Here is a 57,208-nt window from a genome sequence, read left to right as displayed (position 1 = left end):
GACAGTCTTGCCTCCGATGCCTCAGAAATTTCTCGTCACGGATCTCCATGACCCGACGAAAGAGATGACCAAGGATTCTAACCTGAGGGCCTCCCGAGTGAAAGAGCCAAACGCATTTAATAAACAGCCTGTGGAAATTTATTTTCTTTTATTTCAATTTTTTACAGACTTACCTACAGGCTTGTGTACAGAAATATCGTGCAGAAAAAGTTACCCACAGACCTGTGTGTACAAAGCGCTCTCAACCCTGTGGACGACACCCCGATGTTCGGTGGATAAATCGCGATCTGAGCAAACCTCCAACTTACCCACATTTCCTGCCTCGGATATACACAGGCCTCATCCCCACTTCTCAACCACTTTATGAACCATCCAATCCACTGTTTCCAAATCAATTCCATCGGTTTTCCACAGAAAAAGGCCTGCCTAATAACAGTAATAATAATCCTTAAAGAGAATACAAAAAGACCTAATGAATTTATTACCTGAACCGTGAATCAGCGGAGATGGAAATAACCCGACACTGGTCTCGAATAACCATTGAATTCCACCGCCACATTGCATAGAATGCCGCTCCTGTTTTGGCTGTTCATTTTCCAGCCAACGATTGAATTTCCAACATCTGTAATGTGAGACCGACACCATGAAAAGAACGTTTCAACCAAGCGTACTGAAGCGTAAGCGCGTTCACGGTTTCCGTGCCCGCATGGCAACCGCCAACGGCCGTAAGGTAATTTCCCGTCGTCGCGCCAAGGGCCGTGCCCGTCTGTCTGCATAAGACATTGACCGCCTGATGAAGGCTTTGACCTTTCCAAAATCGTCCCGGCTGCTCAAGCCATCCGATTACGGCAAAGTCTTCGATGACGTACAGTTAAGGGTTCCGCACCGACATTTCCTGATCCTGGCCACACCCAATACTCTGGGGCACGCCAGGATTGGGTTGGTGTTTTCAAAGAAGAATCTCAAACTGGCTGTACAACGAAACCGCGTTAAACGCCGGGTTCGGGAAACCTTCAGGCACGAACGGGAATACCCTGCCCTGGACATCGTGGTTCTTGGACGGCGAGGATTGACGGAGCTTGATAATACCGCGCTCAATGCTACCCTGACGGAGCTCTGGGCACGCCTCAGGAAGAAAAACCGCCAGCTCCAGAAACCAACCACATCGGAACTTTCCGGTACCGGCAAAGGAACGGGTTAATGCGCAAACTGCTGCTCCTGCCCATCCGAGTCTACCAGTACGCGATCAGCCCGATGATGGCCAGTCATTGCCGTCACTACCCCACTTGTTCCCAATACGCTGTCGAAGCCATCACCGCCCACGGCGCCATTAGAGGCCTTTTTCTTTCGGTCAAACGTCTAATGAGGTGTCATCCATGGGCAAAAGGCGGGTATGATCCCGTTCCGGGCACTGACGTTCGCACTGAGGTAGTACCTTCCATCTGCTGCGGGCCGGCCAGCCAAACCCATAACGCTAACCAGACCAAACAGTAAGTTTATGGATATTCAACGCATTGTATTATTTGCCGGCCTTGCCATTGTCAGTTACATGATGGTGCTTGCCTGGAATGAAGACTATAACCAGCCGCAGACCCAACCCGCTACGGAACAGGCCAGTACCAGTACCCAGCCTGCATCGACGGATGACATGACTCTCCCGAGCGAGAGCGCCAGTGGCCCGGATACCTCAAGCGAAGAATTCACCACTCCGGAAGGCGACGGCCAGACAATCTCGGCCTCGGAGACATCCTCCGTTTCTGCCAGTGATCAACTCATCACCGTGCGTACCGATGTCTACGAGCTCAAGATCGACCGTGTAGGCGGTAATCTGATTGAGAGTTCCCTACTCCAGCACGACCGGTCCCTGGACAGTGAAGAATCACTGAGGGTGTTGACCAATACCAGCAAGCGCACCTACATCATGGAAAGCGGGCTGATTGGCCGCGATGGCATCGACAGCAAACGCAATGGCAGTGCTCCGGTTTACAACGCGTCTGCGTCAGAATACGAACTGCAGGAAGGCGAGAATACACTGACGGTCGATCTCACCTTCACCACGGACAACAATGTCGAAGTCACCAAACAGTATCTGTTTAGCCGTGACAGCTATGAGATTGATGTTCGTTATCAGATCAACAACCAGTCCGATAGCGTCTGGCAGGCAAACATGACGGGCAAGATTGTCCGTGATCAGGCACCGGACCCAACCGCACAGAACAGCCTGGGCATACGTGCTTTCCTGGGCATGGTGGTCAGTTCGCCAGAAGATCCTTACGAGAAGTTCGATTTTGACGATCTCTCCGAGAACCCGATCAACCAATCAGTGACCAATGGCTGGTTGGCCTTCCTCCAGCATTACTTCCTGGCGGCCTGGGTGCCCGAACGTGATCAGCCGGCCCAGTTCCAGTCCACTCGTCGTGGCCCGCTCTATGTCATGGGCTTTGTGTATCCCGCGACCGTCGTGGAGCCGGGTCAAACCAGCGAAGTGTCCGCCAAGGCCTATGTCGGTCCCAAGATCATTGAGCGCCTTGAGAACGTTGCCCCGAACCTCGACCGGACGGTTGATTTCGGCTTCCTGTTCTTCATTGCCCTGCCATTGTTCATTATTCTCGACTGGTTCCACGGGCTGGTTGGCAACTGGGGTGTGGCTATCATCCTGCTGACAGTGCTGGTCAAGGCGGTGTTCTTCAAACTGTCGGCGACCAGTTACCGGTCCATGGCAAGAATGCGTGCGGTAGCTCCCCAGCTGACACGGTTGAAAGAACTGTATGGCGACGATCGCCAGCGCATGTCCCAGGAAATGATGGCGTTGTACAAACGGGAGAAGATAAACCCGTTGGGTGGCTGCCTGCCGATACTGGTACAGATGCCGGTCTTTATATCCCTGTACTGGGTGCTGTTTGAAAGTGTCCAGTTAAGACATGCTCCCTTCATGCTGTGGATCCAGGATCTGTCGGTCATGGACCCCTATTTCATCCTGCCCATCCTGATGGGTGCCAGCATGATGTTGCAGATGAGTCTGAACCCGACACCACCGGACCCGATGCAGGCGAAGATTATGAAGCTGATGCCGCTGATCTTTACCGTGTTCTTCCTCTGGTTCCCGGCAGGTCTGGTTCTGTACTGGTTGGTCAACAACATCCTGTCCATCAGCCAGCAGTGGTACATTACCCGCAAGATTGAAGCAGAAGTTGCGGCCAAGAAGAGCTGACCGGTCATCCAACGGTTCCAGTGATTGCGGAGGCTCCTTTTGGGAGCCTCTGTTATTTCAGGGGCCCCAAGGGGCAAGGGGCAAGGGGGAAGGGGAAAGTAACGATGTTTTATGCCACCGATACCATAGCAGCAATTGCCACGGCCCCGGGCCAGTCCGGGGTGGGTATTGTTCGGGTATCTGGCCCGCAGGCAACGGCCATTGCGCGCCAGATGCTGGGGTTCGAGCCCAGGCCGCGTTACGCACACTATGGGCCGTTCCTGGACACTCGGGGGGAACTGATCGACGAAGGTATCGGGCTGTATTTTCCCAATCCCCATTCGTTTACCGGCGAGGATGTGTTTGAGCTCCAGGGCCACGGTGGCACCGTTATTCTCGACCTGCTGTTGAGAACGGTGTGCGAACTTGGGGCTCGCCTGGCCCGGCCCGGAGAATTTTCAGAACGGGCTTTCCTGAACGACAAACTGGACCTGACCCAGGCCGAGGCTATCGCCGACCTGATTGAAAGCAGTTCGGAGCAGGCAGCGCGCTGTGCGGTGCGTTCCCTGCAAGGCGTATTCTCCCGCAGAATTGACGCCCTGGTTGAGGCTGTTACCCACCTACGGATATATGTCGAGGCTGCGATCGATTTCCCGGAAGAGGAAATCGATTTCCTGGCTGACGGCAAAGTGGCGAACGACCTGCAGCTCATTATCCAGGACCTGAATGTTATCCTTGAGGAAGCCCAGCAAGGCACCATTCTAAGAGATGGTATGAAGGTGGTGATTGCCGGGCGTCCCAATGCTGGCAAGTCCAGTCTGCTCAATGCCCTGGCGGGACGGGAGGCGGCCATTGTGACCGCAGTTGAAGGCACCACCCGGGATGTGTTGCGCGAACACATCCACATTGATGGCATGCCCCTACACATCATCGATACCGCCGGCCTGCGGGACAGCCCCGACGAAGTGGAACAGATCGGGATCGCCAGGGCCTGGGACGAGATTCGTCAGGCCGACCGTATATTATTGATGGTAGATGCCACCACCACACCGGAAACCGAACCCCATCAACTGTGGCCAGACTTTATCGACCAGTTACCACCCGGCGCGCCCCTGACCGTCATCCGCAACAAGGTGGACCTGACTGGCGAACCAGCGGGCATCGAGCAACTGGACGCCAGTGCCGCGCCGGTGGTGCGCATTGCGGCAAAGTCAGCGGACGGTCTGGAAGTGCTGCGCGATCATCTGAAGCAGTGCATGGGATTTGCCAGTACCACCGAAGGCGGCTTTATCGCCCGGCGTCGTCACCTGGATGCCCTTGAGCGGGCCCGCGTTTCCCTGCTGCAGGGCGAGGACCAGTTACAGGGCTATGGAGCCGGTGAACTGTTGGCAGAGGACCTTCGTGCTGCCCAGGATTCTTTGGGGGAAATCACTGGTGTAATGACACCTGATGACTTACTGGGGAAAATCTTCAGCAGTTTTTGCATCGGCAAATAAGCCTCAAAAGAAACGGTTTGAACCTGCCTTCTTCCGTGTAAAACTAGTCGCTTCATCGACTGCTGAAAACGGCTAGTGAGTGTAGATGTATCGTCCGTATTCCTGTCTTCTGATTTTGCTCTTTCTAAGCGGATGCGCAAGCGTCGACGGTGATCGCTTGTCCAAGGCGTCGTCGGATTTGCTGCAACGAACCGGGCAGGTGATGAAGAAGATCGTTAACCCGCAAACGCCGAATTCCTACCAACGGGAACAGCGGGCGTTGTTTGACCAGCCGTACATCGACCCGCTGACGGAATACCTTGCGGAGCACCGCGACGATCCATCCCGCGCTTCCGTACTACATAACGTGGAACGGGAAAGGGATCTGCGTTGTGAAGCCATTGCAGAAGAGTACGCCAATGAGCCGGCTACTAACGCGATGCTTCAGCGCTATCAAGCCGGCTACCGTTACTCATGCCCGGACCAGGTTGCCGCCTTTGCGGAGCGGGTGAAGCGGCAGCCGTCGACACCGGAACCCGAACCTCGTGCTGAGCCGGAGCCAGCCACGGTAGACGTTGCCGATGAAAGCGGCGTTTCCGACCAGGCCCTGAGTGACTGCTACCTGTTGATGGCCATTCGCAATTACAGTGAAGCCAGAGAGGCCTGCCAGGGTCCGGCTGACAACGGCGACGTGCGCGCGCAGTCCAATATGGCCATTATTTTCCATGCCTTTGAAGACTACGCCAGTGCACGGGTATGGGCCGAAAAGGCGGCGCCTGCCTCTGGTGAAGCCGCGTTTCTGTTGGGCCAGATGTACGCCACCGGACGTGGTGTCGGGCAGGATATGGATCAGGCCGTTTATTGGTACACTGAGGCTGCCAAGCGGGGCCACAAGCAAGCACAGGCAGCGCTGGACCGGCATCTGGAAGACCTCCCTGCCGGAGACACCTGACTCACTGCCCGAGGATATCCGTAATGCCGGGGATACTTCCCAGCCGCCTGACTCGTCGGAAAACCCCGTCCTCACGCCAATCCATCATGTGGATGCTGGGTTTGTTATTGCTGGTGTTTGTTGTCGGAATGCTTCTGTTATCCAGCCTGAATCTCAGTTACTCACGGGATGCCCTCTCCGAGCTTCGGAGGCAACAGATCAATGAGGTGGTGGGTGCAGGACTGTCGCGCATCAATGCCCGTCAATCCGCTTTGGCAAGCTACACCATTACCCTCGCCAACGTTGGTGAGAGTTTCCACGAGATGGTCGAGAGTGGGATGTCCGGTCGTGCTCTGTCTATAGTGCGTGGGAGCCTGGAGCACACCTTGAACGCCCATTTGCAGGATTTCGAGGGAGCGGCGGGTGCCGGGCTCTGGTTTGAGCCGGGCGTGTTGTCAGAAACAGGCACCAGCTATATGCCCTACTTTTTGCAGGGTAGCGACGACAACACACTGACAAGGCTGGATACTGAATCCCGTTTTGACCACTATCGCAACGCTCCCTGGTTCGGTCGCACATTGGAACAGGAGTGGACGGCCGATTCCGACAATTCCGGACACGTGTACTGGTCGCCGGTGTATTTCGATCTCAATACTGAACGCGCGGTGCTGACGCTCGCCAGTCCTATGTACGATCGTGACGGCAACCTGTTGGGCATGGCTACAACTGCTTGGGGCGCTGACCAGATCATTGATGTTGTCAGTCGCATCACCGTCACCCAACACAGTTTCGCGTTCCTGAATGACCGCAACAATCGCAATCTATCGAGCCTCAGTCAGGGGAAAGACACCCGCAGGGAGCAGGCCCTGATTGATGCCATCCTGGCGCTGGATCTTGGTGCTGATGTTGACTCAGCACGGTCCTTGGGCGAGGTCGGGGAACTGACCACTCGAGGCCTCTCAGCGGGCAATGAAGACTATGAGCTTTACTATGCCGCCACCGCTGGGGGCATGGTGTACGGGGCCGGCGTTCCGCGAAATGAGATCAATGCCGTGCTGCTGCCGATGGAGCGCACCAATTACCGGATTCTGGTCGGTACCGTCTCGGCGATGCTGATCCTGAGCCTGTATCTGTTGTACCGGATTATCCAGCTGATTCGTGAATTGCAGGCGTCCTATACCGACGACCTTACCGGTCTCCCGAACCGTGTCCGTTTGTTGCGGGATCTCCAGAACCGCCAGGCAGCCGCGTTGCTGATCATCAATCTGGACCGCTTCAACCAGATCAACAGCTTGTTCGGTAATGTCTGTGGCGACCATGTGCTTTTGGCGGTTGCCACACGATTGACCGCGTTCAGCCGCGATCATAACCGCGAAATTTTTCGGGTATACCGTCTTCCCGGTGACGAATTTGCTGTCCTGGCACCGGCAATGGCGCCGGAAGTGGCTCACCAGCTTGCTGTCCAGGTCCGGCATCTGGTTACTGGCGACCGGGTGTATTGGCAGGAACAGCGCCTGACGGTGGATGTCAGTATCGGTATCGCGCTTCGCAATAGCCGGAAGCCGGAAGATGCCGCCGATCAGTTGGTCAGCCAGGCAAAAGTGGCGGTATTACAGGCCCGGGAAACAGGACGCCATCATCTGTTGTATGACCCGGCCGTAGGGGTTGAGGAAAACTACGAAAACAATCTGTACTGGGCCAATCGCCTGAAAGAAGCCATTGACCATGATCGCCTGGTGCCGTGGTTTCAGCCTATCCAGGATAACCAGAGCGGCCGTATCTCCAAGTACGAGTGCCTGGTGAGGATGGTGGAGCCGGATGGCAGCGTGATCAGTGCTGGCCGCTTTATGGACATCGCCAATAAACTTCGGCTGAACCGACGAATCACCGAACTGATGATCGAGAAATGTTTTGCCTGTTTTACCGGGCGCGACGACGAGTTTTCGATCAACCTCTCCTACGGTGACATTACCGAGCCGGAGACCGTCGCCCAAATCCTCTCCGCTATCGAAACCTCAGGCATTGGTGATCGCGTTATCTTCGAGATCCTGGAATCGGATGGTATTACCAACTACGACGACATCCGCACGTTCATCGAACAGGTCAAACCCTATGGTTGCCGTATTGCCATCGACGATTTCGGCACTGGCTACTCCAATTTTTCCCACCTGCTGAGCCTGAACGTGGATTTCATCAAGATTGATGGCAGTCTGATTCGCAACCTCCATGAAGATCAAACCGCGTTCCTGGTGACCAGTGGCATCGTCCAGTTCGCCCGCAGTCTGGACATTCAAACGGTGGCGGAATTTGTCCACAACGAGCCGGTTCAGGCAAAGGTAAGGGAGTTAGGGATCGACTTTTCACAGGGCGAGTACGTCAGCATGCCGGTGCCGGCCCCCGGGTCTGCTGACTAGGCAGATGCCGGTTCATTCCATTACGAAAACACACATTTTTATTGTCAAATACCGTGAAAACCTGGGGTAGACTCCGGCGACACAGAGAATGACAGACCGTGACATCAGCTCATGGCGACCACGCATATCAAGGAGATAAACCGTGCGGAACCTGCCAGTGTTCTTACTCGCTGCCCTCGTCTTGATGACGGGTGTTTCCAGCGCCCAGGCTTCAGACAAGCTGTATCTGTATACCGAAAACTTCCCCCCGTACAACATGAGCGCTACCGGCCGGGCGTTCGAGCATAACGGCACCAACATTGATGGTCTGTGCACGGAAATGGTCAAGGCCATCCTGAACAACACCGATCTGGATTACGTGATCAAGCTGCGCAATTGGGATTACGGTTACAACCGGGCACTCAGCAAGCGTAACCACGGCATTTTCTGCACCACCTACACGGAGTCCCGCGCGCCGCGTTTCAAATGGGTTGGCCCGCTGACCCGGAACCTTTGGACCATTTTCGCGCCGGCGGGTACAAACCTGCAGATTGATAACCTTGAGGACGCCAGGGGGCTGCGTTTTGGCGGTTATCGCAATGACGTAATGACCGAATACCTGCTCGAGCGCGGCTACGAGGTGTCCACTCTGGACAGCGATGACCTCAACCCGAAACGCCTGGAGCTCGGCCAGATTGACCTGTGGATCGCAGACCGCCTGGCCGGCCCTTATTTTGCGTCCCAGCAGAACGTTGAGGGGCTGGATCCGGTCTACTCGTTTAACGACACCGAGCTTTTCCTGGCGATCAACCTGGATACGCCGGACGCCACGGTCGAAAAGCTTAACGCCGGGCTTCGAAAGGTTCATGAAACCGGCATGTTTGAGGCCATCGAAACCAAGTACGGCCTGTAAGTTCGTACTACAGGCCGTACTCGCTTCAGTCGGTGAAGGCCATGTGCTCGGGCGCCAGTTGCATCAGGCTTCTTGTCGGGCTCAACATGCCGGTGGCGTGAGCCTGCGCCCGGGGCAGCAGGCGTTCATAGTAGAACTCTGCCGTGGCCAGCTTGGCACGGTAGAAGTCTTCCGAGTCGTCACCACTCTTGTCCAGTTTCTCTGAAGCGACCGCCGCCATCCTTGCCCACATGTAGGCCATGGTCACGTAACCGCTGTACATCAGGAAGTCGTTGGCAGCGGAACTCACCACATCGCGGTCCTTGCGGGCGGCCAGCATCAGCCGCACCGTGAGCACGTTCCACTGTGCGGTAAGCTTGAGCAACTCCACGGAGAAAGGCCGTACCCGTTTGTCGGTCAGGGTCTTGCGGGCAAAATTGGCGACCTTGAGGGTGAACTCCCTGACCGCCCCGCCCTGAGTCATCAGCAGTACCTTGCGGCCCAGCAGGTCCAATGCCTGGATACCGGTGGTCCCTTCATAGAGCGTGGCAATGCGGGTGTCGCGGACAATTTGCTCCATGCCGTGCTCGCGGATATAGCCGTGGCCGCCGAACACCTGTACCCCCAGGTTGGCGGCTTCGTTGCCCAGCTCGGTCAGGAAGCCTTTCAGAATGGGGGTCAGAAAGCCCAGCCTGTCATCGTAAGCATCCGCTTTCTTCTCATCACCAGCGGTGTGGCCTTCCACCATGTGGTCGGCCAGCCGTGCGGCGTAGTACAGCATGGCACGCCCGCCCTCGGCGATGGCTTTCTGAGTCAGCAACATGCGGCGGACATCGGCATGGTGAATCAGGCTGTCAGCCACCTGGTCGGGTTCTTTCTTACCCGACAGGGCGCGCATGGAGCGGCGTTCCCTGGCGTAATCCAGCGCCCACTGGTAGGACAGTTCCGCCGGGCCGACACCCTGGATGGCAGTGCCGATCCGCGCGGTGTTCATGAAGGTGAACATGCAGTTCAACCCTTCGTTCTCCGGGCCGATCAGGAAACCGGTGGCATCGTCGAAGTTCATCACGCAGGTGGCTGAGGCCTTGATCCCCATTTTCTTTTCCAGGCTGCCACAGGTCACGCCATTGGCTCCGCCAACGCCACCGTTCCCGTCGGGCAGGAACTTGGGCACGATGAACAGACTGATGCCCCGGGTGCCTTTCGGGGCATCCGGCAAACGGGCGAGCACAATGTGAACGATGTTCTCGGTCAGGTCATGGTCACCGGAGGAAATGAAGATCTTGGTACCGGAGAGCTTGAAGCTGCCGTCTTCCTGCGGGACCGCTTTGGTTTTCACCTGTCCCAGATCGGTCCCGCACTGGGGTTCGGTCAGGCACATGGTGCCACCCCAGCGGCCTTCGGTCAGCGGCACCAGGTAGGTTTGTTTCTGGTTTTCGCTACCGTGAAGAAAAATGGTATTCATGGCGCCCATCGACAGGCCCGGGTACATGGAGAAGGACCAGTTGGCAGTACCCATCATCTCCTGTTTGAACAGGCCCATGGAGGCCGGCAGCCCCTGCCCGCCGTACTCCTCCGGTGCAGACAGGCCCTGCCATCCGCCCTGCGCGTACTGTTGATAGGCTTCACGATAGCCTTTGGGGGTGATGACTTCGCCGTTATCCAGTTTGCAGCCTTCCTCGTCGCCGCTCTGGTAGAGCGGGCTCAATACCTCTTCGCAGAATTTGCCGCATTCGTTGAGTATCGCATCGACGATATCAGGAGTGGCGTTCTCACCGGTTTTCAATCGTGTGTAGTGCCCCGGGTAGTCGAAAACCTCGTTGAGCAGGAACTTCATGTCGCGTAGGGGTGCCTTGTACACCGGCATAGCAAATACCTCTGTGGTTCTGTTTCCATTGCCCGATGTTTTACGGCATTGCCGGCGACCTGCCATTGACGGAAACCGCCATGCCCCATGTCAGAAAGGACAATTGGCTGAAATGACGCGAGCATAGATGTCGACGTTGCCTAATGATCGATAACAACGCTATAGGCGTATTTGAAGGACCGATCATCCGTTCTGAATCGCCAGGGGAGTGTAAATATCATGCAAATATCGATTGGGACCAACAGGATCACTGGTCTGCCCCGCTGTCTCTGGTTATTGTTGGCGACAGTGTTGCTTGCGGGCTGTGCCGGGCCGTCGCTTGAGGATTACAGTGACCGCGGGCCGGTGTTGACGCCCCAGGAATTTTTTACCGGCGAACTTTCTGCCCGGGGTGTGGTCAAGAATTTCTCGGGCGAAGTGATTCGCACTTTCGATGCGGACATTTCCGCCAGTTGGGACAGCAACGGCATTGGCACTCTGAATGAGGAGTTCCGCTTCGACGACGGCGAAGTCCAGACCCGGGTATGGACGCTGACACCCGACAACGGCGCATTGCACGCCGATGCCGGTGATGTGGTGGAGCCGGGCACCATGCGTTGGCAAGGCAATGCCATTAATATGAATTATGTTCTGCGGGTGTCCTATGGCGACGGCACCATTGATGTCCGCATGGATGACTGGATGTACCTGATTACACCGGACACCCTGATTAACCAGACCACCATGACGAAATGGGGGATAGAAGTCGGGGAGATCGTGCTGGTGATCAGCAAACGATAGCCCATGTCGAACCTTCAGCCGGTTGTTGGGGCACAATCAAGCAGACGGATAATGCAATTATGGTTAAGCAATGGTTGATCGCTCTGATACTCGTGGCTTTGGCCGCCGGGGGGGCATTCTCCTGGCAGCATCTGACCGGGGAGCAGGCGGCGGACGCCCAGCGGGAACGCCCTGCCAGCAAGGTGAATACGGTCACCCCCGAAATGGAGCTGGTCAGTGACACCGTCAGGGCGGTAGGTAGCCTTCAGGCCCGGGATCAGGTGGAACTGACCACCGAAGTCAGCGGTCGTGTCGTTGAAATGAACCTCGATGCGGGAAAGCGGGTCCAGTCCGGTGACCTGTTGCTGCGGCTCGATGATCGTCAGGCCAGCGCCGATCTGCAGGTGGCGGAAGCCACCCTCTCCGACGCCCGTCGCCAGTTTGATCGCGCCCGGAAACTCCAGGCCAACAACAGCATATCCCAGTCCCAGGTGGATGAATTGCGCACCGCTGTCGATGTGGCGGAAGCTCAGCGCGAGGCCGCCCGCACCCGGCTCGACAACCACCGTATTGAAGCGCCGTTTGCCGGGGTTATTGGCCTTTCCGATATCAGCCTGGGAACTTATCTCGGTGCAGGCACGTCGGTAGCCACCCTGGATTCCACCACCAAGATGGAATTGGGCTTCGCAATCCCCGAGCGCTTCCTCGGCCAGATTCACATTGGCCAGACCGTGCGGGGCACGTCGCCGGCCTATACCGGGGAAACCTTTGGCGGTGAATTGGTGGAGTTGGGCACGCGAATTGATGAACTGAGCCGAACACTGCCTGTCAGGGCGCTGATCGACAATCCCGATGGCAAGCTTCGGCCTGGGCAGTTCATGTCGGCCACGCTGACACTCCGCGAACGAGAATCTCTGGTCATTCCCGAGCAGGCAGTAATGATTCGCGGTGACGAGAAGTATGTGTTCGTGGCCGAAGACGGTATCGCCCGACGGGTTTCGGTGACCCTGGGGTCCCGGATGCCTGGCTTGGTGGAAATCGTTGACGGACTGTCGCTGGACGAGCAGGTGATTGTAACCGGCCAGGACAGATTGAGCAGTGGCGACAGGATCAGTGTGGTGGAAGGGGAAAACGTGATTCCCGACAACCGCTTTGCCAACTCCCTGGAGTCCTGAACCGTGATCCTGTCTGATGTCTCCATCAAACGCCCTGTCTTTGCGACGGTTCTCAGTCTTCTTATTGTAGTTTTCGGGTTGGCGGCGTTGCTGGGGCTTCCTGTGCGGGAGTATCCGGACATTGACCCACCCGTGGTGTCCATTTCCACGGATTACATCGGCGCCGCCGCCGAAGTGGTGGACACCCAGATCACTCAGGTGGTTGAAGGGGCTATCAGCGGGATTGAAGGTATTCGCTCTATTGAGTCCTCCACCGAACAGGGCGAATCCCGAACCAGTATCGAATTTACCATTTCCCGCAACGTCGACATCGCCGCCAACGATGTGCGCGATGCCGTGTCCCGCATTGCCGATCAGCTGCCCGAAGAGGCTGAGGCGCCGGTCGTCCAGAAGGCCGACTCGGACGCCCGCCCGATGATGTGGGTGACCTTGCGCAGTGACATCTGGGACAGTGCGGAATTGAGCGATTTTGCCGAACGGGTGCTTGCCGACCGACTGTCCGTGCTGGATGGCGTTGCCGACGTACGCATTGGTGGTGAGCGGCGCTACGCCATCCGGGTCTGGCTGGACCGTGAACGGTTGGCCGCGCGGGATATCACCGTGGCCGAAGTCGAGCGCTCACTGAGGGCCAATAACGTTGAACTGCCCGCCGGCTCGGTGGACTCTTCCACCCGTAACTTCACGGTGCGTGCGGAAGGCCGGCTCACCAATGTGGAGCAGTTCCGTGATCTGGTGATTCGTCGCGACGGCAATGATCTTCTGCGCCTCGGCGAGGTGGCCAATGTCCAGATGGGGGTTGAGTCCGATGTCAGCCGACTGCGGGCCAACGGCAAGACTGCAATCGGCATGGGCATCATTCGTCAATCCAAGGCCAACACGGTGGCGGTGTCCGATGCCGTGCGTGCGGAGCTGGAGAAGATACGCGAGACCCTGCCCCCGGAAGTGACTATTGCCGAAAGCTACGACGAGTCGATATTCATCCGCGCGTCGATCAAGGAAGTGGTGTTTACGCTCGCCATTGCGGTGTCCCTGGTCATTCTGGTGATCTTCCTGTTCCTGCGGTCCTGGCGGGCTACCTTGATACCGGCGGTGACCATCCCGGTGGCGGTTATCGGCGCCTTTATCGGGCTGGGCTTCCTCGGTTTCTCCATCAACGTACTGACCCTGCTTGCAGTCATTCTGGCCATTGGTCTGGTGGTGGACGACGCCATCGTCATGCTGGAAAACATCCAGCGCCGGATCGATGAGGGCGAACCGCCACTGCTGGCGTCCTATCGCGGCGCCAAGCAGGTGGCCTTTGCCGTTATTGCCACCACGCTCACCCTGGTGGCGGTGTTTGTGCCGATTTCGTTTATGGGCGGCAACATCGGGCGACTGTTTGCCGAGTTTGGCTTCACCCTGGCGGCGGCGGTGGTGGTGTCCAGCCTGGTGGCGCTCACCCTGGCGCCCATGCTGTGTTCAAAATGGTTGCGACACAGCCCGGAATCGGCGGAAGGACATCGCTTGTGGGCGGCCAGTGAAAAAGTGCTCAATGGCCTGACCCATGGTTACGAACGCATGCTCCGATTCGCCCTCAACCAGCCCGGATTGTTGCTGGGACTTGGGCTTGTCGGGCTTATCGTTGCCACAGCGATTTTTCCAAGATTGCCGCAGGAGTTGGCGCCTACGGAAGACCGGGGCGTGATCATCATGCCGACCAGTGCCCCCCGGGGCTCGACGGTCGAGTTCACCGATCATTACGTGCGTCAGGCGGAGCAGGAACTGTTGCCCTATCTGGAAGACGGTGTCTCCAATCGGTTGTTGTCGATCGTGGGCTTCCGCGACGAAGAGGACAACGCGTTCATGATCATGGGCCTGGTGCCCTGGGAAGACCGTGAGATCAAACAACAGCAGATCACCAGCGAGCTGCGAGGCAAGCTTAGCCAGGTCACAGGTATTCGCGCGATTGCGGTGAACCCACCGGGGCTTGGGCAGCGCGGCTTTGATCAACCAGTGGAATTCGTAGTGGCCGGGCCGGATTACGAAAGTGTGCAGGCCTGGAGCGAGGAAATCGTCGAGCGGGCGAAGGACAACCCGAACCTGCTGAATCTGGACACTGATTTCGAACTGACCCGCCCCGAACTGCGCGTATCCATCGACCGGGAGCGCGCCGCGGACCTGGATGTCACCATTGAAGATGTGGGCCTGACACTGCAGACCATGCTGGCATCACGGCAAGTCACCACCTACCTGGACCGCGGACGCGAATACGATGTCATCCTCCAGGCCGCGGACGCTGACCGGGCAACGCCGTCGGACCTGGGGCAGATTTTCCTGCGCCCCCGTGAGGGAGGCACCCTGATCCCTCTCCAGGCGCTGGTGTCGGTGGAGGAGATCGGCGCCAATCCCGACCTGAGACGCATCGACCGCTTGCCGGCGGTTGTCATCAGTGCCTCCCTGGCCGATGGCTATGATCTTGGGGCGGCACTGACGTATCTGAACAACCTGGCTGTGGATAACCTGCCGCCGGAGGCAAGGGTAAGCTACAAAGGGCTATCGCGGGAATTCCAGGAATCGTCGTCGGCGATCTACGTCACTTTTGGCCTGGCATTCGTGATTGTCTTCCTGGTGCTGGCTGCCCAGTTCGAAAGCTGGATTCACCCGCTGATCATCATGCTGTCGGTCCCATTGGCGGTTACCGGAGCCCTGCTGGGCCTGTGGTGGGCCGGCATCAGCCTGAATATCTACAGCCAGATCGGCATCATCATGTTGCTGGGGTTGATGGCGAAGAACGGCATATTGATTGTCGAGTTTGCCAACCAGCTCCGGGATAAGGGCTATGAGGTGAGGGACGCGATTTTGGAAGGTGCCAGCCTGCGCTTCCGGCCGGTGTTGATGACCACCATATCCACGGTCTTCGGTGCCGTGCCTTTGGTGCTCGCAACGGGCGCGGGGGCGGAAAGCCGGGCGTCGATCGGTATCGTGATCCTCGGCGGGCTGGTGTTCGCCACCACCCTGACCCTGTTTATTATTCCGGTGCTATACAACCTGTTGGCACGGTTTGCCAAATCCACCAACGCGATTGCACTGGAGCTTGAACAACAGGCCAGCCAGTCTCCTGGTGGTCGCGGCATGACGGCCGCCCCGCAATCAAAAGAGATGGATCAGTTCTGACGACCGCAGGCAGCACCAAACTGTGGATAATTTATTGGATAACCTTCGGATAAGCTTTGGTTAGAACAAAAATAAGTTATTTAAAACAAATAGTTAGGTCGAATAATAAGGCGTTATAGGGTACATCTGATATGTGGATAACTTTCTTGAAAAGTTTTCTGAGAAGGTGTCTACAAGCCGCTGATATCTGTCAGATTTCGGTTATCCACTATTCGTGAAACCCGGCGTGGAACCCTATGTATCGGGTAGGTAATGCTTGAGGTCTTTCGATAACCCCGCCTGTCTGGTTAAAATTTGCACATTCTGACTGCAATTTACCGGGTGAGGCGTTATACTCCCCGCCCTGATTTTCAGGCAGTTTCCTGATACCGAGAATTTTTCTGAGTCCCCGTTTGCCGAGGTGATGTTGTGGATTATCCGACCCGTTTCGATGTCATAGTCATTGGTGGTGGCCATGCCGGCACTGAAGCCGCTCTGGCGGCTGCACGCATGGGCTCCCAGACCCTGCTGCTGACCCACAACATCGAGACCCTGGGTCAGATGTCCTGCAACCCCGCCATTGGCGGCATCGGCAAGAGTCATCTGGTCAAGGAAATCGATGCTCTCGGCGGCGCCATGGCGATGGCGACTGACAAGGCGGGCATCCAGTTCCGCGTGCTCAACTCGCGCAAGGGACCGGCAGTACGAGCCACCCGCGCCCAGGCAGACCGGGTGCTGTACAAGGCGGCGATCCGCGAAATCCTCGAGAACCAGCCCAACCTGACGCTGTTCCAGCAGGCTGCTGACGACCTGATTGTGGATGGTGAGCGCATCACCGGCGTGGTGACCCAGTCGGGCATCCGTTTTCGCGCGCCTACGGTGGTGCTGACCACCGGAACCTTCCTTGGCGGTGTTATCCACATCGGCATGCAGCAGCATTCCGGTGGCCGCGCCGGTGACGCACCGGCCAACGCGCTGGCACAGCGTCTGCGGGAACTCCCGTTCAACGTCGGGCGCCTGAAAACCGGCACCCCACCCCGTATCGATGCCCGCAGCGTGGATTTCTCCGTGATGCAGGAGCAATGGGGTGATGACCCGGCGCCGGTGATGTCCTTCCTGGGTTCCCGCAACCAGCATCCTGAACAGGTCTGTTGCTACGTTACCCGCACCACCGAACAAACCCACGACATTATTCGCAGTGGCTTTGACCGGTCGCCCATGTTTGCCGGTAACATCGAAGGCATCGGGCCTCGCTATTGCCCGTCCATCGAGGACAAGGTGAACCGGTTTGCCGACAAGGACTCGCACCAGATTTTCGTGGAGCCGGAAGGGCTGACGACGAATGAGCTATACCCCAACGGCATCTCCACCAGTCTGCCGTTCGATATTCAGTTGGCGGCTGTGCGCACCATTCCCGGCTTCGAGAATGCCCACATTACGCGGCCTGGCTACGCCATCGAGTACGACTTCCTGAACCCACAGGATCTGCGCCACACCCTGGAAACCAAATTCATCCAGGGCCTGTACTTTGCGGGCCAGATCAATGGCACTACCGGTTATGAAGAAGCCGGTGCCCAGGGCCTTCTCGCAGGTATCAACGCGGCATTGCGTGCTCAGGACAAGGACGAATGGTACCCCCGCCGTGACGAAGCCTACCTCGGCGTTCTGGTGGACGACCTGATTACCATGGGTACCTCCGAGCCGTACCGCATGTTTACCAGCCGTGCTGAATACCGGCTGATCCTGCGGGAGGACAACGCCGACCTTCGCCTGACGGAAACCGGTCACAAGCTCGGGTTGGTGGATGACCAGCGCTGGCAGGCCTTTAACAGCAAGCGTGAAGCCATCGCCGCTGAACGTCAGCGCCTGGAAACCACGCGCATTCATCCGGGAACATCTGGTGGGGACGCTGCCAACAGCCACCTGCGTCAGCCCATGAACCGAGACCAGACACTCGCAGAGCTGCTGCGGCGCCCGGAAATCAACTATCGCCACATTGCAGACATGGCCGAAGGCCAAGCAGACGACCCGGCGGTGGCGGATCAGGTGGAAATCGAGATCAAGTACGAGGGTTATATCTCCCGCCAGGCGGACGAAATCGAGCGTCTGCGCCGGAATGAAAATACCCGTTTACCGGATGATATTGATTTTGATGCCATTGGTGGCCTGTCCAACGAGATCAAGCAGAAGCTCAAGGAAGTACGGCCGGAAACCGTGGCCCAGGCCTCACGCATCCAGGGCGTGACCCCGGCCGCCATTTCCCAGGTGCTGGTGCATCTCAAGAAGCGCGACCTGCTGCGCAAGCAATCCGCCTGAGTGCGCCCATGAGCGACGCACTCTGGCAACGCCAGCTCACCCAGGGCCTGGCTGACCTCAACCTGGAACTGGACAGCGCCAGCCAGCAACAGTTGCTGGCGTTTCTGGCCCTGCTGAATAAGTGGAACCGGGCCTATAACCTGACGGCTGTACGGGAGCCACGACAGATGGTGTCGCGCCAGTTGTTGGACAGCCTCAGTATCCTGCCATTTGTTACCGCGGACCATCTGCTGGATGTTGGCGCCGGAGGCGGGTTGCCTGGCATCCCCCTCGCAATCACCTTGCCCGAAAGGCGTTTTACCCTACTGGACAGCAACAGCAAGAAAACCCGCTTCCTGACCCAGTGTGTGCTGGAACTCGGCCTGAAGAATGTGGAGATCATTCACGGCCGGGCTGAAACCTGTGATCCCGCGATCCGATACCAGCAGATCAGCAGTCGAGCGTTTACGGCACTGGATAACCTCGTCAACTGGTGCGGGCATCTGCTTGCGGATGAGGGCGAGTTCCTTGCCATGAAAGGCCAGTTTCCGGATGATGAGGTGGCTGCCCTGCCAGTGGGTTGGCAGGTAACATCCCGACAGTCATTATCGGTACCTGGCTCGGACGGCGACCGGCACCTGCTGGTGATCGGTCGGGATTCCAGCCATCAGAATTTCACGACAGGAGGCGAGTCATGGCGCGTGTGATTGCAGTGACCAATCAAAAAGGCGGTGTGGGTAAAACCACCACCTGCGTCAACCTGGCTGCGTCATTGGCCGCAACCAAGCGCCGCGTGTTACTGGTGGATATGGACCCCCAGGGCAACGCCACCATGGGCAGTGGTGTGGATAAGAATGCCCTGGAGCTCTCCGGCTACGACATGCTCACCAAACGGGCAACGGCAGCCGAGGTGATTTTCCGGGCCGAAGTCTCTGGGTTTGACATACTGCCGGCTAACGGCGACCTGACCGCCGCCGAAGTGGAGCTGATGAACGAAATCGGCCGCGAGCATCGCCTGCGCCTGGCCCTGAACAAGGTGCGGGAGAACTACGACTACATCCTGATCGACTGCCCGCCGTCCCTCAGCCTGCTGACCGTCAATGCGCTGTCAGCGGCGGATACGGTGCTGATTCCCATGCAGTGCGAATACTATGCCCTGGAAGGTCTGGCGGCATTGATGAACACGGTTGAGCAGATTCAGGAGACCGTCAACCCGGATCTGCAGGTGGAAGGCATCCTGCGCACCATGTATGACCCCCGCAACAGCCTGACTCTGGATGTGTCCAGTCAGCTCAACGAGTTTTTCGGTGACAAGGTCTACCGCGCGGTGATCCCCCGCAACGTGAGGCTGGCGGAGGCCCCCAGCTATGGTATGCCGGCCCTGAAATACGACCGCGCGTCCAAGGGCGCGGTGGCCTATCTGGCCCTGGCTGGTGAGATGGTACGCCGGCATGGATCGCAAAAGACATCCGCGGCTGTTGCCGTGTAAACTACCTCTCCTTTGCACACAGATATTTCATCGGGAAGAATGACAAACACCATGGCGGCGAAGAAACGAGGACTGGGTGAGCGCGGACTGGGCGCTCTGTTGCAGGGCTCTAGGGTCAACCTGGACCAGGAACTGAAGGATCACGATGGTGAGCTCCGGGAAGTTCCGATCGACCTGATCCAGCGTGGCCGGTTCCAGCCTCGCCGTGACATGGATCCGGCGGCCCTGCAGGAACTGGCTGACTCCATTCGCCAGCAGGGCGTGATGCAGCCCGTGGTGGTGCGTCCGATTGCCGAAGGCCGCTTTGAGCTGATCGCCGGCGAGCGCCGCTGGCGAGCCACCCAGATGGCCGAGCTCGACCGCATTCCCGCCATTATCCGCGACGTGCCGGATGATGCCGCTATCGCCATGGCGCTGATTGAGAATATCCAGCGCGAGAACCTCAATCCCATCGAAGAAGCCTTTGCGCTACAACGCCTGCAGGATGAGTTCGGCCTGACCCAGGCTCAGGTCGCGGAAGCGGTGGGTAAGTCCCGTACCACCATCACCAACCTGCTGCGGCTGATCAGCCTGTCGGAAGACGTTCGTGTCATGCTGGAGCACGGTGATCTGGAAATGGGTCATGGTCGGGCCATGCTTACGCTTCAACCCGAGCAGCAGATGCAGGTGGCGCGACAGGTGGTCGCGAAATCCCTGTCAGTGCGGCAGACGGAAGCCCTGGTTCGCCGGGTGCAACAGGAATCGCCGAACCGCAAGAAAGCCAAGGGTGAAGTGGATCCGAACATCCGTGCCCTGCAGGACGACCTGGCCGAGCGACTCGGTGCCCGGGTGTCGATCGACCATGGCCAGCGTGGCAAGGGCAAGCTGGTGATCGAATACACCTCTCTCGACGAACTGGATGGCATTTTAGGCCATATCAAGTAACGTCCCTGGCAGGATTTCCATAGCGCCACTGTTAACAATTTAGTGTTGGCACTCTGCGACCAACGGCGGGGTACCAAAGGTCAGTTTTGACTAGGTACCACTACATATAGTGCTGCCCCTTCATGTTGGTGTCTATTTGTGTCCCTCATGCCCCCCAACGCCAGTTTTTCTGCGTGTTTCGGGGCGGAGCGACCGTTCCGGTTTTGTTGATTCGTGTAGATTGAACACATATAATCTGCGGCGCTTGTATCGGTGCGATTGTCTAATTAATAAACGGCACCGAACCAAAGCGGTGTGGCAACCGGGAAATACCATGACGAAGGCTGAACAGGGTGGGATACAGCGTCCGCCCATCGCACGATGGTTTGTAATAGAAAGTGTGGTATTGGTCGTCGTCAGTCTGGCATTCCTCTTTAAAAGCCAGGTGGCCGGTTATTCAGCACTGTTTGGGGGGCTTATTTTTCTTCTGCCCCACGGTTATTTTGCCTTCAAGGCTTTCCGCTACTCCGGCGCGCGGTCTGCCAGGCAGATCATGAGTTCTTTTTACCAGGGTGAGGCCGGCAAGCTCATCCTGTGCGCCATCCTGTTTACGATGGTGTTCAAATGGATTCCGTCGCTTGATATAGCGGCACTTTTTTTATCATTTGCGATCATGTTGGTCACCAATTGGTTGACTCCGCTCCTAGCGGGCCGCAGAACGCAGCGAAGCTAACAGGACCTGAGAGAACGTTATGGCAGGCAGCGCATCAGAGTATATCCAGCACCACCTCCAGAACCTCACCTACGGTAAACTTCCGGCCGGTTACGAGCGTGCGGATGGTTCGGTGATGTCAGAAGCGGGCTGGACCATGGCCCATAATGCCCGGGAAGCCTCCGATATGGGATTCTGGGCCGTTCACGTGGATTCTCTTGGATGGGCTGTTGCACTGGGCGCCCTGTTCCTGATCCTGTTTCGCATGGCGGCCAAGCGTGCTACCTCTGGTCAGCCCAGCGGCCTTCAGAACTTCGTTGAAATCCTGATCGAGTTTGTTGATACCAGCGTGAAGGAGACCTTCCACGGCCGAAACAAGGTGATTGCACCCCTGTCGCTGACCATCTTCTGCTGGGTCTTCCTGATGAACCTGATGGATCTGGTGCCGGTAGACTTCCTGCCCCAGCTGTTCCACATGATGGGTCTGGAATACATGAAGGTGGTGCCGACCACGGACGTTAACGTCACACTGGGCATGTCGCTCTCCGTGTTCTTCCTGATTATCTACTACAGCATCAAGGTCAAAGGTGTTGGTGGTTTTGTCGGCGAGCTGACCCTGCACCCGTTCTCTTCCGACAACTTCTTTCTCAAAGTACTGCTGGTACCGGTCAACCTGCTGCTGGAAGGCGTGAGCCTGCTGGCCAAGCCCATTTCACTGGCACTGCGTCTGTTCGGTAACCTCTACGCCGGTGAGCTGATCTTTATCCTGATCGCCCTGCTGCCATTCTGGGCACAGTGGGCGCTGTCGGTACCCTGGGCCATTTTCCACATTCTGATCATCACGCTGCAGGCGTTCATCTTTATGATGCTGACGATTGTTTACCTGAGCATGGCTCATGAAGACAGTCATTGATCGGAACCATTAAACCGTAGTTTGAAAACCGAAACCCTTAAACTGAAAACCTAACTGAAAACTGGGAGTTATCATGGAAACTGTAGTTGGAATGACCGCGATTGCCGTTGCACTGCTGATCGGCCTGGGTGCCCTGGGTACTGCTATCGGCTTTGGTATCCTCGGTGGCAAATTCCTGGAAGGCGCCGCGCGTCAGCCGGAAATGACCCCGATGCTGCAGGTTAAAATGTTCATCGTTGCAGGCCTGCTGGACGCCGTAACCATGATCGGTGTTGGTATCGCTCTGTTCTTCACTTTCGCCAACCCGTTTGTCGGCCAGATCGCCGGTTAATCGAGTCGCCGCCGGGGAACTTCCCGGTCTGATGATTCTTTACACAACAGGCGAGAGGTGAAGACGTGAACATTAATTTGACGATGATTGGTCAAGCCATCGCGTTCTTTATCTTTGTCGTGTTCTGCATGAAATATGTGTGGCCGCCGATTATGGCCGCACTGCAGGAGCGTCAAAAGAAGATCGCTGACGGACTGGCTGCCTCAGACCGCGCTGCGCGCGATCTGGAACTGGCTCAGGAAAAGTCAGCTCAGGAACTGCGTGAAGCCAAGCAGCAAGCGGCTGGCCTGATCGAACAGGCCAACAAGCGTGCGGCCCAGATTGTGGAAGCATCGAAAGACGATGCTCGCAAGGAAGGCCAGAAGCTGATTGAGCAGGCCAAGGCCGAAATTGAGCAGGAGCGCAATCAGGCTCGTGACGCGTTGCGTGCGGAAATTGCCGCCATCGCGGTTGCTGGTGCTGAGAAGATCCTGGAAACCTCTGTCGATGCCAACAAGCACAGTGAGATGCTGGACAAGCTGGCAGCAGAACTCTAAACGACGAGGTTCATCATGGCACAACTGAGAACGCTGGCCCGCCCTTACGCAAAGGCAGCATTTTCGGCCGCTCAGGACCAGAAGCAACTGGCTGAATGGTCTGAAGTGCTAACCGTTGCCGGGCAGATTACAGCCAACGAAGACATTCGACAGCTTCTCGCCAGTCCAGGCACCGAAGAGCAGAAGAAGGCAGACATGATTCTGGAGTGCGTTGGAGACAACGTCACAGAGTCGGTTCGCAATTTCTTAATGATTCTGGCGGCCAATCGCCGGTTGAGTCTTCTGCCCGAAATTGCAGCGCTCTTCAACACGTACCGGGCTGACTTTGAGCGTACTGTTGATATTGAAGTCACCTCGGCATATGAGCTGACGGACGAACAACAGCAGAAGCTCGCCCAGGCACTGTCGACCAAACTCGAGCGCCAAGTGTCACTCGCAGCGTCAATGGACAAGTCTTTGATCGGTGGTGTGATTGTACGCACCGGCGACATGGTGATTGACGCATCTGTACGCGGAAAGCTGACCAAACTGGCCGACGCTCTGGGCTCCTGATTTCAGCACAAGGTTTGAGGATAAAGGCATGCAGCAACTGAATCCATCCGAGATCAGTGACATCATCAAGAAGAGAATCGAAAAGCTCGATATTTCTTCCGATGCAAAGAACGAAGGTACGATCCTCTCCGTTTCTGACGGTATCGTACTGATCCACGGTCTCGCCGACGTTATGTACGGTGAGATGATTGAATTTGCCAACGGCATATTCGGTATGGCCCTGAACCTGGAGCGTGACTCCGTGGGCGCGGTTGTACTGGGTGACTACGAAGACCTGGCGGAAGGCCAGAAGGTTCGTTGCACCGGCCGCATCCTGGAAGTACCGGTGGGTCCGGAACTGATGGGCCGTGTGGTTGATGGCTTGGGTAATCCCGTCGATGGCAAAGGCGAACTGGGCACCGATCTGACCTCACCGGTCGAGAAAGTGGCTCCCGGTGTTATCGCTCGTCAATCCGTTGATGAGCCGGTCCAGACCGGTCTGAAAGCCATTGACACCATGGTGCCAATCGGTCGTGGCCAGCGTGAGCTGATCATCGGTGACCGCCAGATCGGTAAGACCGCCGTCGCCATCGACGCGATCATTAACCAGAAAGATTCCGGCATCAAGTGTATCTACGTGGCAGTTGGCCAGAAGCAGTCTTCCATTGCCGCGGTTGTGCGCAAGCTGGAAGAGCATGGCGCTATGGATCACACCATCGTAGTTGCCGCCGGCGCCGCCGATCCTGCAGCGATGCAGTTCCTGGCACCCTACTCCGGCACGTCCATGGGTGAATACTTCCGTGACCGCGGTGAAGACGCCCTGATCATCTATGATGATCTGTCCAAGCAGGCTGTGGCCTATCGCCAGATCTCCCTGCTGCTGCGTCGTCCGCCGGGCCGTGAAGCATACCCGGGTGACGTTTTCTACCTGCACTCCCGTCTGCTGGAGCGTGCGTCCCGGATCAACGCCGAGGAAGTTGAAAAACTGACCAACGGCGAAGTGAAGGGCCAGACCGGTTCCCTGACGGCTCTGCCGATCATCGAGACCCAGGCCGGCGACGTTTCCGCGTTCGTACCGACCAACGTGATCTCGATCACCGACGGCCAGATCTTCCTGGAGACCAACCTGTTCAACTCCGGTATTCGTCCGGCGATGAACGCGGGTGTCTCGGTATCGCGGGTGGGTGGTTCAGCCCAGACCAAGATCATGAAGAAGCTTGGCGGTAACATCCGTCTGGCGCTGGCCCAGTATCGTGAACTGGCCGCTTTCGCACAGTTCGCTTCCGATCTTGACGAAGCGACCCGTAAGCAGCTTGAACACGGTCAGCGGGTAACCGAACTGATGAAGCAGAACCAGTACAGCCCGATGTCCGTGGCTGAAATGGGTACGGTTCTGTTCGCAGCCAACGAAGGCTTCCTGGACGACGTTGATGTCGACAATGTAGTGAAGTTCGAAGCACTGATGCTGGACTGGATGCGGTCCGAGCAGAAAGAACTTCTCGACAAGATCAACGAGAAAGGCGATTACAACGATGAAATCGCCGCGAGCCTGAAAGCTGCACTTGAGAAATTCAAGACCACTCAGAGCTGGTAACGAATGGGCCTGCAACGTGTTGCAGGCCGATTTTAGAGCAATGAGTGTCTAACTTGAGAAGGCAGTGAGTTATGGCCGTCGGAAAAGAAATACGTAACCAGATATCCAGCATCAAGAGCACGCAGAAGATCACCAGCGCCATGGAAATGGTCGCGGCGAGCAAGATGCGTAAGGCTCAGGAACGCATGAAGGCGACACGCCCTTATGCGGAAAAGATGCGTCAGGTTATTGGGCACATTGCCAAGGCGAACGTCCAGTACAAGCACCCGTTCATGGTCGAGCGTGAAGTAAAGCGCGTGGGCTATGTGGTGGTGTCTACGGATCGAGGCCTGTGCGGTGGTCTGAACATCAACCTGTTCAAAGCGCTTGTCCGTGACATGCGAGCGTGGAAGGAGAAAGGGGTAGAGGCTGATCTGTGCGCCATCGGGCAGAAAGGTGCTTCTTTCTTCAGGAGCTACGGCGGTAACGTCGTTGCGGCGCTGACCCATCTGGGGGACAGCCCGAGCTCTGACAAACTCATCGGCAACGTCAAAGTCATGCTGGACGCGTTCTCGGAAGGCAAGATCGACCGTCTTTACCTGGTCAGCAACGAGTTCGAGAACACCATGACCCAGACCCCGCAGGTGGAGCAGATTCTGCCGCTGCCTCCGGGGGAAGACGAGGAAGAGATCAAGAACCAGTGGGATTATCTCTACGAGCCCGATGCCAGGCAGATCCTCGATGGCCTTCTGCCACGTTACATTGAATCCCAGGTGTACCAGGGTGTGGTAGAAAATCTGGCATGTGAACAGGCCGCCCGTATGATCGCCATGAAGAGCGCAACTGATAACGCCGGTGGCATCATCGACGAGCTTCAGTTGGCGTACAACAAGGCGCGTCAGGCAGCCATCACCCAAGAGATTTCGGAGATTGTCAGCGGCGCGGCTTCGGTCTGATCCGCCAACAATCCAACTGGTTTTATTGACTATCTAGATAACGAGGAACCGAGCATGAGTAGCGGACACATCGTTCAGATCATTGGCGCGGTTATCGACGTGGAATTCCCACGTGACTCCGTACCCAACGTATATGACGCACTGCTGCTTGAAGGTGGCGAAACAACTCTGGAAGTCCAGCAGCAGCTGGGCGACGGCATTGTTCGTACCATCGCCATGGGCAGCACCGAGGGTCTCAAGCGAGGCCTGAAAGCAGACAACACCGGTAAGGCCATTTCGGTACCGGTTGGCACCCAGACTCTGGGCCGTATCATGGATGTTCTGGGTCGTCCGATCGACGAACAGGGCGAGATCGGCGAAGACGAGCGCTGGGCGATTCACCGCAAGGCACCGGGCTATGCAGATCAGTCTGCATCTGCCGACCTGCTGGAAACCGGCATCAAGGTTATCGACCTGATCTGCCCATTCGCCAAGGGTGGTAAGGTTGGCCTGTTCGGTGGTGCTGGTGTTGGTAAGACCGTCAACATGATGGAGCTGATCAACAACATCGCGAAAGAGCACTCCGGTCTCTCCGTATTCGCCGGTGTTGGTGAGCGGACTCGTGAAGGTAACGACTTCTACTACGAAATGAAGGACTCCAACGTCCTTGATAAAGTAGCGATGGTCTACGGCCAGATGAACGAGCCTCCCGGAAACCGTCTGCGTGTGGCCCTGACCGGTCTCACCATGGCTGAGAAGTTCCGTGATGAAGGTCGTGACGTACTGCTTTTCGTCGACAACATCTACCGTTACACCCTGGCGGGTACCGAAGTATCAGCCCTGCTCGGCCGTATGCCGTCCGCGGTAGGTTACCAGCCGACTTTGGCCCAGGAGATGGGTGAGCTGCAGGAGCGGATCACGTCGACCAAGACCGGTTCCATCACGTCTATCCAGGCGGTCTACGTACCGGCGGATGACTTGACTGACCCGTCCCCGGCGACCACCTTCTCCCACCTTGACGCGACCGTGGTACTGAGCCGTGACATCGCTTCCAAGGGTATCTACCCGGCGATCGATCCGCTTGACTCCACCTCTCGTCAGCTGGATCCACTGGTCATCGGTGACGAGCACTACGAAGTGGCTCGTGGCGTGCAGACCAATCTGCAGCGCTACAAGGAGCTGAAAGACATCATCGCCATCCTGGGTATGGACGAGCTGTCAGAAGAAGACAAGCTGACCGTTGCCCGTGCCCGTAAGATCGAGCGTTTTCTGTCCCAGCCGTTCCATGTTGCTGAAGTCTTCACCGGTTCCCCCGGTAAGTACGTTTCCCTGAAGGAAACCATCAGCAGCTTTAAGGGCATTCTCAACGGTGACTATGATGATATGCCTGAGCAGGCGTTCTACATGGTTGGTACCATTGAGGAAGCGGTCGAGAAAGCGAAGGAAATGAAGAGCAAGGCGAAGAAGTAATCTGAGCCTAAAGCGCTTGTTTCCGGATCGATCAGAGAGGCAACAACATGGGTATGACCGTGCATTGTGACGTGGTAAGTGCCGAAACAAAGATCTATTCCGGATTGGTTGAAATGCTGATCGCAGCGGGCTCTGAAGGTGACCTGGGTATTGCCCCGGGTCATACGCCGCTGCTGACCCAGCTTAAGCCGGGTCCTATCCGGATAATCAAGCAGGGCGGAGAGGAGGAGATCCTCTACGTGTCTGGTGGTTATCTGGAAGTTCAGCCGAATCTGGTAACGCTGCTCGCGGACACAGCTGTCCGTGCCAAGGATGTGGACGAAGCAGCGGCGATCGAAGCTCAGCGTGAGGCTGAGAAGGCACTCGCCAACCAAACGGGTGAGTTCGAGTATTCCCGTGCCGCTGCCGAGTTGGCCGAAGCTGTTGCCCAGCTTCGCACCATCCAGCAGCTGCGCAACAAGATGCGTTAAGCATTTCTGTTCGGGACTGCCGATCACCGAAACCGCATCCTGAGTCGCCTGAGAACAGCGAAACGTTGTCAGGCAACCAAGGGTGCGGTTTTTTTGTATTCAGGCATTGAAACTGGCTACCGATCCGGAGCGTGGTAATCGTATGACTCCCCTTCACGTTGTGATTCTGGCCGCCGGCCAGGGTTCAAGAATGAAATCGTCGCTGCCGAAAGTTCTCCACCGGGTGGCTGGCAAGCCCATGCTCCATCACGTTATTGATACCGCCCGCCAATTGGGCGCCTCCGGTATCCATGGCGTCATTGGACATGGTGCGGAGCAGGTTCGGCAGATTACCCCCGCCGAAGATCTCATCTGGGCACTGCAGGAACAGCAACTGGGCACTGGCCACGCGGTTGCTCAGGCCTTGCCGGCTCTGCCGGATGAGGCTCGGGTGTTGATTCTCTATGGCGACGTACCGCTAATCAACGTTGAAACGCTCCAGAACCTGGTCTCTCAAGTAAGTGATCGTTCACTCGCGTTGTTGACCGTGAACCTGGAAACGCCGGATGGTTACGGGCGTATCCTGCGGGATGACAGTGGCAAGGTGCGTGCGATCGTGGAACAGAAGGATGCCACTGACGCCCAGAAACAAATCCGGGAGGTAAATACCGGCATCCTGGCGGTCTCGTCACGCCACTTGAAGGACTGGTTGCCGCAGCTCTCCAATCGTAATGCTCAGGGTGAGTACTACCTGACCGACATCATTGCCATGGCGGCTGATCGCGGTGTGGAAATCGCCGTTGCCCAGCCTGCCAGCGAATACGAAGTCCAGGGCGTTAACAACCGTCTTCAACTTGCCGAACTTGAGCGCTGGGTGCAGCGTCAGGAAGCGGACCGTTTGATGACTGAGGGCGCCACCCTGGCCGACCCCGCCCGTATTGACGTGCGTGGCGAGGTGTCCGTGGGCCAAGATGTGCTGATCGATGTTAACGTAGTGTTTGAAGGCAAGGTGTCCCTGGCGGACGGCGTCAGTATCGGGCCGGGTTGTGTGATACGGGACAGCCAGATTGCGGCTGGTGCAAAAATTGAAGCGCATTCAGTGATCGAGGGTGCGGATGTGGGTGCAGGCGCCAGTATCGGACCGTTTGCACGTCTCCGGCCGGGTACCCGGCTGGCGGCCAGGACCAAGGTGGGCAACTTTGTCGAAACCAAGAAAGCCGATGTTGGCGAGGGCAGCAAGATCAACCACCTCAGTTACGTTGGCGATACCTCACTTGGCCGTAACGTAAATGTGGGTGCAGGAACCATCACCTGTAATTATGATGGGGTGAACAAGTCCAGAACCGTTATTGGTGATGACGTGTTTGTCGGGTCCAACACTTCACTGGTGGCACCGGTCAGCGTTGCCTCTGGGTCCACCATCGGTGCGGGCTCTACCATCACCCGTGATGTAGCGGAGAGTGAGCTGGCGGTCGCACGAGCTCGCCAACGCAATATCTCCGGCTGGGAACGGCCGACGAAAAAGTGATTTAAACGATTTACAACGGACAGGTGAGAGCGACATGTGTGGCATTGTAGGTGCGGTATCAGAAAGGGATGTTCAGGGAATTCTTCTCGAAGGCCTGCGCCGTCTGGAATATCGGGGCTACGACTCCGCCGGCATGGCCGTAATTGACGGCAAACAAGCCATCAACCGGGCCCGCGAAGTGGGTAAGGTTGCGGCCCTGGCCGATGCCATCACTGGAAACGGGCTTGAGGGAGCCGCCGGCATTGCCCATACCCGCTGGGCGACCCACGGTGAACCGTCCCAGATCAATGCCCACCCGCATATGTCCGGTGACCGCCTGGCCATTGTCCACAACGGCATTATCGAGAACTACCAGGAGCTACGGGAAGAACTGAAAGCCGAGGGGTTTGAGTTCACCTCCCAGACGGACACCGAAGTCGTTGCGCACCTTATCGAAAAGCAGTTCCGCCTCAGCAACAGCCTTTACGAGGCCGTGAGCACCGCCATTGAACGTTTGCGCGGTGCCTTTGCGCTGGCAGTGATTCATGCCGACGAGCCAGACCATATGGTGGTGTGCCGTGAAGGCAGTCCGTTGGTGGTGGGTGTCGGCATAGGCGAAAATTTCATCGCTTCCGACCAGCTCGCGTTACTGCCTGTCACCGACCGTTTCATGTTCCTCGAAGAAGGGGATATCGCCGATATCCGTCGTGATCACATTGAGATTCATGATCGTAACAAGCAGCTGGTGGAACGCGCGGTTAACCGTTTTGAACACAGCCAGGACGCTGCCGAAAAAGGCGAGTATCGCCACTTCATGCTCAAGGAAATCCATGAGCAGCCGAGGGTCATCCGCGCCACAACGGAAGGCCGGGTTACCAACACCCGTGTGCTGGAACAGGCACTGGGTACCCAGGCTGGCAACCTGCTGGAAGACGTTCGCCATGTTCAGATCATCGCCTGTGGCACCAGTTACCATGCCGGCATGGTGGCACGCTACTGGATAGAGGACCTGGCGGGCGTGCCCTGTTCCGTGGAAGTGGCCTCCGAGTTTCGCTACCGCAAGCATGTGATTCAGCCGGACACCCTGTTCCTGTGTATCTCCCAGTCCGGCGAAACCGCCGACACTCTGGCTGCCCTGCGCCAGGCGAAAAAGGCCGGTTTCCGCGCCGCCATGGCCATCTGCAACGTGCCCGGCAGCTCCCTGGTGCGGGAATCTGACCTGGTGATCATGACCCAGGCCGGCCCGGAAATCGGGGTTGCGTCCACCAAGGCGTTTACCACCCAGCTTACCGCGCTGTTGATCTTCACCCTGGCGCTGGCTCGCCACAACGGCCTGGAAGAGTCGCGCGAAGCAGAAATTGTTGAGGCGATTCGCCTACTACCCAGCCAGGTGGATCAGGTACTGGCACTGGATGGCGATATCGCCGAAATGTCGAAGTCGTTCATGGACAAGAACCACAGTCTGTTCCTGGGTCGTGGCGCCATGTTCCCGGTGGCTCTGGAAGGTGCACTGAAGCTCAAGGAAATTTCCTACATCCATGCCGAAGCCTATCCGGCAGGTGAGCTCAAGCACGGCCCTCTTGCTTTGGTGGACGGCGAGATGCCGGTGGTTACGGTGGCACCCAACAACGAGTTGCTGGAAAAGCTGAAATCCAACCTGGAAGAAGTTCGCGCCCGCGGTGGCGAGCTGTTTGTATTTGCTGACCAGGCAGCGGACGTGCGGCCCCAGGAAGGTATCCACGTAATGCCGCTGCCGTCGGTACACCCGATCACCTCACCGATTGTCTATACCGTGCCGCTGCAGCTCCTCTCGTACCATGTTGCGGTGCTCAAGGGCACCGATGTGGATCAGCCGCGGAACCTGGCGAAGAGTGTGACGGTCGAGTAGCGTGGTACAAACTCGGAGCCTGCTGCCCGGAGTATGCTAATATTCTGCAGGGCGAGTTCAACTTTTGCGTCCCTGTTACGCTAGTATTCGTCGAACAATGAGGTGTCAGCGGGAGAGATCGAGTCGCAAACCATGCACTCGGCGCCGAAGGAGCAACTGCCCCGGAAACTCTCAGGCAAAAGGACCGCTGACATGAATACTTTCCGAAGAGTTGCCAACGACTGCGTCCGTTGGCACACCGAAGGAGCAAGCGGCCGGTTCCGTTGGAGCGGTGCGTGAATCTCTCAGGTCCAGTGACGGAAGGGGTGCTTTCTACCATGCTGTGGAGAAAGGAAACCCTGGACGCCCCTGGAGAGTATTATGAAGCGAGTTGCAGTTATTGGCGGTGGTATCACGGGTATCACCACCGCATACACCCTGGCCAAGCGCGGCCTGGATGTCACCGTTTACGAGAAACACCGTTATGCGGCGATGGAAACCTCTTTCGCCAATGGTGGCCAACTGTCCGCCTCCAACGCTGAGGTCTGGAACAACTGGCAGACCATCATCAAGGGCCTTAAGTGGATGTCCCGGAGGGATGCGCCGCTGCTGGTTAACCCCAAGCCTTCCTGGCACAAACTGAGCTGGTTCGCCGAGTTCATCGCCGCGATTCCCCAGTACGAACAGAACACCACGGAAACCGCACGCCTTGCGATTGCCGCCCGGGATCACCTGTTTGCCTGGGCGCAGAACGAAGGGATCGACTTTGATCTGAAGAAACAGGGCATCCTCCATATCTACCGTGACAAGGCCGGGTTCGACCATGCGGCGAATGTTTCCAGGTTGCTGGCTGCCGGCGGCCTGGAACGTCGGGCGGTCACTCCCGAGGAAATGCGGGCTATTGAACCCACGCTGGCGGGGACCTATTACGGCGGTTTCTACACCGAAAGCGATTCAACCGGTGATATCCATAAGTTCACCAATGGCCTGGCGGAGGCCATTCTTCGCCTCGGCGTCAAAACCTGTTATGAGCACTCGGTGACGGAACTGAGTGCGGATCAGTCCCACGCCTGGGTCACCTCGTTTGATGGTGAAGAGCAAACTCGTGACACCTTTGATGGTGTGGTGATCTGTGCGGGCGTGGGTAGCCGGGAACTGGCCGCCAAGCTGGGGGACCGAGTCAACATTTACCCGGTGAAGGGGTATTCCATCACCGTTGAGCTGGACGACCAAGCCTCCCAGGAAGCGGCACCGACGGTCAGTTTGCTGGACGATGCCACCAAGATAGTCACCAGCCGGCTGGGAGATGATCGGTTCCGGGTTGCGGGTACGGCGGAATTCAGCGGCTATAACCGTGATATCCGGGATGACCGAATCCGGCCGCTCACCCGATGGGTCGAGCAGTGTTTCCCTGGGGTTTGCACCCGCCGCGTCGTACCCTGGGCAGGGCTGCGCCCCATGCTACCCAATATGATGCCGCGAGTCGGTCCGGGCCGGTTGCCCACCGTGTTCTATAACACGGGTCACGGTCATCTGGGCTGGACCCTGTCTGCAATCACTGCCGAGATGGTGGCGGATGCTGTTGCGTCCGCGGTGTCAGGCACAACAGCGAGTACAGCCGGCTAGTGTTGGGAGATCGTGCCGAACTAACGTCGTTCGGCAGGCAGGAGTTCCTGGCTTTTGGCCGCGAGTACGGAATCAGCTACCGCTTCCCCGGCGTCGACGGCCATGACGCCCCCGATGACGATTCAACCATCGCCCGGGGGTGGATTGATGAAACCCCGCTACCGTCGGGGTTTCGCTTCACTCATTCCGACCTGACGATCTCCCAGAGCTATGAATCGGTGTCGTTGGGCCATGCGCCCCTGTTGATGGTGATCGTGCTCGAAGGACGCATCCGCCTGTCGGTTGGTGCGGTCGAGCGGGAGCTTGGGAGTGGCATGGCTGCCAGCCTGCAATTACGACCGGAATATGCACTGGCAGCCTATCAGCCTGCTGGTCAACGTTTGAAAACCATTGTGTTGGCTTTTGATCCCGGTGGCCCGTTGCCGGCGCAGACCGAACAGGGGTCTCTGCGAGCCCTGCTCAGGGGGGTGCAGGACCCAGTGATGCTGTGGGACGTTCCACCGGTTCTCATGACGGCTCTTGAGCAACCCCTTGGCGTCGGGCTGCCTGAGCTTCAGAAAACACTGGTGCTGGAAGGTCTGGCTCTGCAGTTGGTGGGTTATGGTCTTCCGGAGCCGGTGCCAGCGATTGAACGGAAAAATCGCGCGTCCACCCAGGAACACCAGCGCCTGGAGGCCATTCGTCAGCTGATGGAATTCGCCCCGACGGACAATTACTCCCTGACGGATCTCGCCAGCCGTGCCGCAATGAGTCCCAGCAGTTTGCGTAGTAAATTCCGTGCGACCTACGGATTGTCGGTGTTCGGGTATCTGCGGAAGTGCCGGTTGAACCTGGCCTGGCATTACCTGGAGCAGGGATACTCCGTTCAGCAGGCTGCCCACCGGTCCGGCTATCGACATGCCACTAACTTTGCGACTGCGTTCCGGCGCCAGTTCGGTGTTTCTCCCAAAACCGTCGTTTGAATCACGGTATTTATCATTCCGCATATAAATTCTGTCACTTGGCATATCTAATGCTGGATCTAAAAGCGAATAATTCGCATTAAATTATCGTTAGACCCAAGTGAGGTTTTCATGTTCCGACATTCCCGTTTGTCATTTGCGGTTGCCATGGCCCTTGTCGGTGTCACCGGCGCGCCATTAGCCGTTGCCCAGGAACAGGGCGAACCGAAAATGCTGGATGCGCTAAACGTAACAGCGACCCGCAGCGCCACGAAAACCGATACCCCGGTGATTGAAACCCCGCAATCAGTATCTGTTGTCAGCCGCGAAGACTGGGAAGAAAAAGGCGCCCGCACGGTGCAGCGCGCCGCCAGCTATACCCCGGGTGTGGGTACAAACCAGGTGGGGTCTTCCAACCGCTACGATTATCTGATTCTCCGCGGTTTTTCCGATGGCAGTATCAACAACACCTATCTGGATGGCCTGCGGGTGATGAACGACGGTGGCTCCTACAGCTCCTTTGCCATTGATCCCTGGTTTCTTGAGCGCATTGAGATTGTTAAAGGCCCGACCTCCGTTCTCTACGGCCAAGGCTCCCCTGGTGGGATTGTTGCCCTGACCAGCAAGCGTCCGGAGTTCCGGGATGGGGGTGAAATCCGTGTCTCGCTCGGCAACAACGCCCAGCGCAGCTTTGCTTTTGATGTCACCGGTCCGGTGGATGATGAGCAACGGGTTGCCTATCGCGTGACCGGCATTGCTTCCGCTGCTGACGCGCAACAGGACCACGTGGAACTGGACCGTCGCGCCATTGCCCCGTCGCTGACCTGGGACATGACCGACGAGACCAGCGTGACCCTGCTGGCCTACCTTCAACGTGATCCGGAAGGTGGCTACCACAGCGGTTTGCCGTACGAGGGCACGGTGGAGTCCCGCAACGGCCAGAAGATCGACAACACCTTCTTTGAGGGCGAACCGGACTACGACCTTTTCCGGCGCGACATGACCATGGTGGGGTACGATCTGGAGCATCGAATCAACCGTAACTGGTCCGCCTTGCAGAAAGCCCGTTACCTGGATTCGGACGTTGAGTTGAAACAGGTCTATGCCTACGGCTGGGCCTCGGCCACTGAGCTTAACCGCTACTACTCCGGTGGCGATGAGGATCTGCAGGCACTCACCGTTGATAACCAGATTCAGGGGGAATTGACGACTGGCGCGGTGGATCACACCGTATTGGTGGGGGTGGACTATCAGCAGCGTGAGAACGACGTGGTCTGGCCGTCGGGCGCCTTTCCGGCCATCGATGCCTTCAATCCTGAGTACGGGGCCGATCCCTCTGCCCTGTACCCCCCGCAACGCAATCTCCGTAAGCAGAAACAGACCGGGGTCTATCTGCAGGACCAGCTGGCCACCGGTGGCTGGCGGTTGACGTTGGGTGGCCGTTACGACTGGGTGGAGATCGAGAACACCAATCGTGACACCGGTGTAGTGACAGAGCTGGACGAAACCCAGTTCAGTGGCCGTGCTGGGCTGCTCTACCTGTTCGACAACGGCATTGCACCCTACGTGTCCCACTCCACGTCGTTTTCGCCCAGCGCCTATACCGACGAGAACGGCGACCTGCTGGCCCCGAGTGAAGGCAAGCAGATAGAAACCGGGCTTAGGTACCAGCCGGTGGGAACCACGGACCTGTATACGCTCTCTCTGTTCCGCATCAACCAGGAGAATCTGGCCACCAAGCAGCCACAGGAGTCCTTCTACCGCAGCATCGGTGAGATTGAGTCCCAGGGTGTGGAGCTGGAAGCCAAGGCGCAGCTGACGGAGAACCTGAATGTCCAGGCCGGATATGCGTTCACGGACGTCACCTTTGAGAAGTCCGAGGCCTATCGCGAGGGCAATGCCGCCAGCCAGGTGCCGGAACACCAGCTGACCCTGTGGGCCGGTTACCGGTTCACGCAGGGAGTCCTTAACGGGGCAAACGCGGGATTGGGTGTCCGTCACAACGCGGACATCTACGCCGATGATGCCAACACCAAAAAGGTGCCGGACTACACCCTGGTGGATCTGGCACTGGGCTACGATTTCAGCAAGCTCGGCCTGGAAGGCGTTTCTACCCGGCTGAACGTGAACAATCTGCTGGACAAGGAATACGTGGCGTCCTGCTACAACAGTTTGGACTTCTGTTACTTCGGGGCAGAGCGTAACGTTACGGCGTCGGTTTCTTACCGGTTCTGACACGTAAGCGGGAAGTGATAACGGTCATAATAAACCCTGAGTGCTGAAAACAGAGTCGATTCTGGCTCTGTTTTTAAGTAATATTACGAAACTCTTTTGAGTGGTCGTCCGGCCACTCTTCCTTGTTTCATGTAAGACCAAATAGGCACTCACCCTGTACCTTTGGGGGATTACCGGTTACACAAATATCAAGGAAGATGCGGGCCTTCTGCCACACAATTCCAACAAACCGTTTACTCAGAAGATTCCCGCAATGCCCACAACCGTTCTCTCCGGCTTTACCCACAACTTCCTGGGTAATGCACCCGCCTGGTACAAACAGGTCATTCTTCTATTCCTGATCGCCAACCCGCTGATTGTCTGGACCCTTGGTCCGGCCGTGGCCGGTTGGGCGTTGGTGGGGGAGTTTATTTTTACCCTGGCCATGGCGCTGAAGTGTTATCCACTGTTACCGGGCGGGTTGCTGGCGATTGAAGCCCTGTTAGTGGGTATGACGTCAGCGGATGCGGTGTACCACGAGGTGTTGGTGAACTTCCCGGTCATCCTGCTGCTGATGTTCATGGTGGCTGGCATCTACTTTATGAAAGAGCTGCTGCTGGTGACGTTTACCCAGATCCTGGTGGGTGTGCGGTCAAAGTCCGCGTTGTCACTGCTGTTCTGTGCTGCTGCGGCCGTTCTATCCGCGTTCCTGGACGCGCTTACCGTCACCGCAGTCATCATCAGTGTCGCTGTCGGTTTTTACTCGGTGTACCACAAGGTAGCTTCCGGCAAGGGTTATCATCACTCTGATCACAACGCCAACAGCGACGAACACGTGATTGAGTTGCACCGGGAAGACCTGGACAAGTTCCGGGCCTTTCTGCGTAGCCTGCTGATGCACGGCGCCATTGGTACGGCCTTGGGGGGAGTGTCCACCATGGTGGGCGAACCCCAGAACCTGCTGATCGCCAAGGTAGTAGGGTGGGACTTTGTCAGTTTCTTCCTGCGCATGGCGCCGGTGAGCCTACCGGTGCTGGTGGCCGGCCTGACCACCTGCTGGCTGCTGGAAAAGCTGCGCTGGTTTGGGTATGGCGCCCGGTTGCCCAAGCCTGTCCGCCAGGTACTGGAAGAGTTTGCTGACAACGAGCGCACCAAGCGCACGAAAGCCGACCAGGCTGCCCTGTGGGTGCAGGCAATGGCGGCCCTGGTGCTGGTTGTTGGGCTGGCGTTTCACCTGGCAGAGGTGGGATTGATCGGCCTTCTGGTGATTATCCTGATCACCTCGTTCACTGGTGTTACCGATGAGCACCAGATCGGCAAGGCCTTCCAGGAGTCGCTGCCATTTACCTCGTTGTTGGTGGTGTTTTTCGCCATCGTCGCGGTGATTCACGAGCAACACCTGTTCAAGCCGATCATCGATTTTGTGCTCAGCCTGCCGCAGGACCAGCAGCCGGGCATGTTCTTTATTGCCAACGGGTTGTTGTCGATGATCAGCGACAATGTGTTCGTAGCCACCGTTTACATCAGTGAAATCAAACAGGCGCTGGACGCCGGCAGTATCGACTACGAGCATTTCCAGGAGCTGGCCATCGCCATCAATACCGGCACCAACCTGCCCAGTGTGGCTACCCCCAATGGCCAGGCCGCGTTTCTGTTCCTGCTGACGTCTGCAATCGCCCCGCTGGTGCGATTGTCCTATGGGCGGATGGTTGTGATGGCGTTTCCCTATACCATCGTGATGGGCGCGGTAGGTCTGTTTTGCGTCATCAATCTGGTTTGACCAAGCTGACATCGCCATACCAGGCGGTGGCAGATGCTCCGGTGTTGTCGGAATCCGACATGATGGCGACGCCCACCAGCTTCGGCGGCTCTCGGTCAAAGGCCTTGCGGTAGTCCGCAACGATATCCCGCTCCACCGTGACCCATTCGCCTGTGTTCGCCGTCCCGGAGTTCACCGCTACCATCATCGTGGTATCGGTGAACGGGTTGGCAACGATTTCGCCAACCGGCAGCCGGTTGGCCCAGATGTAGTTCAGCGCATTGCCCGGCAGTTCCTCCCCGAACACCACTTCCACGGTCTCGCGTTTGGCGCGCTCGAAAAAGCCGGCTTCGTCCGGCTCGAACTCAAAGGCCACGTAGATTCGCGCAGGGTAGTCATCGCCCTCCTTTTTACGGGCGTTTCCCTGCTCATAGACGTTCGACACTTTCCACCGCCAGCGCAGGATCAGTGAATCCCCGGGTTCGACGGACACCCTGGCTATCAGCCCGGAGGCGCTGTTGTCTGTGGTGGCCTTGACCACCTGCTCGCCGTTGTCGTCCGTCAACTGATAGCGACTGTGGCGGTCTATCTTCGGAAACTCCATCGGTTCCCAGCCATCTTCCAGGGACGTTATGGTCGAAAACGCGGTGATCAGCGAGTTTTCCGTGCTGTCAGCCTGGGCCGAAGCGGCCATCAACGAAAGGGCGAGGGCGGCCGTCAGGTATCTCGGTAGCGGTGTCATGGGATGCTCCTATGGGTTCGTTTACTGACCGGTAACCGTCGAAAAAGTGCCTTGTTGCGATTTATCTTAGTCTATATAGTGTTTATATCCTTGGCTTAGTACCAGATATAGTGATCAAAGGCTGATCAATCACAGATCGCCCTCATCACGATGATCGTGGTACCGGGAATCCGGTGAGACTCCGGAACTGACGCGCAGCGGTATTGGGGAACGAGCGTGGCATAAAGACACTGGCGAATGCCGGGAAGTCGCCACGCAAGGCCGAGCCAACAGGTTCACGCCCCTGAGTCCGAAGACCTGCCAGGGAATACAACTGCACCTTCGCGTATCAAGGTGAGCAGACCGGTTTTGCGTTGTCTCTGTTCAGAGCAATGCTCGCCCCTGCGTACGCGAAGGTCTTGGCATAAACGCGTACTCAGGAGAACCGACATGTCCACTGCTACCCTGGCCGAGCCCGGCCAATCTGCCTCAACCAGCACCGCCTCCCTACAGGTTATTAAACGTAATGGCGCCCTGGTTGGATTCGACGCCAGCAAAATCAGTGTTGCCGTGACCAAAGCATTTCTTGCCGTCGAAGGCGATGAAGCAGCAGGCTCGGCCCGTATTCACGATTCCGTGGAACAGGTTACCCATCAGGTCATGCAGGCCATCAGCCGACGCTTGAAAGCCGGCGGCAAGGTGCACATTGAAGATATCCAGGACCAGGTGGAATTGGCGCTGATGCGGGCGGAGGAGCAGAAAGTGGCCCGCGCCTACGTACTCTACCGGGAGGCTCATGCCCAGGAGCGGGCCAGCCTGGCGCCGGTGGAGGCCCATCCCACGCTTACGGTGAAAAAAGCCAACGGTGAGGCCGCGCCGCTGGATCTGGGGCTGATGAAAGTCCAGGTGGAGCGTGCCAGCCAGGGATTGGAGGGCATCGATGGCGAATCCCTGGTGGAAGGGGCGCTGCGGAACCTGTACGACGGTATTGCAGAGGAAGAGGTGCTGTCAGCGTTGATCATGACCGCCCGCGGCCGCATCGAGCAGGAACCGGACTACAGTGCCGTAACCGCTCGTCTGCTGCTGGAACAACTCAGGCTGGAAACCGCGGCCGCCTTGAGCCTGCCCCTAAGTTTGCCGCTGGCGGAAATATACCCGCAGGCCCTGAGCACCTTCATTGAGCAGGGTATCCACTACGAGCTGCTGGACGACGCCATGGCGGCGTTCGACCTGGAACGCCTGGGTGCTGCCCTCAAGCCGGAGCGGGACCACCAGTTTGGGTTCCTCGGCCTGCAGACTCTCTACGACCGCTATTTCCTCAACTGGAAAGGTGACCGGCTGGAGTTGCCCCAGGTTTTCTTCATGCGCGTGTCCATGGGCCTGGCGTTGCAGGAAGATGACCCCAATGCCCGGGCCATTGAGTTCTACGACCTGTTGTCATCCTTCGACTACATGGCCTCCACGCCAACCTTGTTCAACAGTGGTACCCGACATTCCCAGCTTTCATCCTGCTACCTCACCACCGTTCAGGATGATCTGGAGGGTATCTATGGTGCCATCCGCGACAACGCCATGCTGTCCAAGTGGGCCGGCGGCCTGGGTAACGACTGGACGCCAGTCAGGGCTTTGGGCTCCCACATCAAGGGTACCAACGGCAGCAGCCAGGGTGTGGTGCCATTCCTGAAAGTGGTGAACGACACGGCGGTGGCGGTGAATCAGGGCGGCAAGCGCAAGGGCGCCGTGTGCGCTTACCTGGAAAGCTGGCACCTGGATATTGAAGAGTTCCTGGAGCTACGCAAGAACACCGGCGATGAGCGTCGTCGTACCCACGACATGAACACCGCCAACTGGGTACCGGACCTACTGATCGAACGCATGCGCAGTGATCAGGACTGGACCCTGTTCTCGCCAAACGACGCTCCGGACCTGCATGACCTGTACGGCAACGCATTCCGGGAGCGGTACCAGGAATACGAGGCGATGGCGGCCAGGGGCGAGATTACTCTGTTCAAGACGGTGTCCGCCAAACTGCTCTGGCGCAAGATGCTGACCGTGCTGTTCGAGACCGGGCACCCCTGGATTACCTTCAAGGACCCCTGCAACCTGCGCTCACCGCAGCAGCATCGGGGCGTGGTGCACAGCTCCAACCTGTGTACCGAAATCACCCTGAACACCAGTGCGGATGAGATCGCCGTGTGCAATCTGGGGTCCATCAACCTGGCGGCCCATGTCCACAACGGTGAGCTGGATGTCCAGCGCCTCGAACGCACGGTCAATACTGCGGTCCGCATGCTCGATAACGTGGTCGACATCAATTACTACGCAGTGCCCCAGGCGAAGAGTTCCAATTTCAAGCATCGGCCCGTTGGTCTCGGCCTGATGGGCTTTCAGGATGCGTTGTATCGACTCAATCTGCCCTACACCAGCGCGGAAGCGGTGGAGTTTGCCGATGTGGCGATGGAGCAGATCAGTTATTTCGCGATCCGGGCCTCGGCTGCGCTGGCCGGTGAACGCGGTGCCTACGAGACCTACGAAGGCTCATTGTGGCATCAGGGTATTCTGCCCATTGACTCCATCAACCTGTTGAAAGAGGCCCGTCAGGACGGCGACCTGAGCCTGAATACCAGCAGCCGCCTGGACTGGACGGCGGTGCGGGAACTCATCGCCCGCAATGGCATGCGTAACAGCAATGTGATGGCCATTGCGCCAACGGCGACCATCTCCAACATCGTCGGTGTCTCTCAATCCATCGAACCGGCGTACCAGAACCTGTTCGTGAAATCGAATCTCTCCGGCGAGTTCACGGTGGTTAATCCATCTCTGGTTCGTGATCTGAAAGCTGAGGGTCTGTGGGACAACGTGATGGTGAACGATCTCAAGTACTTCGATGGTAGCGTGCAGCAGATTGATCGTATACCGGCAGCACTGAAGGCCCGCTACGCCACCGCCTTTGAGATCGATGCCCGCTGGCTGGTGGAGGCGGCGGCCAGGCGCCAGAAATGGCTGGACCAGGCCCAGAGCCTGAACCTTTACATGGCGGAACCCAGCGGCAAAAAGCTGGATGAGTTGTATCAGCTGGCCTGGGAACGTGGACTGAAAACCACCTATTACCTGCGCTCGCTCGGGGCCACGGGTGCCGAGAAAACCGCGCCGGTAGCAGCACCGCAACCACAGGTATGCAGCATTGATGAGCCGGACTGCGAAGCCTGCCAGTAAACCCGACCGCCACCAAGATTCTAGAGGTTAAAAGATGCTCAACTGGGACGACGAACCAAACACCCAAACCCGCCCGGCTACCCAGGAGGGTCCGGCCCCGGTCAATGTCGATGACAAGCGCGTTATCAACGGCGAAACCGACATCAATCAGCTGGCACCCTTCAAGTACCCCTGGGCCTGGGAATACTTCATGAATGCCAACAAGAACCACTGGACGCCGCTGGACGTGAACATGGCTCAGGACGTTCACGACTACCACCACCGCCTGTCCGCGCCGGAAAAGCACGTGTATGAGAACGTGCTGGCCTACCTCACCACCTCCGACATCCTGGCGATGCGCAACATCGGCCTGGCGGTGATGGAGAAGATGAGTGCCCCGGAATTGCAGATTTACCAGGCGCGGCAGGTGTACGAGGAAGCCATGCACACCTGGGCCTACCAGCACTGCATTGAAACCCTCAACCTGGACCAGAGCGAGATCTACAATCGCTATCGGGTGGTCCCCGCGATCAACGGCAAGATCCAGATGGCCAACCGCCGGCTGGATGCCGCCATGCGCTCTGACATGAACCTGCGCAACAAGGACGACCTGCAGGAGTTCATTATGTCCTACCTGTTCTTCGCAGCGGTCTTTGAGGGTGCCTGGTTCTACAACGGTTTCAGCCCCATCTTCGCCCTGCAGCGTCGGGGCCTGATGCGGGGCACCGGTGAGCAACTGCAGTACATCCTGCGGGACGAAGCCATGCACTTCTCGTTCGGGCTGAAAGTGGTGAACCAGATCCTGGAAGAGGAAAACATCACGCTGGACCCCAAAGCCGTGCGCGATATGTGGGACGAGTCCGAAGCCGCTGAAACCGCCTACGCCAACTACATCCTGCGGGACCCGATCCTGGGCTATTCCGCCGAGTACCACAGCGAGCAGTTCCGTTTTGTGGCCAATCGCCGGGCCAGAACCGTTGGCCTGGACGAACCGTTCCCGGGCGCGAAGAACGTCTCACCTTGGTTGGACGAGCAGGCCACCCTGCGCAAAGAGAAGAACTTTTTCGAAACTCGGGTCATCGAGTATCAGACCGGCGCGCAGCTGGAGTGGTAGCAACGTACTGACCTTCAGTCCGGCGGGCTGGCCGGCACTTACGTGCCGTTCAGAATCCAGCCTGCCGCTTTCTCCGCAATCATCAGTGTGGGGGAGTTGGTGTTACCACTGGTGATGGTCGGCATGACACCGGCATCCACCACGCGCAGGCCGGCGACGCCACGAACTCTGAGGTGAGGATCGACGACTGCCATGTCGTCGTCTGCCCGCCCCATGCGGGTGGTTCCCACAGGGTGAAAAATCGTGGTGCCAATGTCTCCCGCCAACCGGGTAAGTTCCTCATCGGTCTGGTACTGAAGGCCCGGTTTGAATTCTTCCGGCTCATACTTGGCCAATGCCTGCTGCTCTGCAATGCGGCGCGTTACCCGAAGGGAATCCGCTGCGACCTTGCGGTCTTCCTCGGTGTTCAGGTAGTTGGGGGCAATGGCGGGCTTGATTCTGGAGTCCCGGCTACGAATACGCACGGTACCGCGGCTCGTCGGGTTGAGGTTACAAACGCTGGCGGTAATGGCTGGAAAGTCATGCAAAGGCTGGCCAAATGCCTCCAGACTCAATGGCTGAACGTGGTACTGGATGTTGGCGTACTCATATTCTTCGGAACTGCGGGTAAACAGACAGAGTTGGGAGGGAGCCATGCTCATGGGGCCGGAGCGGGTAAGCAGATACTCCAGCCCAATTCGTGCCTTGCCAATCAGTGAGTTGGCCATGGTGTTCAGGGTCTTCGCGCCCCGAACCTTGTAGACCGATCGAATCTGCAGGTGATCCTGAAGATTCTCGCCGACGCCGGGTAAGTCGGCAACAACCGGGATATCGTGTTCCCGAAGCAGATCCGCGGGGCCAATGCCCGACAGCTGCAGCAACTGGGGGGATCCGATAGCGCCGGCTGAGAGGATGACTTCGCGGCGTGCGTGGGCGGTGATTTCTCCCCCTCCCGGTCGCTCCACACGTACGCCGGTGCATCGGGGCATTTCACCGGCCGCCATGTCCAGCGCCATGACATGGGTGGAATGCCACAGTGTCAGGTTAGGGCGCGTCTTGGCCGGCCGCAGGAACGCCTTCGAGGTGCTCCAGCGCCAGCCGGAGCGCTGGTTGACTTCGAAGTAGTCAACGCCTTCGTTGTCGCCGCGGTTGAAGTCCCGGGTCCGGGGAATGCCAGCCTGAACGCAGGCGCTGGCAAAGTCCTCCAGAACGGTCCATTTCAGCCGCTGATGCTCGATCCGCCACTCACCGCCGTGGCCGTGGTAATTCCCGTGTTCCGGATCGGCGTCGCCCTCTTCGTCCAACCGGTAGTGATCTTCATGACGCATAAAGTCGGGCAGGCAGTTATCCCATGACCACGCCTGCTCTCCGGTAACATCGGCCCAGTGGTTGTAATCCCGGGCCTGGCCACGAATGTAGAGCATGCCATTGATGCTGGAGCAGCCACCCAGGGTTTTCCCCCTGGGGTAGATCAGTGATCGACCATTCAGGCCGGGGTCCGGCTCGGTGCGAAAGCGCCAGTCCGTGCGCGGATTGTTGATGCAATAAAGGTAGCCCACTGGAATATGGATCCAGTGGTAATTGTCACGACCGCCCGCCTCGATCAGCAGCACCCGGTTGGCCGGGTCGGCGCTCAGACGGTTAGCCAGCAGGCAGCCGGCAGAGCCGGCCCCGACGACGATGTAATCAAACTCGTGCTGCCCGTGTGCATTGTTGTTATTGGACATGGTCTGTCTCCCGGACTGGTTTGCGTGTTACTTGGCGGTTGGCATCACAAACTCGGCACCGGCATCGATGGAGTCTGACCAGCGCTGCATAATGGATTTCTGCCGAGTATAAAATTTAACGCCCTCTTCACCGTAGGCATGGGTGTCGCCAAACATTGAGCGTTTCCAGCCACCGAATCCGTGCCAGGCCATGGGAACCGGAATGGGCACGTTGATACCGACCATGCCAATCTGAATGCGACGGCCAAATTCACGGGCGACGCTGCCGCTCTCGGTGAAACAGCTGACACCGTTGCCGAATTCATGATCATTGATCAGGCGGATGGCAGTCGCAACATCGGGAACCCGCACGCAGGCCAGCACCGGGCCGAAGATCTCTTCCCGGTAAATTGTCATCTCCGGAGTGACATGATCGAACAGCGTACCACCCATCCAGAAACCTTCGCCGCAGCCTTCACCCGTTGACGCTGCATCGAAGTCGCGGCCGTCGACCACCAGTTCAGCGCCTTCAGCCACACCTTTATCAATATAACCGGTAATGCGCTGGTGAGCGCTGGCACTGACAATCGGACCCATTTCGGCGTCCAGGTCCATGCCGTTCCTGACCTTCAGGCTGCGTGCCCGCTCGGCCAGCCTGGGGATGAGTTTGTCAGCGACATCACCGACCAAAACCGCCACGCTGATTGCCATGCAACGTTCGCCGGCACTGCCGTAACCCGCGCCAATGAGCGCATCCACGGCTTTGTCCAGATCGGCATCGGGCATAACCACCATGTGGTTCTTGGCGCCGCCGAGGGCCTGAATGCGCTTGCCGTGACGGGCGCCATTTTCATAGATCAGATTGGCAATCGGAGTGGAGCCGACAAAACTCAGCGCCATGACGTCCGGGTGCTCAATGAGCGCTTCCACCGCACCCTTGTCACCCTGCACCACATTGAACACGCCGTCGGGCAGGCCAGCCTGTTTGAGCAAATCAGCGAGCATCAGAGACGCACTGGGGTCGATCGGGCTGGGCTTGAGCACAAAGGTATTGCCGGCAGCGATTGCCACCGGGAACATCCACATGGGCACCATCACCGGGAAGTTAAACGGCGTAATACCAGCGACCACGCCCAGGGGCTGGCGGGTCGTCCAGTTATCGATACCGGTACTGACCTGTTCGGTATAGTCGCCTTTGAGAAGCTGGGGAATACCGCAGGCAAACTCCACGATATCAATCCCCCGGGCAACTTCCCCCTGAGCGTCGGTAAAGACCTTGCCATGTTCGCGAGTAATCGCTTCGGCCAGTTCGTCTTTGTGCTGGTTAAGCAGTTCCAGAAACCTGAACATGACACGTGCGCGACGAATCGGCGGGGTGTCCGCCCAGCTTGGGAAGGCAGCAGACGCAGCGGCCACGGCCTGATCAACATCATCGCGGTTGGCAAGAGCGGTCTGGCCTGAGACCTTGCCGGTAGCGGGATTGAATACGTCCTGAGTTTGGCCGGAGCTGCCTTCTGAAATTCGCCCATTGATATAATGCTGGATCGTTGGATTGCTCATGGTTGTCTTTTCCTGTTTTTGATTCAGTTTTTTGTAAGGGTTCTGGATGCCTTTATTCGGGGCATTCGTCGCCGCTGGATAAGAATTGAACAGTTAATTTACGGTCGGTCAGGTACCGAAGCAATTGAGTTATTTTAAATCATGATATAAGTAATGCTTATATTGGAGCTCAGGAGGGAAAGACGGCTATGCAACACTTGCAGGGATTACGTGCCTTTGTGTCTGTGGCTCGTGAGGGGAGTGTTTCCAGGGCTGCCGAGCGACTGCATCTGACACAGCCGGCCGTGAGCCTGAAGCTGAAACAGTTACAGGATGATCTTGGCCTCAGGCTTTTTCGGCGTAAGCCGCAGGGTTTGGTGCTGAGTGCTGATGGTCACAACCTGTTGCCGGTGGCCGAAAAGGCGTTGGCGGGGATAGCTGCATTTGAGCAAAGCGCCCAGGCATTGCACAGCACTGTTCGCGGACGCCTTAAGATTGGCACCATCGTGGACCCCGAATTTATCCGTCTGGGGTCGTTTCTACACCAATTGGTGGCTCGCGCGCCCCAACTTGAAACCGAGCTGCATCAGGGAATGAGTGGCCGGGTTCTGGAACAGGTCCGTAATGGCAGCCTGGACGTTGGTTTTTTTCTTGCCCCGCCAGGTCTGGGCGCTGGACAGTCATCGCCAGAATTAATGTACAGAGAGCTGACCCGGTTTGACTATCACGTTATTGCACCGGCGGGATGGGCGTCACGGGTGGCGGACAGTCGCTGGTCGAGCCTCGCCGGGCTGCCCTGGATCGTGACACCGCCGGATTCAGTGCACAATCGGTTATTGGCTGACGCAATGGAGCCTCATGGATTGGTTCCAAATGGCGTTGCACAGGTCGACCAGGAAGCCTGCATGCTGGACCTGGTCAGGGCGGGCGTCGGGCTCAGCCTGGCCCGGGATGCCCTGGCGATGGCAGAGCGACAGGAACGGGGGCTGGTCGTTGTGGAAGGCGTGCGTATCCCCTGTGCCCTGAGTTTTATCTGGCGCAAGGACCGGGAGGAAGAGCTGGTGATTGCAGAGGCGCTGGAGGCTCTTGCTGGTGTGTGGTTGTTTGAGACTCTTGATGACATCGATCGTGAAAACCGGCCCATTAGCCCGTGACACTTTCCATCAGACGCTGGCGGAACCAAATATGGGCCGGGTCATTGTCCATCACCGGTGCCCACAGCAGGTAGACCGGCAACGAGGGTACCTCTACCGGAAACGGCAGGGTCTTCAGCCTGAATGCCCGGGCGTACTGCTGGGCCAGACGTTCGGGCACCGTGGCAATCATGTCGGAGCGGCTGCAGGTGGCCAGCATACTGGCGAACTGGGTGACCCGGGCCCCGGTTCGCCGCTGCCAACCCGGTTCGTTGAGGATCTGGTCCAGGGGCAAGCGCCGGTTCCGATCCGGCAGTACGACGTGTTCGGCGTCCAGAAACTGCTGTTTGCTGCAATCGCCCTGCAGGTCTGGGTGGTCCTGTCGTGCCACCACCGCAAGCCTCTCCGCGAGAAGCACTTGCCGCCGTAGTCGATCGTTCTCTGTTGCAAAGGCATCCACGGCAAGATCCGCTTCGGCGGTATACAGCCTCTGGGGCATGTCATCGCCGGCCAGGGCGACCTCCACCACCACATTGGGCGCCTCGCTTCTCAGGCGTGTCAGTAACGTTGGTAACACCACCATTTCGAAATAGTCGTTGCTGAGCACGCGAAAGCGTCGCTGGCTGGTGCCGGGCACAAAGCGATTGGCCGGGTCCAGTGTGTCGCGCATGGCGCCGAGTTGCTGGCTGAGGCTTCTGTGCAGCTCACGGGCGCGGGGTGTCGGCACCATGCCCTGATGGGTACGCACAAACAGGGGATCATCCAGGGTATGACGCAGGCGCTGCAATGCGGCACTGATGGCGGGCTGGCTCATGCCCAGGGTGTCTGCGGCACGGGAGAGTTGCCCGGCTTCCATAATGGCATCGAATACCGGCAGCAGGTTGAGGTCGACGCTTCGTAAATTCAGTTTCATGGATAATACTTATACCAAATATTGAATAGAAAGATATAGCTCTCCCCAGTAGCGTCAGAAGACGTACAAACCCTCGTCTCGGAGAACAATAATGGACGACCAAAAACTGACGATGCTGGTTACGGCTTTTATTGTGGTTACCGCCCTTTGGGAGGTAGTCAGCGGCCGTACCCGTGAAGGTCGCAAGAACACGCAGGACTGGCGCATGGCATTTCTTGCCACGTTCATGATGGTGGCGGTGCAAAGGCCGTTGGTGTTGCTGTTGCTGACGCTGGGTCTGTCAACGCTGATTCCTGGCAGCGCCGGTTCACTGGCCTGGCTCGAACAGGCGTATTTCTGGCCCACGTTGATCGTGTTTTTCTGCGTGGAAGAGTTTATCCACGGCAGTTTCCACCTGTTTGCCCACCGGCGCCGACCCAATAACCGTGTTCTGCAATGGGTTCAGGCGTTTTACAAGATGAGCCACCGCCCGCACCACATGTCGGGCGGCCAGGACAACAAGGGCCAATTGACGGTAACGCAGACCTTCGTCAATGGCTGGGCCTGGTGGCTGATCATGCCCAACTACACCTTCCAGTTGCTGTGTCTTTATCTGGGGCTGGTAGAGGTGTTCCTGATTGCCACCGCCTTCAAGGGACTATGGGCGGCCCATACTCATGTGAACTGGAATTATGACCTGTATTTCCACAACCACCGCTGGGCCTGGGTTCGCAAGACCATGTGGGCACTGGCGCATATTCTGGTCTTTCCCACTCAGCACCACCATCATCACGCCCGCGGGCCCAATTCAGCCAAGAATGTGACCTCCACGCTGGCGATCTACGATTGGCTGGTGTTTGGCACACTCGCCATTGAAACCAGCAAACCCAAGGTCTATGGCTGGCGCCAGAAAGACCATGAGGCGAACAGTGCATTGAAACGCTATTTCTGCTGGGATGTTCGACCCTATGTGCCAAAAACATAGGCGGTGATTTTTTTTTGGAATAAACGCCAGGCTCAGCCGTCTCCCTGATGAAAGCCACCCGAAACGGGTAAATCAGGAGGACGTAACCATGAAAAAGCATGTACTGACACTCGCAATCTGTTCCATTCTTTCCACCGGCGTTTTCGCCGCAGAAGGGTCTGGCGCGGCCAATGCAAACGCGCAGGCTGAAACCAACATGAGTGCGGAAGCCAGCACCCGCAACGGTGTTTCCGCGAATGGTGGTGCCTCTGCAAGCGCAGAGGGCAGTGTCAACGGCGAAGCCGCTCGAGACGAAGCTGCCGACCAACGCCAGGCGGCCAGTGAAGAAGCCCGCGGAAGGGCCGATCAGGCGGTCAGCGCTGGCGTTGAAACCGGCCAGAAGGTGCGAGCAACCGCCGATGCTACAGCGGACACGGCTCGCGATGAAGCTGGTGAGAAGCGCGAACAGGCGCAAGAGCGCATGAACGAGACCCGAAATGCTGAAATTCGCGCTGAAACCAATCAGCAGATCGGAACGTCTGTATCTGAGAGCGTCCGGAGTGAAGTGCAGAACACCGTCAAGGGGACCGTGAAAGGGTCCGGCAGTGGCGGCCTGCTATAACCACTCCTCCAGACTCGCCGGGCCATAGGGCCCGGCTTTCTTTTGGACGCCCAAGTGAAAGGAGCAGACATGCAGTTGATTCAACGTATTTTGACCTTGCCCCTGGCCATTGGCCTGGCGTCACCGGTATTAATGGTTCAGGCGCAGGAGAAAGCGTCAGCGAACGGATATCTTGAAGGCGGTTACGAGCACGACAGCAACGTGACCGTGGATGAACTGAACACGTCCGCCGATGAGAGCGATCAGGCCTGGGTTTTCGACGCCGGTCTGGAAGGCATCCTGAAACCCACCGAGCGGTTAAACGTGACGCTCGGCTATTCGCTCTCGGGCAGACGGTACCAGAACCTTGATGAATTCGATCAGGACATTCACCTGCTGTCGGCCGATGTCAGTTATGACTTCGACCCGGTCACCGTTGGCACCAGTTACTACTATTCCCACGCAACCCTGGGGTCAGACCCGTTCCTCGATTTCCGGCGTGCCAGTGTCTATCTGGGCAGCCTGCTCGCGGAGGACGTTTATCTGCGTGGCAGCCTGCAGGACAAGCGCAAGGAATTTGATGACAGTGATGCGCGGGATGCCGAGATAAAAGGCGCCAGTCTGGATGCGTTCTTCTTTTTCAACCAGGCCCAGAGCCACTTTCTACTCGGCCTTGACGGTGATCGCGAAGATGCGGAGGCGAAAGCCTACGACAATGACCTGCTTCGCGTTCGGGTAGCGTTGGTGCATCGGTTTATCCTGGCCGGCGAGGAAAACCGCCTGCGGTTTGGCTGGCGTTACGAGGACAGGGAGTATGAAGAGGTGACCGTCACCAGTACCAGCCCGGTTCTGACGGACCCTCTGACCGGTGACCTTACCGAACGCTCAAGCAATGAGCGGGCGGACAAAGCCCGTATTCTGGAGGCCAGCTGGCGGATTGGACTCAACGAGGTGTTTAGTGTTGAGCCCAGTGTTTCCTGGGGCCAGTACACCTCGAACGTGGATTCTGCGGATTACGACAAGACGGTGGCGGGGGTGACGCTCAGGGCGGATTTCTGAAACCCGACAGTCAGAAATCCAGAAAGCCGTGACCGAATTCGGTGTCTCGGCCAGGACGGCCAAGATCCTTCGCTGCATTGATCAGGGCACCAATGGCCTTGTCTTCCGAAAGTTCATTACGTTGGCAGGCCAGTGCAGCGGCAACCACCGGCGACGCCAGCGAGGTGCCGCTGTCTGCAACCATGCCGGCATCAGGGTGTGCTACCGGAACGGTGACGCCGTTGCTGGCAAACATCACCTGTTCACCCCGATTGGCCCAGCGGTAGAGCTTCCCGGAACTATCAGCCGCCGTCACACCGATCACTTCTGTGTAGGCGGCCGGATATAATGGCGGGGCAGAGGGCCCTTGATTGCCTACCGCCGCAACCATCAGCACGCCGCGCTCCCTGAGGCGGCTCACCGCCGCAGCGAGAAGCTGGTTGTCCGGGCCGGTCAGGCTGATGTTGATAACCGACAAATCCTGACCGGCCAGCCAGTTCAGGCCTTCCAGTAAATGACCAAGTGTGGCGCCTGAGAGGGTGCGATCCCGGTCATAGAACACCGAGGCATTGAAGATCGTAGCCTGCGGCAGCCGGGCAGGCCATTGCCCAGGCCGGTTGCCCACCAGCAGGCTGGCGACGGCCGTGCCGTGAATCATAGGCTCAGCGAGACTTCCTTCCATTTCCGCCAATGCCAGAAAACGCTCCTGCACAACCTGTGCACTTTCAAATACCCGATGGTCTGTGGCAATCGACGTATCCACCATTCCAACGCGAACCGGGGCGGTGCAGAGGCTACGCCACTGTGGCACTTTGGTCTCTGACAGGGGCTCTTTCGCACCCGTTTGCGGAGCATAGATATGGTTGCGGTCCAGCCGATCCGCGAGTTCTGGTAGGGCGTCCTGTAGGGCATTATGGGAATCCAGCTCGGCAGTGACCCGGAAGCGCACCACGGTCATTCCCAGGCCGGTCAGCTCTCGGCGTTCGAGAACTGTGATCTCCGGCTGGTCAAGGCGGGCGAGTTCCGCAGCGGTACCGGTCACCAGCCACTGACCTTCCACGGCACGGAAACCGTCGTCCAGTTGGATATCATTGAACGCTTTCTGTCCCTGACGCGTGAGAATGGAAAGGACTGACGGTAACGCTTCGAGCTGTTCCATGAGCTCTGTGGCCTGTGTGTTGATCTGCTTCTCAAGGCGACGGTCCATGGCCTGCTCCACCATGCGCTGTGTCTTCTGTTCAACCTGGCGGGTTATTGGATCTATCTGGCCGCTGGTTACGTCACCGACACCGATGGACAAGGCCGGTGCGGAAAGCGTGCAAAGAGCGATTGCAGGGAACAAGTGTCTCAAGAGAAAAGGTTTCATCGTGCCCGTCCGATTAAAGATGTGTGTCATACGATACAACGGCCCGGCGGAAAAAAAATTCCTTCGTTCATGGAATAAATCGGTTTCACGACCGTTTTACCGATAGCACCTTTGGAAATGGAAGGCTATGAAAGAGGAAATCACCGAACTATTACCAAGGCTCCGACGATTCGCCTACTCGTTGACCGGCTCCCTGTCAGACGCCGACGACCTGCTACAGAATACGGTGGAGCGTTTGTTGACCCGGGACATGCCGGACGACGCCGACCTTACCAAGTGGGCATTCCGGGTTTGCCGTAACGTCTGGATAGACGAGTGTCGCGCGCGTAAGGTTCGGCGGGACGCCGCGGAACATCCGGAGTTGACGGATGGCCAGGTGATCAATGGCGAGCACCAGACCACCAAAGAGATCGAATGGCACCGAGTGGACGCTGCGATGGCAAGATTGCCACAGGACCAACGCCAGATTATCTCCCTGGTGGCAATCCAGGGCATGCCCTACAAAATCGTGGCTGAGATTCTGGAAGTGCCCAAGGGTACGGTGATGAGCCGGCTGGCCCGAGCCAGGGCGGCATTAAGCGAGGCCCTGGCGCCTGTAACCATGAGGACCGATTCATGAAGATGACTGATGAAACCCTGTCGGCTTTCCTCGATAACGAACTGACCGACGCGGAGATGGAAGCGGTTCGGGACCAGATTGAGAAGGATCCAACGCTGGCAGATCGACTGGCCGAGATGGCGTCCGTGGATGCCGAACTACAGGCCCATTACGGCTCGATCGATGACCGTCCCATGCCGGCATCAATTACCCGAATGCTGGAGGAAAAGGCCTCCCGGAGTGCTGCGCCCGCGCAGGACAATGTGGTCACTTTTCCGTGGTGGCGCAGGCTGCCCGGCCACACGGGTAAAGCGATCGCCGCCGCTATCATCGCGGGGGTGGCGCTGACGCAATGGCTGACGGTAGCAACGGACGGCGATCCGATGTCGCCCGCGGTGGCGAACGTTCTGGATAGCCAGCCCAGTGGCGAAGTTTACCAGGTTAATGACCAGGTAAGCCTGACGCCGAGACTGACGTTCCAAAGCCAGGCCGGCCAATGGTGCCGCCAGTTCCGCCTGGAGACGCAAACGTCCGCGTCGGAGCAAATTGCCTGTCGCACTGGCGAGGGTTCCTGGGAACAGGTGGCCACTGCCGAAGCAGAGCCTTCCCTGGCACCTGATGTATACCAGACAGCGAGCGGTGGCAGTGTGCTTGACGAGGAACTGGACCGGATGATGGCCACGCCCCCCGTTGGGCCGAACCAGGAGCGTGCGTTGCTTGAACAGCAGTGGAGGCGTAATTAACAGTCCTGCGTCCCAGCGGTTTGCGGTTCCGGTGGATGGCAACACGGGGGAATCCAGCTAGTATCAAGGTGTTTATCCTTCGCTGACCTGATGGGGCTGTAATGACCGAATACTTTATCCAGGCGTTTATCTATCTGACCGCCGCTGTTGTCGCGGTGCCATTGGCGAAGCGCCTGGGTTTGGGGTCGGTATTGGGGTATCTGGTGGCGGGTGTCGTCATCGGGCCGGTGACGGGGCTGGTGGGCCAGGAAACCGCAACCATTCAGCATTTTGCCGAGTTTGGTGTGGTCATGATGCTGTTTCTGGTGGGCATGGAGCTGGACCCGAAATCCCTCTGGGCCATGCGGATTCGTTTGCTGGGCCTGGGCGGCCTGCAAGTGGTGCTCACCTCCGCTGCCGGAATGGCGATTGCCTGGTGGATGGGGCTGCAATGGCAGACCACCGTCGCCGTTGGCCTTATCTTCTCGTTGTCTTCCACCGCCATTGTGCTGCAGACCCTGAACGAGAAAGGACTTAGCAAAACCGAGGGGGGCCGGGGCGCTTTCTCGGTGCTGTTGTTCCAGGATATTGCGGTCATTCCCATGCTGGCGGTGATTCCCCTGCTGGCGATATCCGAACTGGCGGGCGTTGGGGCGACGGACCCCGGGCACCAGGGCGGTTTCAGCCTGGTGGCGCATCTGCCAGGCTGGGCTCACGCCCTGGTGGTGATCGGCTCTGTGACTACGGTGATCGTCGGCGGTCATTACCTGAGCCGGCCCCTGTTTCGTTACGTGGTTCAGTCCGGTATGCGGGAGGTTTTTACGGCCACCGCGTTAATGCTGGTGATCGGTATCGCCGCGCTGATGAGCATCGTCAATCTGTCGCCGGCGCTCGGGGCCTTCCTCGCCGGTGTGGTGCTGGCCAACAGCGAGTTCCGTCACGAACTCGTGGCCAACATTGAGCCCTTCAAAGGGCTACTGCTCGGATTGTTTTTCATCACGGTGGGTGCCGGTATCAACTTTGAGGTGCTGGCGGCGCAATGGGGCACAGTAATCACATTGGCGCTGGCGGTTATCCTGGTCAAGGCAGCAATTCTGCTGCTCCTGGCCTTGTTATTCGGGCTGCGGGGCCGTGATGGCTGGCTGTTCACCCTCGGGCTGGCCCAGGCCGGCGAATTCGGCTTCGTGCTGCTGACCTACAGCATGCAGAACAGTGTGATCCCCGCGGACATCGCCCAGCTTCTGGGATTGGTGGTGGCGCTGTCCATGTTCCTGACGCCGCTGTTGTTTATTGCCTACGACCGGCTGATCTTGCCGCGGTATCGTGAAGCCCGCAATGAGCAGCGGGAAGCCGATGTGATCGAGGAGCAGGCGCCAGTGATCGTGGCCGGGGTTGGACGATTTGGCCAGATTGTGTGCCGGTTGTTGCGCGCCAACAAGATTCCCATTGTCGCGCTGGATCTGGCCCTGGATCAGATCGAAAACCTGCGACGTATCAACATCAAAAGCTATTTCGGTGACGCCAGCCATACGGGGTTACTGGAAACGGCGGGCATCGCCCACGCGCGCTTGCTCGTGGTTGCGATTGACGACCGGGATAGAGCCGTGGCCCTGGTGCACCATGTCAAACAACACTACCCCGGCGTCTGGGTACTGGCACGGGCGTTCGATCGGGGCCATGGCTATCAGTTGCGCCAGGCCGGCGCTGACGACGTCGTGAGCGAAACCTACCATTCTGCGGTGGAGCTGGGTGGCCATGCACTGACCGCATTTGGCGTTCACCCATTGCGGTCGCGGCAGATGACCTGGGCATTTATCAATAATGAGAAGTCCCACGAGGACGAACTGTTCGACGCCTGGAAGGAAATCGAAGAGGGTATCCGCTTTAGCCCCCGTTATGGTGAGCTGTTCATGAAGCTGGAGGACACCCTGAGTGACGTGATGCAGCAGGACTGGGAGCCGCCCAGCCGTGAGGAGGTGCCCTTGTGGTCACCTCCTAAAACGGACGAGTGATGTTTGCGATGGCTAGTTGGTGCTGAACCGGCGCCGACCCCATCCCATCATAAACAGCAGGGCCAATAACGGCCAGGACATGCTACCGCCGCCACCGCCTGACGATGAGTCGTCAGAGGCCGAGCCGGAGGAAATGGAGTTGTCCACTTGCTGGACGTTGTAGGCCGACAGCTCGGCGTCCGGATCAAGGGAGCTGTAGATCCGCCCCACACCCTCCGCAAAGGCCTCAATTTCAATAGTATTGTCCAGAAGCTGTCCATCCATGGTGATACGGGTTTGTCTGAGTGTGACCAACACGGCACGCGGCTCGCCGTCTACGCTGGTTGTGGACTCCTCAATCAATTCAATGGTCGTGGTGAAATTGACCTTATTGCCCTGCCGGCCATTGATGTAGCTGGAGAGGGTGGCACGTGAAGTGACACTCGTGCCCAGCTCAAGCGAGCTGGGGATCATTAGCAGACCATCCCCGTAGGTGATTCGAATCCGATCTCCTTCCGAATCAACAAACCGGCTTTCAAGCAGATAGACGCCAGTAGTACGACGTACCAGGCGGTCATCGCCATTGGGAAAAATGAACTTGAACATACCTGCGCCGCTTATGGATTCGCTTCGGAACTGGTAGCCATCCGATGGGTCGGAGAAAACCCAGGTGATGTCCCCCAAGGGGAAAAAGTCCATCGTATTGTGGGTGGGAAAGTCGTCAGAAACGTCGGGATTGTAACCGGAGGCGACTTCTGAGGCGTTCGTGGCGCCGTCACCGTCATAGTCCTGGGACGCATCATCGGGATTGTATGGGTCGAGCGCCAGATACTGGTCTTCCAGCGAGTCTGGCAGGCCGTCTCCATCGGAATCGAGGTTGGGATCCCCTGCAGGATAATCCTCCTCATCGGTCATGGATGTACCGTTGAGGTACTCGCTCAGATTGCTGTAACCGTCTGCGTCCAGGTCTTCCTGGGCATCGGCACTGTCAAAGGGATCCAGTCCCACTGCGAGTTCGTCTGTGTCGGGGATGCCGTCGTTGTCGGAATCATTGTCACAGGCGTCGCCAAACTCATCGCCATCATGATTGTCTTGATTGGCATTGGCGGTGTTGGGGCAGTTATCTTCGAGGTCAAACAGCCCGTCGTCGTCAGTGTCCGCTGTGAAATCGAGTACTGAGATGTCAGGCCCCCCGCTTGCGGCCATTTCAATCGCCACCAGGTGGGCGCCATAGGCCAGAATACGGGTGTCCAGGGCATCGAATATAGAGTTCTCTTCAAGGAGCTCGTAGTTGTCGGACCAGGTTTGCAGCACGGCATTGCCATCAACTGCTGCAATGGTGTGGAGGGTATCTCCCGTCCAGGCGGCGTCTGTTATTTCATTGGACAGATAGTTGAGTTCGGCGAGGGAATAGGCGTCGTGGAGCTTGCCTCCGCCGGTCAGCAGCAATTGGCCTGCAGGGTCGAAGTGCAAAGGTGCGGCTGCGTAGCCGCTGCTGTGATAGGGGGAGTCGCCCTTGCTGCCCAAAAGCCCGGTGGTTGAGCTCAGCTCGGACCATTCAATGTCATTGGGCGATGTTCCGGACCGGAAGTGATAGATACGCTCGGTGACAGGATTCCATAGGTATTCTGAGCTGGCGTGCCGCCATTCAACGGAGTCCACCATTGTTCCGGATGCGTCAAAGCTGTAGAACCGCTCCCAGGCACCGGAGGCATCCACCGCAAAGAGATAATCGCCTGCGGATTCCAGACCCAGAACACTTTGTGGCAGGTTGGTGAACGGAG

Annotated in this window: 46 protein-coding genes and 2 riboswitches (1 of these 48 cut by a window edge); of the genes, 39 read left to right on the top strand and 7 right to left on the bottom strand. The window is 57.8% G+C overall.

Features of this window, described 5'->3' with window-relative positions; genetic code table 11:
- Positions 1 to 643 precede the first annotated feature (643 nt).
- The 8 genes from rpmH (at position 644) to AAGD24_RS19975 (ending at position 8,902) form a co-directional block, all read left to right on the top strand.
- Positions 644 to 778 carry a 50S ribosomal protein L34 gene (rpmH, locus tag AAGD24_RS20010; RefSeq protein ID WP_008172542.1) on the top strand — a complete coding sequence of 45 codons (135 nt, stop codon included), beginning with the start codon at positions 644 to 646 and terminating at the stop codon, positions 776 to 778.
- 15 nt (positions 779 to 793) lie between these two features.
- Positions 794 to 1,201, top strand: a complete 408-nt coding sequence (gene rnpA / locus AAGD24_RS20005; protein ID WP_379866144.1) for a ribonuclease P protein component — start codon at positions 794 to 796, stop codon at positions 1,199 to 1,201.
- The gene (yidD, locus tag AAGD24_RS20000) at positions 1,201 to 1,494 is read left to right on the top strand and encodes a membrane protein insertion efficiency factor YidD (protein WP_036211745.1); all 294 of its coding nucleotides are present in this window, start codon (positions 1,201 to 1,203) and stop codon (positions 1,492 to 1,494) included. The genes rnpA and yidD overlap by 1 nt, the downstream gene beginning before the upstream one ends.
- A 4-nt stretch (positions 1,495 to 1,498) precedes the next feature.
- Positions 1,499 to 3,211: a membrane protein insertase YidC gene (gene yidC, locus AAGD24_RS19995; protein WP_091643224.1), complete on the top strand. Its 1,713-nt coding sequence runs from the start codon at positions 1,499 to 1,501 to the stop codon at positions 3,209 to 3,211.
- A gap of 104 nt (positions 3,212 to 3,315) precedes the next feature.
- Positions 3,316 to 4,686, top strand: a complete 1,371-nt coding sequence (gene mnmE / locus AAGD24_RS19990; protein WP_379866142.1) for a tRNA uridine-5-carboxymethylaminomethyl(34) synthesis GTPase MnmE — start codon at positions 3,316 to 3,318, stop codon at positions 4,684 to 4,686.
- Positions 4,687 to 4,843: 157 nt separating this feature from the next.
- Positions 4,844 to 5,617: a tetratricopeptide repeat protein gene (locus tag AAGD24_RS19985; protein WP_379866140.1), complete on the top strand. Its 774-nt coding sequence runs from the start codon at positions 4,844 to 4,846 to the stop codon at positions 5,615 to 5,617.
- A 23-nt stretch (positions 5,618 to 5,640) separates the two neighbouring features.
- Entirely contained in the window at positions 5,641 to 8,010 is a 2,370-nt protein-coding gene (locus AAGD24_RS19980; RefSeq protein ID WP_379866138.1) for an EAL domain-containing protein, read from the top strand.
- 142 nt (positions 8,011 to 8,152) lie between these two features.
- A complete protein-coding gene (locus AAGD24_RS19975; RefSeq protein WP_036211737.1) occupies positions 8,153 to 8,902 on the top strand; it encodes an ABC transporter substrate-binding protein in 750 nt (249 codons plus the stop codon).
- A 25-nt stretch (positions 8,903 to 8,927) separates the two neighbouring features.
- Here the strand turns inward: AAGD24_RS19975 and AAGD24_RS19970 are convergent, their stop codons facing one another.
- Positions 8,928 to 10,748: an acyl-CoA dehydrogenase C-terminal domain-containing protein gene (locus AAGD24_RS19970; protein ID WP_085678247.1), complete on the bottom strand. Its 1,821-nt coding sequence runs from the start codon at positions 10,746 to 10,748 to the stop codon at positions 8,928 to 8,930.
- Between the two features lie 219 nt (positions 10,749 to 10,967).
- Between AAGD24_RS19970 and AAGD24_RS19965 the strand changes: the two genes are divergently transcribed.
- The 22 genes from AAGD24_RS19965 to nhaB all read left to right on the top strand — a co-directional run bounded on the left by AAGD24_RS19965 (position 10,968) and on the right by nhaB (position 37,886).
- Positions 10,968 to 11,528, top strand: a complete 561-nt coding sequence (locus AAGD24_RS19965) for a DUF3833 domain-containing protein (RefSeq protein ID WP_051947096.1) — start codon at positions 10,968 to 10,970, stop codon at positions 11,526 to 11,528.
- A 59-nt stretch (positions 11,529 to 11,587) separates the two neighbouring features.
- Positions 11,588 to 12,682, top strand: a complete 1,095-nt coding sequence (locus AAGD24_RS19960) for an efflux RND transporter periplasmic adaptor subunit (protein ID WP_036211731.1) — start codon at positions 11,588 to 11,590, stop codon at positions 12,680 to 12,682.
- A gap of 3 nt (positions 12,683 to 12,685) precedes the next feature.
- On the top strand, positions 12,686 to 15,835 hold the full coding sequence (locus tag AAGD24_RS19955) for an efflux RND transporter permease subunit (protein ID WP_075196411.1): 3,150 nt from the start codon (positions 12,686 to 12,688) through the stop codon (positions 15,833 to 15,835).
- A gap of 408 nt (positions 15,836 to 16,243) precedes the next feature.
- Positions 16,244 to 18,130 (top strand): tRNA uridine-5-carboxymethylaminomethyl(34) synthesis enzyme MnmG, encoded by a 1,887-nt coding sequence (mnmG, locus tag AAGD24_RS19950; RefSeq protein WP_041332705.1) that lies wholly within the window; start codon positions 16,244 to 16,246, stop codon positions 18,128 to 18,130.
- An 8-nt stretch (positions 18,131 to 18,138) separates the two neighbouring features.
- Complete coding sequence (gene rsmG / locus AAGD24_RS19945; protein ID WP_379866135.1) at positions 18,139 to 18,816, top strand: 16S rRNA (guanine(527)-N(7))-methyltransferase RsmG; 678 nt, start codon at positions 18,139 to 18,141, stop codon at positions 18,814 to 18,816.
- The gene (locus AAGD24_RS19940) at positions 18,804 to 19,598 is read left to right on the top strand and encodes a ParA family protein (RefSeq protein WP_036211720.1); all 795 of its coding nucleotides are present in this window, start codon (positions 18,804 to 18,806) and stop codon (positions 19,596 to 19,598) included. Before rsmG ends, AAGD24_RS19940 begins: the two co-directional genes overlap by 13 nt.
- 51 nt (positions 19,599 to 19,649) lie before the next feature.
- Positions 19,650 to 20,522 (top strand): ParB/RepB/Spo0J family partition protein, encoded by an 873-nt coding sequence (locus AAGD24_RS19935; RefSeq protein ID WP_036212072.1) that lies wholly within the window; start codon positions 19,650 to 19,652, stop codon positions 20,520 to 20,522.
- A 313-nt stretch (positions 20,523 to 20,835) separates the two neighbouring features.
- On the top strand, positions 20,836 to 21,234 hold the full coding sequence (locus AAGD24_RS19930) for a F0F1 ATP synthase subunit I (RefSeq protein ID WP_036211717.1): 399 nt from the start codon (positions 20,836 to 20,838) through the stop codon (positions 21,232 to 21,234).
- A gap of 19 nt (positions 21,235 to 21,253) precedes the next feature.
- Positions 21,254 to 22,126 (top strand): F0F1 ATP synthase subunit A, encoded by an 873-nt coding sequence (gene atpB / locus AAGD24_RS19925; protein ID WP_036211714.1) that lies wholly within the window; start codon positions 21,254 to 21,256, stop codon positions 22,124 to 22,126.
- Between the two features lie 73 nt (positions 22,127 to 22,199).
- Positions 22,200 to 22,457 (top strand): F0F1 ATP synthase subunit C, encoded by a 258-nt coding sequence (gene atpE, locus AAGD24_RS19920; RefSeq protein WP_012138088.1) that lies wholly within the window; start codon positions 22,200 to 22,202, stop codon positions 22,455 to 22,457.
- 65 nt (positions 22,458 to 22,522) lie between these two features.
- Positions 22,523 to 22,993 carry a F0F1 ATP synthase subunit B gene (locus tag AAGD24_RS19915; protein ID WP_036211711.1) on the top strand — a complete coding sequence of 157 codons (471 nt, stop codon included), beginning with the start codon at positions 22,523 to 22,525 and terminating at the stop codon, positions 22,991 to 22,993.
- Between the two features lie 15 nt (positions 22,994 to 23,008).
- On the top strand, positions 23,009 to 23,545 hold the full coding sequence (locus AAGD24_RS19910) for a F0F1 ATP synthase subunit delta (RefSeq protein WP_007153009.1): 537 nt from the start codon (positions 23,009 to 23,011) through the stop codon (positions 23,543 to 23,545).
- 28 nt (positions 23,546 to 23,573) lie between these two features.
- The gene (atpA, locus tag AAGD24_RS19905; protein WP_036211708.1) at positions 23,574 to 25,118 is read left to right on the top strand and encodes a F0F1 ATP synthase subunit alpha; all 1,545 of its coding nucleotides are present in this window, start codon (positions 23,574 to 23,576) and stop codon (positions 25,116 to 25,118) included.
- Between the two features lie 71 nt (positions 25,119 to 25,189).
- Entirely contained in the window at positions 25,190 to 26,053 is an 864-nt protein-coding gene (gene atpG / locus AAGD24_RS19900; protein ID WP_036211705.1) for a F0F1 ATP synthase subunit gamma, read from the top strand.
- A 54-nt stretch (positions 26,054 to 26,107) separates the two neighbouring features.
- Positions 26,108 to 27,502, top strand: coding sequence for a F0F1 ATP synthase subunit beta (atpD, locus tag AAGD24_RS19895; RefSeq protein ID WP_036211702.1), 1,395 nt, complete (start codon positions 26,108 to 26,110; stop codon positions 27,500 to 27,502).
- A gap of 47 nt (positions 27,503 to 27,549) precedes the next feature.
- Positions 27,550 to 27,972 (top strand): F0F1 ATP synthase subunit epsilon, encoded by a 423-nt coding sequence (locus AAGD24_RS19890; RefSeq protein ID WP_007153013.1) that lies wholly within the window; start codon positions 27,550 to 27,552, stop codon positions 27,970 to 27,972.
- A 142-nt stretch (positions 27,973 to 28,114) separates the two neighbouring features.
- Entirely contained in the window at positions 28,115 to 29,479 is a 1,365-nt protein-coding gene (glmU, locus tag AAGD24_RS19885; protein WP_379866130.1) for a bifunctional UDP-N-acetylglucosamine diphosphorylase/glucosamine-1-phosphate N-acetyltransferase GlmU, read from the top strand.
- Positions 29,480 to 29,513: 34 nt separating this feature from the next.
- Positions 29,514 to 31,346 carry a glutamine--fructose-6-phosphate transaminase (isomerizing) gene (gene glmS, locus AAGD24_RS19880; RefSeq protein WP_036211699.1) on the top strand — a complete coding sequence of 611 codons (1,833 nt, stop codon included), beginning with the start codon at positions 29,514 to 29,516 and terminating at the stop codon, positions 31,344 to 31,346.
- A 99-nt stretch (positions 31,347 to 31,445) separates the two neighbouring features.
- Positions 31,446 to 31,543: riboswitch (glycine riboswitch) on the top strand.
- 163 nt (positions 31,544 to 31,706) lie between these two features.
- Complete coding sequence (locus AAGD24_RS19875) at positions 31,707 to 32,951, top strand: D-amino acid dehydrogenase (RefSeq protein WP_075196424.1); 1,245 nt, start codon at positions 31,707 to 31,709, stop codon at positions 32,949 to 32,951.
- Complete coding sequence (locus tag AAGD24_RS19870; protein ID WP_379866127.1) at positions 32,951 to 33,913, top strand: helix-turn-helix transcriptional regulator; 963 nt, start codon at positions 32,951 to 32,953, stop codon at positions 33,911 to 33,913. The genes AAGD24_RS19875 and AAGD24_RS19870 overlap by 1 nt, the downstream gene beginning before the upstream one ends.
- A 111-nt stretch (positions 33,914 to 34,024) precedes the next feature.
- Entirely contained in the window at positions 34,025 to 36,127 is a 2,103-nt protein-coding gene (locus AAGD24_RS19865) for a TonB-dependent siderophore receptor (protein ID WP_379866125.1), read from the top strand.
- 253 nt (positions 36,128 to 36,380) lie between these two features.
- Positions 36,381 to 37,886 (top strand): sodium/proton antiporter NhaB, encoded by a 1,506-nt coding sequence (gene nhaB / locus AAGD24_RS19860; RefSeq protein WP_036211681.1) that lies wholly within the window; start codon positions 36,381 to 36,383, stop codon positions 37,884 to 37,886.
- On the opposite strand, the gene AAGD24_RS19855 is transcribed toward nhaB, so the two are convergent.
- Positions 37,873 to 38,607 (bottom strand): DUF3047 domain-containing protein, encoded by a 735-nt coding sequence (locus AAGD24_RS19855; protein WP_379866123.1) that lies wholly within the window; start codon positions 38,605 to 38,607, stop codon positions 37,873 to 37,875. The two genes, nhaB and AAGD24_RS19855, sit on opposite strands and share 14 nt — an antisense overlap.
- A gap of 125 nt (positions 38,608 to 38,732) precedes the next feature.
- A riboswitch (cobalamin riboswitch) is annotated at positions 38,733 to 38,927 on the top strand.
- 109 nt (positions 38,928 to 39,036) lie between these two features.
- Here AAGD24_RS19855 and AAGD24_RS19850 point away from each other — a divergent pair.
- Together AAGD24_RS19850 and AAGD24_RS19845 are read left to right on the top strand one after the other, a co-directional pair.
- Entirely contained in the window at positions 39,037 to 41,802 is a 2,766-nt protein-coding gene (locus tag AAGD24_RS19850) for a ribonucleoside-diphosphate reductase subunit alpha (RefSeq protein WP_379866119.1), read from the top strand.
- A gap of 34 nt (positions 41,803 to 41,836) precedes the next feature.
- Positions 41,837 to 42,895, top strand: a complete 1,059-nt coding sequence (locus tag AAGD24_RS19845) for a ribonucleotide-diphosphate reductase subunit beta (protein ID WP_075196426.1) — start codon at positions 41,837 to 41,839, stop codon at positions 42,893 to 42,895.
- A 38-nt stretch (positions 42,896 to 42,933) separates the two neighbouring features.
- Here the strand turns inward: AAGD24_RS19845 and AAGD24_RS19840 are convergent, their stop codons facing one another.
- Positions 42,934 to 44,601 carry a GMC family oxidoreductase gene (locus AAGD24_RS19840; protein ID WP_379866117.1) on the bottom strand — a complete coding sequence of 556 codons (1,668 nt, stop codon included), beginning with the start codon at positions 44,599 to 44,601 and terminating at the stop codon, positions 42,934 to 42,936.
- Between the two features lie 27 nt (positions 44,602 to 44,628).
- On the bottom strand, positions 44,629 to 46,140 hold the full coding sequence (locus AAGD24_RS19835; RefSeq protein WP_136633729.1) for a CoA-acylating methylmalonate-semialdehyde dehydrogenase: 1,512 nt from the start codon (positions 46,138 to 46,140) through the stop codon (positions 44,629 to 44,631).
- 188 nt (positions 46,141 to 46,328) lie between these two features.
- Between AAGD24_RS19835 and AAGD24_RS19830 the strand changes: the two genes are divergently transcribed.
- Positions 46,329 to 47,273, top strand: a complete 945-nt coding sequence (locus tag AAGD24_RS19830; RefSeq protein WP_075196428.1) for a LysR family transcriptional regulator — start codon at positions 46,329 to 46,331, stop codon at positions 47,271 to 47,273.
- On the opposite strand, the gene AAGD24_RS19825 is transcribed toward AAGD24_RS19830, so the two are convergent.
- Positions 47,263 to 48,165 carry a LysR family transcriptional regulator gene (locus AAGD24_RS19825; protein WP_379866115.1) on the bottom strand — a complete coding sequence of 301 codons (903 nt, stop codon included), beginning with the start codon at positions 48,163 to 48,165 and terminating at the stop codon, positions 47,263 to 47,265. The genes AAGD24_RS19830 and AAGD24_RS19825 overlap by 11 nt on opposite strands.
- Positions 48,166 to 48,256: 91 nt before the next feature.
- Here AAGD24_RS19825 and AAGD24_RS19820 point away from each other — a divergent pair, with 91 nt between their 5' ends.
- The 3 genes from AAGD24_RS19820 (at position 48,257) to AAGD24_RS19810 (ending at position 50,768) form a co-directional block, all read left to right on the top strand.
- The gene (locus tag AAGD24_RS19820; RefSeq protein ID WP_085678273.1) at positions 48,257 to 49,129 is read left to right on the top strand and encodes a sterol desaturase family protein; all 873 of its coding nucleotides are present in this window, start codon (positions 48,257 to 48,259) and stop codon (positions 49,127 to 49,129) included.
- 88 nt (positions 49,130 to 49,217) lie between these two features.
- Complete coding sequence (locus tag AAGD24_RS19815; protein WP_091644436.1) at positions 49,218 to 49,730, top strand: hypothetical protein; 513 nt, start codon at positions 49,218 to 49,220, stop codon at positions 49,728 to 49,730.
- A gap of 69 nt (positions 49,731 to 49,799) precedes the next feature.
- Complete coding sequence (locus tag AAGD24_RS19810; RefSeq protein WP_036211659.1) at positions 49,800 to 50,768, top strand: surface lipoprotein assembly modifier; 969 nt, start codon at positions 49,800 to 49,802, stop codon at positions 50,766 to 50,768.
- A gap of 10 nt (positions 50,769 to 50,778) precedes the next feature.
- Here the strand turns inward: AAGD24_RS19810 and AAGD24_RS19805 are convergent, their stop codons facing one another.
- On the bottom strand, positions 50,779 to 52,113 hold the full coding sequence (locus AAGD24_RS19805) for a S8 family serine peptidase (protein WP_169052495.1): 1,335 nt from the start codon (positions 52,111 to 52,113) through the stop codon (positions 50,779 to 50,781).
- 127 nt (positions 52,114 to 52,240) lie between these two features.
- Between AAGD24_RS19805 and AAGD24_RS19800 the strand changes: the two genes are divergently transcribed.
- The 3 genes from AAGD24_RS19800 to AAGD24_RS19790 all read left to right on the top strand — a co-directional run bounded on the left by AAGD24_RS19800 (position 52,241) and on the right by AAGD24_RS19790 (position 55,445).
- Complete coding sequence (locus AAGD24_RS19800; RefSeq protein WP_041332886.1) at positions 52,241 to 52,732, top strand: RNA polymerase sigma factor; 492 nt, start codon at positions 52,241 to 52,243, stop codon at positions 52,730 to 52,732.
- A complete protein-coding gene (locus AAGD24_RS19795; protein WP_136633451.1) occupies positions 52,729 to 53,454 on the top strand; it encodes a hypothetical protein in 726 nt (241 codons plus the stop codon). The genes AAGD24_RS19800 and AAGD24_RS19795 overlap by 4 nt, the downstream gene beginning before the upstream one ends.
- A 101-nt stretch (positions 53,455 to 53,555) precedes the next feature.
- On the top strand, positions 53,556 to 55,445 hold the full coding sequence (locus AAGD24_RS19790; RefSeq protein WP_036211655.1) for a monovalent cation:proton antiporter-2 (CPA2) family protein: 1,890 nt from the start codon (positions 53,556 to 53,558) through the stop codon (positions 55,443 to 55,445).
- A 12-nt stretch (positions 55,446 to 55,457) separates the two neighbouring features.
- Here AAGD24_RS19790 and AAGD24_RS19785 read toward each other — a convergent pair whose 3' ends face one another.
- A protein-coding gene (locus AAGD24_RS19785) for a YncE family protein (protein ID WP_273622700.1) crosses the window boundary here: on the bottom strand, positions 55,458 to 57,208 show its 3' portion. It continues 1,168 nt past the right edge of the window; the window shows 1,751 of its 2,919 coding nt (coding positions 1,169–2,919); the start codon falls outside the window, past its right edge; its stop codon occupies positions 55,458 to 55,460.

This window comes from Marinobacter sp. M5B (assembly GCF_042604615.1).
In the GTDB taxonomy this organism is placed as follows: domain Bacteria; phylum Pseudomonadota; class Gammaproteobacteria; order Pseudomonadales; family Oleiphilaceae; genus Marinobacter; species Marinobacter salarius.
This window is presented reverse-complemented; position numbering and strand designations above follow the sequence as displayed.

Bases quoted from the DNA above. Each gene is read 5' to 3' on its own strand.
- rpmH (WP_008172542.1), top strand. From the start codon at position 644: ATGAAAAGAACGTTTCAACCAAGCGTACTGAAGCGTAAGCGCGTTCAC.
- rnpA (WP_379866144.1), top strand. From the start codon at position 794: ATGAAGGCTTTGACCTTTCCAAAATCGTCCCGGCTGCTCAAGCCATCC.
- yidD (WP_036211745.1), top strand. From the start codon at position 1,201: ATGCGCAAACTGCTGCTCCTGCCCATCCGAGTCTACCAGTACGCGATC.
- yidC (WP_091643224.1), top strand. From the start codon at position 1,499: ATGGATATTCAACGCATTGTATTATTTGCCGGCCTTGCCATTGTCAGT.
- mnmE (WP_379866142.1), top strand. From the start codon at position 3,316: ATGTTTTATGCCACCGATACCATAGCAGCAATTGCCACGGCCCCGGGC.
- AAGD24_RS19980 (WP_379866138.1), top strand. From the start codon at position 5,641: ATGCCGGGGATACTTCCCAGCCGCCTGACTCGTCGGAAAACCCCGTCC.
- AAGD24_RS19970 (WP_085678247.1), bottom strand. From the start codon at position 10,748: ATGCCGGTGTACAAGGCACCCCTACGCGACATGAAGTTCCTGCTCAAC.
- AAGD24_RS19965 (WP_051947096.1), top strand. From the start codon at position 10,968: ATGCAAATATCGATTGGGACCAACAGGATCACTGGTCTGCCCCGCTGT.
- AAGD24_RS19960 (WP_036211731.1), top strand. From the start codon at position 11,588: ATGGTTAAGCAATGGTTGATCGCTCTGATACTCGTGGCTTTGGCCGCC.
- rsmG (WP_379866135.1), top strand. From the start codon at position 18,139: ATGAGCGACGCACTCTGGCAACGCCAGCTCACCCAGGGCCTGGCTGAC.
- AAGD24_RS19940 (WP_036211720.1), top strand. From the start codon at position 18,804: ATGGCGCGTGTGATTGCAGTGACCAATCAAAAAGGCGGTGTGGGTAAA.
- AAGD24_RS19935 (WP_036212072.1), top strand. From the start codon at position 19,650: ATGGCGGCGAAGAAACGAGGACTGGGTGAGCGCGGACTGGGCGCTCTG.
- AAGD24_RS19930 (WP_036211717.1), top strand. From the start codon at position 20,836: ATGACGAAGGCTGAACAGGGTGGGATACAGCGTCCGCCCATCGCACGA.
- atpB (WP_036211714.1), top strand. From the start codon at position 21,254: ATGGCAGGCAGCGCATCAGAGTATATCCAGCACCACCTCCAGAACCTC.
- atpE (WP_012138088.1), top strand. From the start codon at position 22,200: ATGGAAACTGTAGTTGGAATGACCGCGATTGCCGTTGCACTGCTGATC.
- AAGD24_RS19910 (WP_007153009.1), top strand. From the start codon at position 23,009: ATGGCACAACTGAGAACGCTGGCCCGCCCTTACGCAAAGGCAGCATTT.
- atpA (WP_036211708.1), top strand. From the start codon at position 23,574: ATGCAGCAACTGAATCCATCCGAGATCAGTGACATCATCAAGAAGAGA.
- atpG (WP_036211705.1), top strand. From the start codon at position 25,190: ATGGCCGTCGGAAAAGAAATACGTAACCAGATATCCAGCATCAAGAGC.
- atpD (WP_036211702.1), top strand. From the start codon at position 26,108: ATGAGTAGCGGACACATCGTTCAGATCATTGGCGCGGTTATCGACGTG.
- AAGD24_RS19890 (WP_007153013.1), top strand. From the start codon at position 27,550: ATGGGTATGACCGTGCATTGTGACGTGGTAAGTGCCGAAACAAAGATC.
- glmU (WP_379866130.1), top strand. From the start codon at position 28,115: ATGACTCCCCTTCACGTTGTGATTCTGGCCGCCGGCCAGGGTTCAAGA.
- glmS (WP_036211699.1), top strand. From the start codon at position 29,514: ATGTGTGGCATTGTAGGTGCGGTATCAGAAAGGGATGTTCAGGGAATT.
- AAGD24_RS19875 (WP_075196424.1), top strand. From the start codon at position 31,707: ATGAAGCGAGTTGCAGTTATTGGCGGTGGTATCACGGGTATCACCACC.
- AAGD24_RS19865 (WP_379866125.1), top strand. From the start codon at position 34,025: ATGTTCCGACATTCCCGTTTGTCATTTGCGGTTGCCATGGCCCTTGTC.
- nhaB (WP_036211681.1), top strand. From the start codon at position 36,381: ATGCCCACAACCGTTCTCTCCGGCTTTACCCACAACTTCCTGGGTAAT.
- AAGD24_RS19855 (WP_379866123.1), bottom strand. From the start codon at position 38,607: ATGACACCGCTACCGAGATACCTGACGGCCGCCCTCGCCCTTTCGTTG.
- AAGD24_RS19850 (WP_379866119.1), top strand. From the start codon at position 39,037: ATGTCCACTGCTACCCTGGCCGAGCCCGGCCAATCTGCCTCAACCAGC.
- AAGD24_RS19845 (WP_075196426.1), top strand. From the start codon at position 41,837: ATGCTCAACTGGGACGACGAACCAAACACCCAAACCCGCCCGGCTACC.
- AAGD24_RS19840 (WP_379866117.1), bottom strand. From the start codon at position 44,601: ATGTCCAATAACAACAATGCACACGGGCAGCACGAGTTTGATTACATC.
- AAGD24_RS19835 (WP_136633729.1), bottom strand. From the start codon at position 46,140: ATGAGCAATCCAACGATCCAGCATTATATCAATGGGCGAATTTCAGAA.
- AAGD24_RS19830 (WP_075196428.1), top strand. From the start codon at position 46,329: ATGCAACACTTGCAGGGATTACGTGCCTTTGTGTCTGTGGCTCGTGAG.
- AAGD24_RS19825 (WP_379866115.1), bottom strand. From the start codon at position 48,165: ATGAAACTGAATTTACGAAGCGTCGACCTCAACCTGCTGCCGGTATTC.
- AAGD24_RS19820 (WP_085678273.1), top strand. From the start codon at position 48,257: ATGGACGACCAAAAACTGACGATGCTGGTTACGGCTTTTATTGTGGTT.
- AAGD24_RS19815 (WP_091644436.1), top strand. From the start codon at position 49,218: ATGAAAAAGCATGTACTGACACTCGCAATCTGTTCCATTCTTTCCACC.
- AAGD24_RS19810 (WP_036211659.1), top strand. From the start codon at position 49,800: ATGCAGTTGATTCAACGTATTTTGACCTTGCCCCTGGCCATTGGCCTG.
- AAGD24_RS19805 (WP_169052495.1), bottom strand. From the start codon at position 52,113: ATGAAACCTTTTCTCTTGAGACACTTGTTCCCTGCAATCGCTCTTTGC.
- AAGD24_RS19800 (WP_041332886.1), top strand. From the start codon at position 52,241: ATGAAAGAGGAAATCACCGAACTATTACCAAGGCTCCGACGATTCGCC.
- AAGD24_RS19795 (WP_136633451.1), top strand. From the start codon at position 52,729: ATGAAGATGACTGATGAAACCCTGTCGGCTTTCCTCGATAACGAACTG.
- AAGD24_RS19790 (WP_036211655.1), top strand. From the start codon at position 53,556: ATGACCGAATACTTTATCCAGGCGTTTATCTATCTGACCGCCGCTGTT.